At 70.1% G+C, this 57224-nt stretch carries 51 protein-coding genes and 1 tRNA gene (2 of these 52 cut by a window edge); 33 read left to right on the forward strand and 19 right to left on the reverse strand.

Annotated elements, in window-relative coordinates; genetic code table 11:
• On the reverse strand, positions 1–783 hold the 5' portion of the coding sequence (locus tag ACIQCZ_RS33650; RefSeq protein ID WP_402288170.1) for a restriction endonuclease. Its footprint begins 96 nt before the window's first position; only the first 783 of its 879 coding nucleotides appear in the window; its start codon is at positions 781–783; its stop codon lies off the left edge, out of view.
• A 744-nt stretch (positions 784–1527) separates the two neighbouring features.
• On the opposite strand from ACIQCZ_RS33650, the gene ACIQCZ_RS33655 reads away from it, so the two are divergent.
• Entirely contained in the window at positions 1528–1956 is a 429-nt protein-coding gene (locus tag ACIQCZ_RS33655) for an ATP-binding protein (RefSeq protein ID WP_402288173.1), read from the forward strand.
• Positions 1957–2958: 1002 nt separating this feature from the next.
• Here ACIQCZ_RS33655 and ACIQCZ_RS33660 read toward each other — a convergent pair.
• Positions 2959–3723, reverse strand: coding sequence for an anti-sigma factor family protein (locus tag ACIQCZ_RS33660; protein ID WP_402288176.1), 765 nt, complete (start codon positions 3721–3723; stop codon positions 2959–2961).
• A gap of 25 nt (positions 3724–3748) precedes the next feature.
• On the reverse strand, positions 3749–4351 hold the full coding sequence (locus ACIQCZ_RS33665; RefSeq protein ID WP_402288178.1) for a sigma-70 family RNA polymerase sigma factor: 603 nt from the start codon (positions 4349–4351) through the stop codon (positions 3749–3751).
• 145 nt (positions 4352–4496) lie between these two features.
• Here ACIQCZ_RS33665 and ACIQCZ_RS33670 point away from each other — a divergent pair, with 145 nt between their 5' ends.
• From ACIQCZ_RS33670 to ACIQCZ_RS33760, 19 genes are all read left to right on the forward strand, one after another.
• The gene (locus tag ACIQCZ_RS33670) at positions 4497–4664 is read left to right on the forward strand and encodes a hypothetical protein (protein ID WP_402288181.1); all 168 of its coding nucleotides are present in this window, start codon (positions 4497–4499) and stop codon (positions 4662–4664) included.
• Positions 4661–5149 carry a hypothetical protein gene (locus tag ACIQCZ_RS33675; RefSeq protein WP_402288183.1) on the forward strand — a complete coding sequence of 163 codons (489 nt, stop codon included), beginning with the start codon at positions 4661–4663 and terminating at the stop codon, positions 5147–5149. Before ACIQCZ_RS33670 ends, ACIQCZ_RS33675 begins: the two co-directional genes overlap by 4 nt.
• A gap of 606 nt (positions 5150–5755) precedes the next feature.
• Positions 5756–6271 (forward strand): cupredoxin family copper-binding protein, encoded by a 516-nt coding sequence (locus ACIQCZ_RS33680; RefSeq protein WP_402288186.1) that lies wholly within the window; start codon positions 5756–5758, stop codon positions 6269–6271.
• Entirely contained in the window at positions 6268–7212 is a 945-nt protein-coding gene (locus ACIQCZ_RS33685; RefSeq protein ID WP_402288188.1) for a metallophosphoesterase family protein, read from the forward strand. The genes ACIQCZ_RS33680 and ACIQCZ_RS33685 overlap by 4 nt, the downstream gene beginning before the upstream one ends.
• Positions 7209–7667 (forward strand): hypothetical protein, encoded by a 459-nt coding sequence (locus tag ACIQCZ_RS33690; protein WP_402288190.1) that lies wholly within the window; start codon positions 7209–7211, stop codon positions 7665–7667. Before ACIQCZ_RS33685 ends, ACIQCZ_RS33690 begins: the two co-directional genes overlap by 4 nt.
• Before the next feature lie 507 nt (positions 7668–8174).
• Positions 8175–9683, forward strand: a complete 1509-nt coding sequence (locus ACIQCZ_RS33695; RefSeq protein WP_402288192.1) for a hypothetical protein — start codon at positions 8175–8177, stop codon at positions 9681–9683.
• Entirely contained in the window at positions 9680–10045 is a 366-nt protein-coding gene (locus tag ACIQCZ_RS33700) for a hypothetical protein (protein ID WP_402288194.1), read from the forward strand. The genes ACIQCZ_RS33695 and ACIQCZ_RS33700 overlap by 4 nt, the downstream gene beginning before the upstream one ends.
• A complete protein-coding gene (locus tag ACIQCZ_RS33705; protein WP_402288197.1) occupies positions 10033–11655 on the forward strand; it encodes a hypothetical protein in 1623 nt (540 codons plus the stop codon). Before ACIQCZ_RS33700 ends, ACIQCZ_RS33705 begins: the two co-directional genes overlap by 13 nt.
• Positions 11652–12098, forward strand: a complete 447-nt coding sequence (locus ACIQCZ_RS33710; RefSeq protein ID WP_402288199.1) for a hypothetical protein — start codon at positions 11652–11654, stop codon at positions 12096–12098. The genes ACIQCZ_RS33705 and ACIQCZ_RS33710 overlap by 4 nt, the downstream gene beginning before the upstream one ends.
• A complete protein-coding gene (locus ACIQCZ_RS33715) occupies positions 12095–12508 on the forward strand; it encodes a hypothetical protein (protein ID WP_402288200.1) in 414 nt (137 codons plus the stop codon). Before ACIQCZ_RS33710 ends, ACIQCZ_RS33715 begins: the two co-directional genes overlap by 4 nt.
• Positions 12505–13725 carry an acyl-CoA dehydrogenase family protein gene (locus ACIQCZ_RS33720; RefSeq protein WP_402288202.1) on the forward strand — a complete coding sequence of 407 codons (1221 nt, stop codon included), beginning with the start codon at positions 12505–12507 and terminating at the stop codon, positions 13723–13725. Before ACIQCZ_RS33715 ends, ACIQCZ_RS33720 begins: the two co-directional genes overlap by 4 nt.
• Positions 13726–13999: 274 nt before the next feature.
• Positions 14000–14164, forward strand: coding sequence for a hypothetical protein (locus ACIQCZ_RS33725; protein WP_402288204.1), 165 nt, complete (start codon positions 14000–14002; stop codon positions 14162–14164).
• A gap of 58 nt (positions 14165–14222) precedes the next feature.
• The gene (locus ACIQCZ_RS33730) at positions 14223–14735 is read left to right on the forward strand and encodes a DUF6529 family protein (protein ID WP_402288373.1); all 513 of its coding nucleotides are present in this window, start codon (positions 14223–14225) and stop codon (positions 14733–14735) included.
• Between the two features lie 63 nt (positions 14736–14798).
• On the forward strand, positions 14799–14951 hold the full coding sequence (locus ACIQCZ_RS33735; RefSeq protein WP_402288207.1) for a hypothetical protein: 153 nt from the start codon (positions 14799–14801) through the stop codon (positions 14949–14951).
• Positions 14952–15216: 265 nt separating this feature from the next.
• Positions 15217–17154, forward strand: a complete 1938-nt coding sequence (locus ACIQCZ_RS33740; RefSeq protein WP_402288209.1) for a sensor histidine kinase — start codon at positions 15217–15219, stop codon at positions 17152–17154.
• A 7-nt stretch (positions 17155–17161) separates the two neighbouring features.
• A complete protein-coding gene (locus ACIQCZ_RS33745) occupies positions 17162–17596 on the forward strand; it encodes a roadblock/LC7 domain-containing protein (protein ID WP_402288210.1) in 435 nt (144 codons plus the stop codon).
• Between the two features lie 2 nt (positions 17597–17598).
• Positions 17599–17970, forward strand: coding sequence for a DUF742 domain-containing protein (locus ACIQCZ_RS33750; RefSeq protein ID WP_402288213.1), 372 nt, complete (start codon positions 17599–17601; stop codon positions 17968–17970).
• Positions 17948–18604: a GTP-binding protein gene (locus ACIQCZ_RS33755; protein ID WP_402288215.1), complete on the forward strand. Its 657-nt coding sequence runs from the start codon at positions 17948–17950 to the stop codon at positions 18602–18604. Before ACIQCZ_RS33750 ends, ACIQCZ_RS33755 begins: the two co-directional genes overlap by 23 nt.
• Complete coding sequence (locus ACIQCZ_RS33760; protein WP_402288218.1) at positions 18601–19188, forward strand: GAF domain-containing protein; 588 nt, start codon at positions 18601–18603, stop codon at positions 19186–19188. The genes ACIQCZ_RS33755 and ACIQCZ_RS33760 overlap by 4 nt, the downstream gene beginning before the upstream one ends.
• A 235-nt stretch (positions 19189–19423) precedes the next feature.
• Here ACIQCZ_RS33760 and ACIQCZ_RS33765 read toward each other — a convergent pair whose 3' ends face one another.
• The 5 genes from ACIQCZ_RS33765 to ACIQCZ_RS33785 all read right to left on the reverse strand — a co-directional run bounded on the left by ACIQCZ_RS33765 (position 19424) and on the right by ACIQCZ_RS33785 (position 27635).
• On the reverse strand, positions 19424–21334 hold the full coding sequence (locus ACIQCZ_RS33765) for a DUF2264 domain-containing protein (RefSeq protein WP_402288221.1): 1911 nt from the start codon (positions 21332–21334) through the stop codon (positions 19424–19426).
• 150 nt (positions 21335–21484) lie between these two features.
• Positions 21485–23848, reverse strand: coding sequence for a polysaccharide lyase 8 family protein (locus ACIQCZ_RS33770; protein ID WP_402288375.1), 2364 nt, complete (start codon positions 23846–23848; stop codon positions 21485–21487).
• A 91-nt stretch (positions 23849–23939) separates the two neighbouring features.
• The gene (locus ACIQCZ_RS33775; protein WP_402288224.1) at positions 23940–25334 is read right to left on the reverse strand and encodes a M60 family metallopeptidase; all 1395 of its coding nucleotides are present in this window, start codon (positions 25332–25334) and stop codon (positions 23940–23942) included.
• 157 nt (positions 25335–25491) lie between these two features.
• Positions 25492–26586, reverse strand: coding sequence for a LacI family DNA-binding transcriptional regulator (locus ACIQCZ_RS33780; protein ID WP_402288228.1), 1095 nt, complete (start codon positions 26584–26586; stop codon positions 25492–25494).
• Positions 26587–26648: 62 nt separating this feature from the next.
• Positions 26649–27635 carry a hydroxyacid dehydrogenase gene (locus ACIQCZ_RS33785; protein WP_402288231.1) on the reverse strand — a complete coding sequence of 329 codons (987 nt, stop codon included), beginning with the start codon at positions 27633–27635 and terminating at the stop codon, positions 26649–26651.
• Positions 27636–27974: 339 nt separating this feature from the next.
• On the opposite strand from ACIQCZ_RS33785, the gene ACIQCZ_RS33790 reads away from it, so the two are divergent.
• From ACIQCZ_RS33790 to ACIQCZ_RS33810, 5 genes are all read left to right on the forward strand, one after another.
• Positions 27975–28988, forward strand: coding sequence for an ABC transporter permease (locus tag ACIQCZ_RS33790; RefSeq protein WP_402288233.1), 1014 nt, complete (start codon positions 27975–27977; stop codon positions 28986–28988).
• A gap of 82 nt (positions 28989–29070) precedes the next feature.
• Positions 29071–29931 carry a carbohydrate ABC transporter permease gene (locus ACIQCZ_RS33795; RefSeq protein WP_351079888.1) on the forward strand — a complete coding sequence of 287 codons (861 nt, stop codon included), beginning with the start codon at positions 29071–29073 and terminating at the stop codon, positions 29929–29931.
• Between the two features lie 51 nt (positions 29932–29982).
• Positions 29983–31656, forward strand: coding sequence for an extracellular solute-binding protein (locus ACIQCZ_RS33800; RefSeq protein ID WP_402288236.1), 1674 nt, complete (start codon positions 29983–29985; stop codon positions 31654–31656).
• On the forward strand, positions 31653–33119 hold the full coding sequence (locus ACIQCZ_RS33805) for a M1 family metallopeptidase (RefSeq protein ID WP_402288239.1): 1467 nt from the start codon (positions 31653–31655) through the stop codon (positions 33117–33119). Before ACIQCZ_RS33800 ends, ACIQCZ_RS33805 begins: the two co-directional genes overlap by 4 nt.
• The gene (locus tag ACIQCZ_RS33810) at positions 33116–35332 is read left to right on the forward strand and encodes a right-handed parallel beta-helix repeat-containing protein (RefSeq protein ID WP_402288241.1); all 2217 of its coding nucleotides are present in this window, start codon (positions 33116–33118) and stop codon (positions 35330–35332) included. The genes ACIQCZ_RS33805 and ACIQCZ_RS33810 overlap by 4 nt, the downstream gene beginning before the upstream one ends.
• Before the next feature lie 47 nt (positions 35333–35379).
• Here the strand turns inward: ACIQCZ_RS33810 and ACIQCZ_RS33815 are convergent, their stop codons facing one another.
• Positions 35380–36402, reverse strand: a complete 1023-nt coding sequence (locus ACIQCZ_RS33815; protein ID WP_402288244.1) for a LacI family DNA-binding transcriptional regulator — start codon at positions 36400–36402, stop codon at positions 35380–35382.
• A gap of 246 nt (positions 36403–36648) precedes the next feature.
• On the opposite strand from ACIQCZ_RS33815, the gene ACIQCZ_RS33820 reads away from it, so the two are divergent.
• Genes ACIQCZ_RS33820 through ACIQCZ_RS33830 form a run of 3 tightly spaced genes read left to right on the forward strand, consistent with a single transcriptional unit; the run spans position 36649 to position 39388 of the window.
• Entirely contained in the window at positions 36649–37512 is an 864-nt protein-coding gene (locus ACIQCZ_RS33820) for an ABC transporter permease (protein WP_402288246.1), read from the forward strand.
• A gap of 38 nt (positions 37513–37550) precedes the next feature.
• Entirely contained in the window at positions 37551–38570 is a 1020-nt protein-coding gene (locus tag ACIQCZ_RS33825; protein ID WP_402288249.1) for an ABC transporter substrate-binding protein, read from the forward strand.
• Entirely contained in the window at positions 38567–39388 is an 822-nt protein-coding gene (locus ACIQCZ_RS33830; RefSeq protein ID WP_402288251.1) for an ABC transporter ATP-binding protein, read from the forward strand. Before ACIQCZ_RS33825 ends, ACIQCZ_RS33830 begins: the two co-directional genes overlap by 4 nt.
• Before the next feature lie 275 nt (positions 39389–39663).
• On the opposite strand, the gene ACIQCZ_RS33835 is transcribed toward ACIQCZ_RS33830, so the two are convergent.
• Together ACIQCZ_RS33835 and ACIQCZ_RS33840 are read right to left on the reverse strand one after the other, a co-directional pair.
• Positions 39664–40566, reverse strand: coding sequence for a transketolase family protein (locus ACIQCZ_RS33835; protein ID WP_402288254.1), 903 nt, complete (start codon positions 40564–40566; stop codon positions 39664–39666).
• Positions 40567–40624: 58 nt separating this feature from the next.
• Complete coding sequence (locus ACIQCZ_RS33840) at positions 40625–41326, reverse strand: transketolase (protein ID WP_402288256.1); 702 nt, start codon at positions 41324–41326, stop codon at positions 40625–40627.
• Positions 41327–41452: 126 nt separating this feature from the next.
• On the opposite strand from ACIQCZ_RS33840, the gene ACIQCZ_RS33845 reads away from it, so the two are divergent.
• Positions 41453–41526, forward strand: a tRNA-Pro gene (locus ACIQCZ_RS33845).
• Positions 41527–42043: 517 nt separating this feature from the next.
• Here ACIQCZ_RS33845 and ACIQCZ_RS33850 read toward each other — a convergent pair.
• On the reverse strand, positions 42044–42661 hold the full coding sequence (locus tag ACIQCZ_RS33850) for a hypothetical protein (RefSeq protein ID WP_402288258.1): 618 nt from the start codon (positions 42659–42661) through the stop codon (positions 42044–42046).
• A gap of 839 nt (positions 42662–43500) precedes the next feature.
• Here ACIQCZ_RS33850 and ACIQCZ_RS33855 point away from each other — a divergent pair.
• Positions 43501–44784, forward strand: coding sequence for a phosphatase PAP2 family protein (locus ACIQCZ_RS33855; protein ID WP_402288260.1), 1284 nt, complete (start codon positions 43501–43503; stop codon positions 44782–44784).
• 245 nt (positions 44785–45029) lie between these two features.
• On the opposite strand, the gene ACIQCZ_RS33860 is transcribed toward ACIQCZ_RS33855, so the two are convergent.
• The 3 genes from ACIQCZ_RS33860 to ACIQCZ_RS33870 form a co-directional block, all read right to left on the reverse strand.
• Complete coding sequence (locus tag ACIQCZ_RS33860) at positions 45030–45524, reverse strand: molybdopterin-dependent oxidoreductase (protein WP_402288262.1); 495 nt, start codon at positions 45522–45524, stop codon at positions 45030–45032.
• A 147-nt stretch (positions 45525–45671) separates the two neighbouring features.
• The gene (locus tag ACIQCZ_RS33865; RefSeq protein ID WP_402288264.1) at positions 45672–48473 is read right to left on the reverse strand and encodes a molybdopterin-dependent oxidoreductase; all 2802 of its coding nucleotides are present in this window, start codon (positions 48471–48473) and stop codon (positions 45672–45674) included.
• Positions 48470–49303: an FAD binding domain-containing protein gene (locus ACIQCZ_RS33870; protein ID WP_402288267.1), complete on the reverse strand. Its 834-nt coding sequence runs from the start codon at positions 49301–49303 to the stop codon at positions 48470–48472. The genes ACIQCZ_RS33865 and ACIQCZ_RS33870 overlap by 4 nt, the downstream gene beginning before the upstream one ends.
• 227 nt (positions 49304–49530) lie before the next feature.
• Here ACIQCZ_RS33870 and ACIQCZ_RS33875 point away from each other — a divergent pair, with 227 nt between their 5' ends.
• Positions 49531–51063, forward strand: coding sequence for a helix-turn-helix domain-containing protein (locus ACIQCZ_RS33875; RefSeq protein WP_402288270.1), 1533 nt, complete (start codon positions 49531–49533; stop codon positions 51061–51063).
• A gap of 12 nt (positions 51064–51075) precedes the next feature.
• Here the strand turns inward: ACIQCZ_RS33875 and ACIQCZ_RS33880 are convergent, their stop codons facing one another.
• Positions 51076–51471 carry a molybdopterin-binding protein gene (locus tag ACIQCZ_RS33880; RefSeq protein ID WP_402288272.1) on the reverse strand — a complete coding sequence of 132 codons (396 nt, stop codon included), beginning with the start codon at positions 51469–51471 and terminating at the stop codon, positions 51076–51078.
• A gap of 309 nt (positions 51472–51780) precedes the next feature.
• Positions 51781–53883 (reverse strand): elongation factor G, encoded by a 2103-nt coding sequence (gene fusA, locus ACIQCZ_RS33885; protein WP_402288273.1) that lies wholly within the window; start codon positions 53881–53883, stop codon positions 51781–51783.
• Between the two features lie 516 nt (positions 53884–54399).
• Between fusA and ACIQCZ_RS33890 the strand changes: the two genes are divergently transcribed.
• Positions 54400–55032 (forward strand): class I SAM-dependent methyltransferase, encoded by a 633-nt coding sequence (locus ACIQCZ_RS33890; RefSeq protein ID WP_402288274.1) that lies wholly within the window; start codon positions 54400–54402, stop codon positions 55030–55032.
• A 40-nt stretch (positions 55033–55072) separates the two neighbouring features.
• Here ACIQCZ_RS33890 and ACIQCZ_RS33895 read toward each other — a convergent pair whose 3' ends face one another.
• Together ACIQCZ_RS33895 and ACIQCZ_RS33900 are read right to left on the reverse strand one after the other, a co-directional pair.
• A complete protein-coding gene (locus ACIQCZ_RS33895; RefSeq protein WP_402288277.1) occupies positions 55073–55375 on the reverse strand; it encodes a hypothetical protein in 303 nt (100 codons plus the stop codon).
• Between the two features lie 119 nt (positions 55376–55494).
• Positions 55495–56370, reverse strand: coding sequence for a DUF2510 domain-containing protein (locus ACIQCZ_RS33900; protein WP_402288278.1), 876 nt, complete (start codon positions 56368–56370; stop codon positions 55495–55497).
• 209 nt (positions 56371–56579) lie between these two features.
• Here ACIQCZ_RS33900 and ACIQCZ_RS33905 point away from each other — a divergent pair, with 209 nt between their 5' ends.
• Positions 56580–57224: the 5' portion of a crotonase/enoyl-CoA hydratase family protein gene (locus ACIQCZ_RS33905; RefSeq protein WP_402288281.1), read on the forward strand. 135 nt of this gene lie beyond the right edge of the window; only the first 645 of its 780 coding nucleotides appear in the window; the start codon lies at positions 56580–56582; the stop codon falls past the right edge of the window.

A 57224-nucleotide genomic window follows, 5' to 3' on the forward strand; every position in this document is an offset into this window, starting at 1 on the left:
TTGCTTGCTGCCGGTTCGGAGCCGGTGCGCGGCTTCAGCCACCAGATCATCCTGCCGGGTTGTCGAGGCCGCCGCGCCGCGGTCGTGTGTGGGGCGTGGGGTGTGAGCCCTGCCCACCGTCGGCGCCGGACCCGTTCCCGACCGGGAAACGATGGCCGCTCGGAAGGGCCGGATCCGAAGGGAGATACGGACGCCGAATCGTGCGGCTGTCAGGAGCGTGCCGAGCGACCAGCAAGTCAGGAGAATGCCGATGAACTTCAGGACGTCCAGGGCGAGAGGGCCGGTGTAGGTCTTCTCGTCCCCGATCGAGCCCAGCGGTGCCAGGAGGAGACAAACACCTGCGACCACACGCCAGTTCCGCCGCCAGAACGTCTGCGGTCGGCCCGTTTCAGGGTTTCGAGCCGCTATGGGCACGGTGGATGCGGAGGTGCGGTGGATGCTGCGTGCCGTGTCGTTGAGCGGCGTCATCGTGCCGTCCAGACGGTACGTGAAAAGCGCGATGTCCCGCTCCTGGGCGTAGGCCACGGCGGTGCGGGCGTAGTCGCTGCCGGTGAAGAAGATCAGCTGTGCGGTCGATCCCTGGGGGCGCGCCCCCACGAAACGTTGCAGTTCCGGACGCCCGACCTGGGTGGCCTGGTATTTGACCTGTCCCAGTGCGCCGGCCGCGTGGACATCGATGCCGGAGTCCGGGCCTCCGGGGTGTGCGGTGGCATCGGAATAGCCCCAGTGGCGCATCCAGCGGGCTGCGTTGTGTTCGGCCTGCTGCCACGACGAAATCTGCATCGGCCGAGGAGGCACAGCCCTGCGCGGTATCTCGGCCACGTTCTCCCTTGACGTACTCGCTTCCAGCTCGGCAGGTCACTGCGCAAGGCAGAGCAGAACGCACACTTCGCAGAGGAGTATCAGGTCGGCGCCGAGCTGCCCCATGGTACGCGGTGTCGTGGTGACGGCAGTAGCGGGAAGCGGTGCCCGACCAGCGGGAACTGCCCAACCGCAGCTTGCCCCACCGCAGCCTGCAGGAACGGGCCTCCCAGGAGAGCCGGGTGGACAGCGGAGGCATGTCCTCTGGCTCGGGTCAGCCGTTGCGCGCCGGTCGTCACACGACCGTCCGATCGGGACCGCCGTCCGATCCGCAGCCTCCTCGATCGACACAACAGCGGCTCCTCACCGCACCCATGCCGAAATCGACCAAAAGACCAAAAGACCAAAAGATGTGAGCGTGCCGAACCGTGTGGCACCTTCCACCCGTGAAAGTAGACGAACGCTGGTATTCACGAGATCCGCTCCCCACCCCTCCCCACCCGCAAGGAGTGAGCTGACATGACCCAGCTGCTCCCGACAGGCGGTCGCGACGTCCGCGACGCTCGTCTCCACGCCACATGCCGAAGCGCCCGGCGGACCACGGCCATCAGCCTCCGGCGACGGCGTCGCAGTCGCGACCCGCACTCTTCGCCGCTCCCCTCGCCCCGCGTTCCGCCCCCAGGTCCACCCTCCGGCCCTCGCGCCTCCAAAGAAGAGCAGAAGCCCATGTTTGCGACCAACTCGACCATCACGAGTCCGCTGCCCCCGCGAGGCTGCCGCCGCGAGGCGCTGCTCACTCTGCCGGCGCAGGAAGCACATGTCTCCGCCGCCCGTCACTTCGCGGCGGACCTGCTGGAGAACTGGAGCATCCCCCAGAACGAGCGGGACTCCGCCGTCCTCATCGTCGACGAACTCGCCGCCAATGCCGCCCGGTACGGCCACGAGTACATGACGGTGCAGCTGGCCGTCGACCACCACACGCTGCACATCGTGGTCGTCGACTCCGGAACCGCCACAGAGCGCCCCCACCATGACGTCGCCCCGGACGAACACGGCCGCGGCAACGGCATCGTCGAGTTCCTCGCACAATCGACCGAGGTTCATCAAGCTCTGGACGGCCGCGAAGTCCACGCTTGCCTTCAGTGCTCGGCATGACCGAACCCAGTGAGGCTTCGGTTACTACGTCGGCGTGCCGCTCACGTATCACCGCGACGATCCGCAGGTCATGACCATGATCCAGCGGTTGCTTTCCATAGACCCCTGGCCATGCGGCCCAGGGGTCGTTGCCGCCGGGGGCTAGAAGGCGAAACGTTCGATGCGATACGCCCCCGGCGACGGCCTCCCCGCTGATTCGATTCCGGCCGTCAGGCTGCGCGGGCGGCCCGGACACGGCTGGTCGCGTGGAACCGGTCGCCGCGCGTTGGTGAGGCCGAGGGTGAGCAGCCGCGGCACGTCGCTTTCGCGCGGGCTCAGCTCGTCCGGCCCGCACTGTTCCTCGGGGCCGACGCTTGGGCGCGACCCGCGTGCGTCGAGCAGTGGCCGGGCGGGCGCCGGCCCGAGCGCGGCACAGTCGCTGCGAGCGTCGCTGACGGCCCGCAGCAGGTCGTCCGGGTGGGGTCACCTTGAGTGGAAATCCGCAGCGCCTGGGTGACCTGCGCATCTCGTGGAACGTCGTCAGGTGATCACGCGGCCGGGGCGGTGTCAGTGCCCCGGTGGCGGCCAGACCGTCCATGCCGTGCGTCCGGATGTCGACCGGGGCGACATCGGGTGTGGTCTCGGCGGCCCGCCCGCTATCTGAGCACGTACCGTGATGTTCGAGGTGGATTCGGTGAGCCACGCCGGTGCCCGCAGCGTGAGATCGGCGTCGTCGCCGAGCGGAACCCGGTGATCACGACGGTCTCCCCACCGCGGCGGCGGCCGGCGCGCGACCTGCGCGAGCCGGCCGGCCTCCTCCCTCGGCACACACCAACGCCGCCGCGTCGCACGTGACCGAGGGCACCGTCAGCGGCCATGTCATCCAGGTAGCCGCCAGGCCCGGAGCGGGGCGCCGAACGCGCCGAAGCCGCGCAGCATCGCCCTCCGCGCGGGGCTCGGTGGCGATGTGCGCCGACGGGGGCCATCGACGCAGGCCACGTGGTACCGGCGCCGGTCGAGGCCTCACGCCGGGATGGTGAGGAGCTTCTGGCCGTTTCCGGCGTAGATGTCGAAGTGACTGATCGTTCCCGGGGACATGGGCACCGTCCCGGAAACCATGGCGCCGCCCGGATACGTGCCCGCCTGCCAGGTGGCGGCGGTCGCCGCGTCGCCCGTGACCCCGACCGCTTGCAGCCTGCACGTGATCCCGGGGGGTGCTCCCTTGGCCGAGACCTGCAGGGCGCTGCCCCAGGCGGCGGGCGAGACCTTCACCGAGGCGGACACGCCTGTGGCGGGGTCGCTTGCGGACAAGGTGCGGGACGGGGCCGGTGTCGTCGCGGCGGGCTGTGCCACCTGGCTGCTCGTGGACGCGACGGTGGCCAGCCACGTGCCGCCCGACGCTGCCGCCGCGACGAACGTCATGGCCGCGGCGACCGCAGCCAGTTGTCTCCGCCAGACGGTGCGACGCCGGGACGCGGCCTGCTGGAGCAACCGGTCGAGCCGGCTTCGCTGCGGTACGGCAGCGGTCGCGGGCTGCGGCTGCGCGGTTGCGGCGGCCCGTCGCACGAGCCGGTCGGCCAGTTCCTCGCTTGCTGCGGGCGCAGCCTCGACCTCGGCCTCGCTGACCTTCGCGAGCAGCGCGGTCAACCCCGCCAGTTCGGCATGCTCGGCCCGGCACTCGTCGCATTCCGCAAGGTGGACGCGTACCTGTTCCATTTCCGCCGGGGACAGTGTGCCCAGCACGTACCCGCCGAGGGAGAACCGGATGGTGTCACGGTCGGCATTCATGTTCCGCACCTCCTCCGCGCCGGTGTCACGGCTCGATGCCCCGTTCCTGCAGCGCCAGCCGCAGCGCCTTCAAGGCGTAGTACGTCCGCGACTTCGCGGTGCCTACCGGAATGTCGAGCGCCTTCGCCGCTTCGACCATCGTCCGGCCCCTGTAGTACGTCTCCAGCAGCACGGCCCGGTGCTCCGGGGACAGGGTCCGGATGGCGTCGGCCACCGCCCAGCTTTGCAGCGCCTGCTCGATCTCGTCTTCCCCGGGCGTCCGCTCCGCGACCCGCTCCAGCGCCTCGCCACCGACCTCGGTCGGCCTGGCCCGGCGGGCCCGGTGGGCGTCGACGACCAGATGCCGGGCAACCGTGCACAGCCATGCCCGCGCCGGACCGCGTTCGGGATCGAACGCCGCAGGGTGCTGCCAGGCCCGCAGCAGTGTCTCCTGCACGACATCCTCGGCCCATTGCCAGTCCCCTGAGGTCAGTCGCAGGACGAAGTGGAACAACGGCCCGGCATGCTCGGCGTACAGCGTGCGGAGCAGTTCCTCGTCCGCGCGGGAAATGGTCCCCGTATCAGAGACACGATTCCCGGAGCGGTCCGGTTCACTCGTCGAACCGCGCTTCGGAAGGCGCCACGGCATAGCGCGATCATTGCATATTCGGCAAATCTTGCAAATCTCGCAAAAGGTGCTTACGTACCGAACCGTGCGACCCTCGGCGCCCGTGGAACCGGACAAGCACGGATCCCCAAGGATCCTTTCCTCCATTCCACAGGAGTGAGCCGAGATGACCGAGATGGTTCCGCTGCCCCTCGGGGCCTCCCCACCGCGCGGCCCCGGCGCCACCTTCCGTTACACGTTCACCGGAGCCGGAGCCGGAGCCGGAGCCGGCGCCGATGCCTGCTTCTGCTCCATCCGTCCCGTCGTGACAGCGACCGTAGGGGTGACCCCATGAACCAGTACTCGGACGAGCACGGCGAGGCGCCGGGCGCCGTCCTCGATCATTCGGCCGGCGACCACGGCATGACAAGAATCGCCTCCGCGAGGCGTCCGGCCTTCGCGATGCGCCTGGCCATCGCTGCCGCACTCGCCGGGAGCGGCTACATCCATGCCCAGCTCTACCTGGCCGGATACCGCTTCATCCACGTCGTCGGCGACCTGTTCCTGCTGCAGGCGAGTGCCGCCTTCGCGGTCGCCGCCCTGGTGCTGTTCGCGGCACCGGTGCTGGTCAGGGTTGCGGCTGCCGGCGTCGCGCTCGGTGCTCTCGCCGGGTTCACCGCCTCCCGCACGATCGGTGTGTTCGGGTTCACCGAACGCGGTCTGCAGCCTGCCCCCCAAGCCCTGCTCAGCGTCCTGCTGGAGACCGGCACCCTGCTGATCCTCGCGGTCTGGCAGGCCGTTGCGGCGGCCCGTCGTCCCGTAGCCCCCAAGGGCCCGTAGATCTCGACGAAGGGCTCCTCGGCCGTCGGGGCCGAGGGCCCTGACCGGTCCAGCCCGGCGAACGGGCCGATCGCGCCTCCGGCGCGCATGACGCCATCGGTGCGGGCATCGGCTGAGGCAGCAGGTCCACGGTCGGGTCGAAGTGCAGTGCCCGTCCGCCTTTGCCTGCGGTCCATCAGGACACCGCGGAAATTCTCCTGACTCCAGGCGTACTGCGAAGGGCTGTCCCGTAATCCCTGGCGGGCACGCGACGACAGCTACGGCACCTCGCCGCGTTGTCGGAACGTCCACATACATCCGGTACGCGGACGCCCCTCCGCCTTGCGATGCACCGCATCCGACGCCGCGCGCTGCTCCACCGCGGATTGCGGGACAGCTCTTACCCGCTACCCGCCGTCACGGTGAAACAACGAAGACTTCGCTGTGGCATTCGATTTGCTGAATGGAATCCACTGCCCGCCCACCTAAAGTGACCCACCGGGTCACGTCCCTCCGAATACCTCTGCCGGGGATGTAACCCGGTCGCCTATCTGCCTGAAACAGGCCGATCGCGGATCGGTCTTGAATCACACCCGCCCGTGCGGCGGGGAATGCGTAGAAGGAACGATGGCCATGAATGCAAAATTCTCTGTGCTGGTCCGGCGGTCGCGCACGTGCGTGGCCGCTGTCGCCGTAGCCGGAGCACTGGGGCTGCTCAGTGCGTGCGGCGGATCGTCATCCAAACCAGCAGGAGCACTGAGTCCCGGCACTGGCCAGACCCTGCCCGGAACGCCCGGTGCCTCCGGAACGGGCGGTGTGGTCAGCCCGCCACCCGTCACGCCCTCGACCTCACCCACCGCCGGCCAATCGTCCGCTCCGGCCTCCGCCAACGCGGTGACGATCAAGAACTTTGCTTTCTCCCCGGCCAAACTGACGGTCAAGGCGGGCACGAAGGTGACCTGGACCAACAACGACCCCGACACCCACACCGTCACCAGCAAACAAGGATCGGGCGGGCCGCTGAAGTCGGCAGGCCTGGCCACCAATGCCACCTACAGCTACACCTTCACCAAACCCGGCACCTACGCCTATTACTGCAGCATCCACCCGTTCATGACCGCCACCGTGGAGGTGACCCCATGACCGAACCCACACGCGACTCCGACGGCGAGCACGGTATGAGCCGCCGTCAGCTCATGCGGCACTCCGCCTGGTTCGGTGGTGCCGTCATCCTGACAGTCACCGGGGGAGAGGTGATCAGCCATATCCCCGGTTCGTCGGACCCCACCCCGACGGGCAGCGCAGACCTGCGGTTCGTGCAGGTCTCCGACAGCCACATCGGCTTCCACGGCCCGGCCAACATGGATGTCGCCGGAACGTTCAGCGCAGCGCTCACCCAGGTCAACTCCCTCGGGTTCCGTCCCGACTTCGTCATGCACAGCGGCGACCTGACGCACCTTTCCACCCCCGCCCAGTTCGACCAGGTCAAGCAGATGCTGTCGCAGCTGCGCACGGACCGGATCTTCACCGTGCCGGGTGAGCACGACTCGATCGGAGACAACGGACGCGCATACCGACAAGCTTTCGCCAAGAACACCCTCGGTGACGGCTGGTACAGCTTCGACACCCATGGCGTGCACTTCATCGCGCTGGTCAACACTCTGCACCTCGAGCAACTCGGCCACCTGGGCAGCGATCAGATCGACTTCGTCCGCAAGGACATCGCCGGCCTGTCATCGGACACCCCGATCGTCGTCTTCAGTCACATCCCGCTGTTCGCGATGTATCCGAAGTGGGGCTGGGGCACCAACGATGCGGTGCAGGTGCTGTCGATGCTGCGCCGTTTCTCCTCAGTCACGTGCCTCAACGGGCACGTCCATCAGCTGTTCACCAAGACCGAGGGCAACATCACCTTCCACTCGGCCGCCCCCACCTGCTACCCGTTTCCCAAACCCGGCCAAGGCCCCGGCCCCATTCCGCAGGTGCTGCCCGCCGGACGACTCAAGGACGCACTCGGCATCCGCACCGTCAACTACCGGCAGGGCAGCCACGCACTGGCGGTCAAGGACGAGAAACTCACATGAGCACCTGGAGTCTGCCCGCCCTCGCACTGCGCTTGGTGCTCGTGGCCACGCTCGCGGCAAGCGGATACATCCACGCCCAGCTCTACATCGACGGATACCGCTTCATCCACGTCATCGGCCCGTTGTTCCTGCTGCAGGCCGGCGCAGCCTTCGCAGTTGCCGCACTTCTCCTGTTGGCGGCACCCCTGGTGCTCCGAATCGCCGCCGCCGCTATCGCCATTGGCGCGCTCGCCGGGTTCGCCACATCCCGCACCATCGGGCTGTTCGGATTCACCGAACGCGGTCTGCAGCCCGCCCCGCAGGCGCTGCTCAGCCTCATCGCCGAGACGCTCACCCTGCTGACGGTCGTGGCCTGGCAGGTGTTCGAGGTCCGGCGACACCGGCGCACCCGGCCGCACCATGACGTGACCGGCCGAGTGCGGCTCGACCACCGCACCACGACACCGGACAGATGAATCGGACCCCGATGCGCCTCCCACGCGGCTGACGCCGGTCGGCGCGGCGGCCCACCCGCCGGCCGACAAGTGGCAGGCCGGGCATCGAAGGGGGAGCGTGGAGGGGAAAGCGTGCGCCTCATGCGCCGACCGCGTGACCGCGCGAACGGTAAAAATCTTCTGAGGCGCACACCTTTCTGAAGAGCGCGCCTGCTGATTACCGGGCTCGAATTTTCGTGTGCGGGCCACGGGATGCGCGTGGCGGGCCGGCGTGATCTCATTATTCCGAGGAGCGGTGTAACGGTTCGCGACGCCGACACAATAGGTAGTCACCAGCCGGACCGATGCGCGATTCGACCGTCTGTGTCGATCTGAAATCAGAGCGGTTATCGGGGTCTTGCTTTTCGAGCGACGGGCGGACACATCGATCCCAGGGCACCCCGTCGAGGGTCGAGTGCCCTTCGCCACACTTCGCCACTCCACCTGTAGGAATGTCCCGAATATTTCGATCAGAAACGGGGCCTGCGCATGGGATGGCTCACCTTCGGCTACTTCATATCGTATGTTCCGTACGCCATGCTGGTGAAGGCACTGGCCAGCGGAGTGACTCCGCTGTCGGGGAAGCCGGTCAGCGGCTTTGAGCTGCTGCCCGCAGCCGTCCTCGGACAGCTCGTGGTGATGCCTGTCTTCGTAGCCCTGTCGGGTTGGTGGCGGTATATGCGGCGGGGTGGGATCGGGGGGCGTCGGATTCCAGTGGCGGGTCGGGAAACGTTGGCATCCGGACTCTTCGCTTCGCTCATCATCGGCACCACCACGATGAACTACACCTTTTCCGGCGTCTCGATCCTCTTCATGCTGTTGTTGATGCGCGGGGGAGTCCTGATCGTTTCCCCGTTGGTCGACAAGGCGCGCAAGCGGCGGGTGACGGCATCTTCCTGGGTGGGGTTGTGCCTCAGCCTGATCGCGGTTTCAGTGGCACTCGGTGATGTGAACAGCTACCACCTCACGCTGGCCGCCGTGCTGAGCGTCCTGATCTATCTCGTCGGCTACATGGGCCGGTTCGAAATCATGAGCCGAGTGGCCAAGTCGGGGGTTCTCGCAACAGACCGCCGCTTCTTCGTGGAGGAGCATGTCGCCGCACCGGTTTGGCTGGCTCTGCTGCTGGCGGCAGGGGCACTGGCCGGACAGGCGCAATTGCGTGCGGGCTTCACCACATTCCTCGGCACCCCTGTCGCGTTGGCGGCGGCGGGCATCGGTGTGGCGTACGAGGTGCTGTTCGTCTTCGCTTCGCTGATCTACCTCGACCGGCGCGAGTACACCTGGGGCGTGCCGGCATGGGCGTTCGCCAGCCTGATGTCCGGTCTGGTCGCCTCCTTCTCGCTGGCGTGGACGGCCGGGCTCCAGGCTCCGGGGAACGCCCAGCTCCTCGCGCTCGTCTTCGGCGTCGGCGCGGCGGCGGCGCTGTCCTACCCGTCGGCCGTCACCTGGTGGCGGGTACGCGCCACCGGGGCGGTGTGCCGCGTGCTGTTCGTCTGCGGCGGGAACACCTCGCGCTCGCCCATGGCCGAGGTCATCGCGTGGGCCCAGGCCGCGGAGGCGGGAGTCGCGGACGCCTTCCGGTTCTCCAGCGCGGGTGTTGCGACGACGCGGCCCGGGGCCCCGATGGCTCCCGACGCCCGGTCCGCGCTCGCTGGGCTCGGACTGGGCCGAGCGCGGGGCCGGGGGAATCCCGGGCTTCACCGAGCACGTCCGGTCACCCCTGAGCTCTGCCGGGACAGCTCCGTCATCTACTGCATGACCCGGGCCCATCGCCACGGCGTGATCGCCATGGCCCCCGAAGCCGAGGGCCGCACCCTGTGTCTGGACCCGCGCTGTGACATCCCCAATCCGGAGGGGCAGTCCCCGGAGATGTACAGCCGGTGCGCCCTGCACATCCAGCGGTCCGTCCGCGTCCGCCTGGGCGAACTCCTTCGCTCCGACCTCCTCGCGACGTACCGTCGGGCCGCGACCCCAGGACGTGGCAGGTGGTCGCGGTGATCGGCAGCATCCCGGAGGCGTCGGCGGACGTCCTGCGCGAGGCGTTCGACCGCGGTGACCGGCCCACGCCTGATCACGCCGACCGGCCGCCGTCGCTGGACGACGGCGTCGGACGCCGTGCCCGCGCCGTCGGGTCGGGAACACTGCCGGCCAAGGGGGAATCCGCCGCGGACGCCGCCGCCGCACGGACCCGCTTCCGCGACAACCTGCGCTTCCACGGCCCGCCAACCGTCGGCTACGCGGATGTCCTGCGCCTGTGGCCGGGCATCGACTCCGACCATCCCCTCGTGTGCACCGCAGCCGTCACTCGGTTCGCCCTGCCGCGGGCCCCTCTGAAGGAGCACGTCCGATGGAGCGGCTGACGCGCGGGTGCGATGCCCCCGTCACACAGCGGGCTCACATAGTCGCAGTGGTCGCCCGGCCCGAGGATCTCACCACGCCGTGCCTGCGAGGCCTCGCGGGGGTGGCCGACGCGCTGGAGGTGCGTGCCGACCTCGTCGGCGACCCCGATCCGCACCGGCTGCGCCGACACTTCACCGGGCCAGTGACCTACAGCCTGCGCTCACCGCGCCACGGCGGTTGCTCGGCTGTCGGCCCCGTCGAACGCCGCACCCGCCTCCTCCGCGCGGCGGACCACTATGACGTGGTCGATCTGGAGGCCGTGGACGACCTGGTCCCGGAACTGCTGGCGGGCATCCCCGCCAGGCAGCGACGCGTGTCCTGGCACCAGCCGGAACCCGCACGCCCCGAGCGGAGCGCCGACCGCGGGGCCGGCGTGCTGGAGGCATCCGCGGAACTGCGGGAGCGGTTCGCCGCGATGGCCACCACACCTGCGCTGCTGTACCTCCTCGTGCCGCAGCCGGGAGCCCAGTACGGCGCCGCCTCGCCGCTGCTGCTCACCGGGCTCGGGCGCTCCGACGTGACGACGTTCGCGTCCGGCCCGGCCGGCACCTGGACCAGGGTGCTGGCGCCGTGGCTGGGCGCGCCCCTCGCCTTCGGCCGGGCCGGTACCCCGGGGGCAGACGGAATGCCCAGCGTGGGCCAGCTCGTGACCGACTACGGACTGCCCGCTCTGCCACCGCTCAGCGCCCTGTTCGGCATCGCCGGCCATGCCCCGGGACGCTCGCTGTCACCCCGGCTGCACAATGCGGCATTGCGGGAGCTGCGGCTGCCCGCGCTCTACCTGCCCTTCCAGGTGGACACGTTCCCCCGGTTCTGGCACTGCGCCAACGACTTCGGGGCGCTGGCCCGGCTGCCGCTGCTCGGGCTGACCGTCACCGCTCCCCACAAGCAGAGCGCGGTCGAAGCAGCCGACATCGTCGGCCCGCAGGCGCTGCGGTGCGGCGCGGCCAACGTCCTGTGGCACGACGCCGGGCGCTGGCGGGCGGGCACCACCGACACCGCCGCTGCCCTGCACATCCTTGCCCGAGCCGGGGTCGATCCCAGCGGCCGCAGGGCCGCCGTCATCGGTTGCGGCAGCACCGGGCAGGCCGTCGCGCTGGCCCTGCTCCAGGCCGGAGCGCGGGTGACCCTGGTCAACCGGAGGCACGCGCGCGGCCGGGAGGCCTCCTCGCGCCTCGGGGCTCCCTATGTACCGCTCTCCCGGTTCTCCCCGGCAGGACACGCTGTGCTCGTCCATGCCACGCCCCTGGCGGAAAGGCAACCTTTTCCGGTTTCCGCCGTCGACCCGGACGCGGCGGTGGTGGAAATGGTCTACCGCGACCCTCCGACCGCGCTCATGAACGCCACCCGCGCCCGCGGGCTGATCGGCATCGACGGCAGGGACGTCCTGCTCGTCGAAGTGAGCGCACAATTCCGCCTGTTGACAGGCCATCCGCTCCCCGACGCGCTGCCGATGCGCTCCCTCTGCTTCAGCCAGGTCGAGCGCGTCGACGCCCCCGACCTCACCGAACCCGAGGATGCGCCCCCGGCACAGTCCCGAATGCGACCCACGAGCGGAGAGGCATCATGACGCCCCGTTCGGCCTCCCGTGACGGACCGATCGCACCTCGGCCGCCGGACCTCACCGATGTCTCGGCCCTGCTGGGCGACTGGGTCAACACCGACCAGGGCAGTTCGAAGGGCCCCCTCCGGCTGAATGTGACATGGCACGAGAACGGGCCGAACGGGCTGTTCGTCAGGGCCTTCGGGACCGGCGGCCCGCAGCCGCGAGACTGGGGTGAGGTGTCGGCGGTCGTGTACACCGCGCCAGGAACCCCATCGACCGCCTGGTCGTTCTCGGCGATCTACTACTTCGGCTGTCTGCGCACTGTCCTGTGCGCCTACCACAAGACGGGCATCCTGGTGGCCACCACGAGCAGCATCTTCAGCGGTGGCAGCGGTGGCAGCGGTGGCAGCGAGGGGGCCGACCACTGGGCCCGCTCGTTCTTCCACAGGGCGGTGGGGCGGACATGACGGCACGGACGGTCGATGCGGCGCCGCTGGCAGGTGGCTGGGTCAACTTCGACACCACCGCCACCGGTATCCACCTGGTCGATGCCGCGGTCGACGGCAGCCGGCTCATGCTGCGGATCACCGAGCGCGGCGACGCGCACCCGTCACAAGAGGCATTCGTGCCGCCGGTGACGCCCGTCACCGGCGCCATCCTGCCCGCCGTCCCGCTGGCCGACGACATGGACGCCTCCGAGGCCGTGGCCTTCCTCGCCGAAGGTCCGCTCGGCTCCCGCCAGGTCATCCTCTGCGGCTACCTCAACCGCGGCCTGCTGACCATCGATGTCCATATCGTTCACGCCGTCGGTCCGCAGATACCGAACGTGATGTACCGCGCCCACTTCTACCGTTCGGAAGGGGCCGTCCTCTCATGACCGACGACCCGGGCCACGGTCCGGCCCGCGATCCGGTGGCCAGGGGCGACCGGGTCGTTCTCGACGCCGTGGCGAAGCTTGCCGCGGACAACTTCGCCCCCCGAGCCGAGGAGTACGACCGCAGGGCCGTCTTCCCCGCCGAGGACTTCGACGATCTGTTCTCCGGCGGGTTCCTGGCCGCCCCCGTGCCGCGGGAGCACGGCGGCCTGGGCTACGGCCCCCAGCAGCGCAACACCCTGCCCCTGTGGGAGATGACCACCACGCTGGCCAAGGCCGATCTGTCACTGGCCCGCTGCTGGGAGGGGCACGCCAACGCGCTCGTCCTCATCGACGCCCTGGCCGGCCCGGAGCAGAAGCGGCACTGGTTCACCGGCGTGGTCGAACACGGAGAGAAATGGGCCGCCTGGAGCGGCGAACCCCAGGCCCCCAAGCCGGGCGAGAGCGGTGGCTTCGGCACCGTGCTGACACCCGTCCGCAGCGGCTGGACCCTCCGTGGCAGCAAGGCGTTCGCCACCAGCGCCACCGGAGCCCAGTGGGCGATCCTGCTCGTCGATCCGGCCGGCCCCGGCGGAGCCCGGCACAGCCGAGAGCCCCAAGGGAAACTCCTGCTGCTCGCCTGCGACCTGTCCGATCCGACTGTGGCCGTGGACAGTTCGTGGTGGGACCCGATCGGCATGCGCGCGACGGTCAGCCATGTGGTGCGGTTCCACGACACCTTCGTACCGCGCGAGCATCTCATCGGCCGCCCTGGCGGCTACTTCGAAGGGCACTGGCAGACCGCATTCATCCCGCACTACGCTGCCAGCTTCCTCGGTGGCGCTCTGGCCGCGAACGAATACGGGCTCGCGTATCTGCTGCGGCAGGGCAAGGGCGGTGATCCCCATGTGCAGCAGCGGGTGGGCAGCATGGCGGTCAACATCGACACCGCCCGCCTCTGGTTGCGCTACGTCGCCGGCCTGTGGGACGAAGGCAGGGTCGAGGAGGCGCGCATCGCCGGCAGCAGGGCCTGGCATGTGATCGAGCACGTGGCGGAAGAGACGGTGCACCACGTCATCCGCGCGTGCGGTGCCCGCAGCCTGATCCGCCCGAGCCCCGTGGAGCGGATCCTGCGCGACCTGACCTTCTACGAGCTCCACGACAACGACGACGACGTCCTGGCGACCATCGGGCAGGCCGTGCTCGGCGAGCAGCACGACCCGTCGTTCCACAGACCATGACTCCGAACCCTCGAGCCAGGCGGGCCGTCCTTCACCCGGGTCGGCATGCCGCTCCCATCGGCCGTCCGGTCCAACCGCTCTCCTTGTTCCGCGTACCTGCTGGCGCGCCGACTGGACCCGGACGGGACGCTTCGGACGTACTGGCGGGATCGGCCCGTAATGCCTGGAGAACCTGTTGAGAAACCCTCGCCCAGCGACCGCCCCGGACGCCGCCGACGCCATGCTTGCCACGGTGCGCATCGGTTGCTCCGGTGGCACAAGGACGACGATCGGCGTGAGCCCGCAGCCCGCACCGGCGGCGGCCGCAGCCGTCCGCACCGATCCTCGCCCTGTCTCCGGGCCGTCGGTCCGTACCACCGGTACTCCCCGAGCCGCGCTCGGTACCACCTGGAGTGCCGTCCAGCTTCAGGGCGGCAGGATCGAGAGCGGGGGCGGCTGATCACGTGGACGCTCTCGCTCACCCTGCGAACCACCGACGGCGCTACGGCGTCCTGTGGATGCTTCTGCCCGTGGCGGTCATGGTCGGTCTCTACTGGTACGGCCGGGTACACACCCCCTCCTACGAGAACAGCCTCTTCGGGCAGCGCGGCGACGACGCCAGACTGCTCAAGGCCCAACTCGGCTCCGCACTGCTGGGCCTGGCGCTGATTCAGCTACTTCTCGCCCTCTGGATGTACGGCCGCCTGCCCGGACTGCGCACCGCACCGCACCGGGTCAACACGACGCACCGCCTCATCGGTCTGACCGCCTTCCTGCTCTCCCTCCCCATCGCTCGGCACTGCATCACCACCTACGGCGTCCAGCTGACCGATACTCGCCTGGCGCTGCACTCGCTCGCCGGCTGCTTCCTCTACGGGGCCTTCGTCGCCAAGGTCATCGTGGTCCGCCACCGCCGCTGGCCCGGCTGGACGCTCCCTCTAGCCGGAGGCACCCTCGTCACCGCGATCGCCCTGATCTGGTACGCCGCCGCCCTCTGGTACCTGAACGGCTTCCAGGTCCCCGGCCTGTGAGCAGAGCGCGAGACGTCTCTCCCGACGGCCGACGGCGGCCCCGGCCGGACCGACAGCATCGCGGTGAGCGACAACGACGGAACGACGGACGGCCGGGCCCGTCCGGCACCTGACCGGGCTGGCCCGGCCGTTCCCCGTGCTCAGGAGCTGGACGCCCTGGGCCGTGTCCTCGAACTGCCGTCCGCCGAACGACGTCGGTTCGAAGGCATGTTCTGAGCCGTTCGGGTGTACGTCGGCCAGGTGCCAATGCGACGTAATCGGTCGACCGTGCGACAGCTCATACCAGAGCGGGACGGATGGCGGGCAAGTTCGACAACTGCCCGTCGCGCATACGTGATTGACGACTACCGTGTGTGCCCGGTGATCAACGGTGGGCTCATCACTGCCGAGCCCGCCCGACCGATGAACCGAGCCTGACCGACCACCGTAGGTGCCACCACATGAACGCCGATTCCTGGTGCCCCACGTACCGAGGACGCTGATGTCTCAACTTCGCGCGCCCGAAGCGCGACCGGAACGCCGAGAGGGCGGACGGCACGGCCGACCCGGTGCCCGTTCCCATTCGGCCACGGCCAGGCCGCGTGCCGCCCAGCCATCCCCCGAGGCGCGTATACGCCCCCAGCTCCTGCGCGCCGCGGTGCTGCCGACCGTCGCCGCCGTGCTGAGCGGCGCCGCAGCGGTCGTCTTCACCGTCCGTTCCACCGGCGTCCGGCCGACCGCGGAGCTGTGGACCGCCCTGGGCGTGGCAAGCGCGCTGGCCCTCGCCGCCGTGCTGTCCGCGTACCTGGCCGCCGACCGCGTCGCGACCACCGTCTTCGGCCGCTGCCTGGCGCTCCGCCGGGCCAGCGCACAGGGCCAGGCCGAACTGCAGCGGGTGGTGGAACAGCTCCGCAACGGCCGGCCCGTGCCCGCACGACGGCCCGCGCGGCCCACCGCTCCCGGCAGCGACGCCTTCGAACTGCTCGCGCAGGAACTCGGCCGCCAGCAGGAGGTCGCCGTGGCCGCTGTCGTGCAGGCGTCCCGGCTCCCCGGTCACACCGGCGAGGAACAGAAGGTCGAGGTCTTCGTCAACCTCGCCCGCCGTCTGCAGTCGCTGGTGCATCGCGAGATCCAGGTGCTCGACCAGCTGGAGCACGAGGTCGAGGACCCCGATCTGCTCAAGGGCCTCTTCCAGGTCGACCACCTCGCCACGCGCATCCGCCGGCACGCCGAGAACCTCGCCGTGCTCGGGGGCGCCGTCTCCCGACGGCAGTGGAGCAACCCGGTGACCGTGACCGAGGTCCTGCGCTCGGCGATCGCCGAGGTCGAGCAGTACCCGCGGGTCAAACTCGTACCCCCGATCGACGGCACACTGCGCGGCCACGCCGTGGCCGATGTGATCCATCTGCTGGCCGAACTGGTGGAGAACGCCACCGTGTTCTCCGCCCCGCACACCCAAGTGCTGCTGCGTGCCCAGCAGGTCACCGCCGGGCTGGCGCTCGAGGTCGAGGACCGGGGCCTCGGCATGCCCGGTGACGAGCAGAAGCGGATGAACGCACTGCTGGCCGACCCCGACCAGGTCAGTGTGGCCCGTCTGCTGCAGGACGGCCGGATCGGCCTGTTCGTCGTCGCGTCGCTCGCCCGGCGGCACGGCATCGCGGTCCGGCTGCAGAGCAACATCTACGGAGGCACACAGGCCGTACTCGTCCTCCCGCAGTGCCTGCTGGGCGCGGACGCGGACGCCCCGGCCGGGAGCGACGCGACTCCGGTCCCGCCACCGGGCCCCGTGCACCGCCCACCCGCCGAGGACGGCCCCGGCAGCCACCGCAGGCCGGAACCGAGCCCGAACCCCGGCCCGGCGCCCGGTCCACAGGCCGGAGCCGACCGGCAGTCCTACGTCCCCGGCCAACCGCTGCGCCTGCACCAGCCACCCCGGCAGGCGCGGCATCAGGCCGAGGCCCCGCCGCTTCCCCTGCGCGCCGAACGCCTCGACCGTCCCACCCCGGCCGAGGCCCGACCCGTGATCCGGCGCACGGACGACGCACCCGCGCCACCCCCCGCCGAGCCCGGTGTCGTACGCGGCACCACGAATCGACCGCAACTCCCCAGGCGCGCCCATCAGGAGCATCTGGTTCCACAGCTCAGAGAGGCACCGGCCGCACGCGTCGAGGGCGAACAGGTCCTGCACGACCCCGGTCTCATGGCGGCCTTCCGGCGGGGCATCGAACTGGCCGAGGCCCGCACCGAGTCCGAGACGGACATCGATCCGGCACCGGACACCCACCACGAACCGGCACCTTCGCAGGCCTGGCGGCCCCAGGTCCCGCTGCCGGTCCGCGGACGGACGGCGACCGTCGCCCCGTACCACCGGGCCCCCGTTCCGGAGTCCGGCGCGGTCCCGGCCACCGACCCTCTCGAAGCGAACACCTCCAAGGAGTAGATGCACCATGTCGACCGATATGTCGTCCGGTCAGGTCCCGGACCTCGACTGGCTGCTGAGCGGACTGATCCAGCGCGTACCGTACACACGCAGCGCCGTCCTGCTCTCCGCCGACGGGCTGGTGAAGTCCCTCCATGGCATGGACGCCGACAGCGCCGATCACATGGCGGCGCTGGCCGCGGGCCTGTACTCACTCGGCCGCAGCGCCGGCGCGCGTTTCGGTGACAGCGGCGACGTACGCCAGGTGGTGGTGGAGCTCGACTCGACACTGCTGTTCGTCTCCACCGCCGGTTCGGGCACCTGCCTCGCCGTACTGGCCGGCCGCGAGGCGGACCCGGCGGTGCTCGGCTATGAGATGACCATGCTGGTCAAGAGCGTCCGGCCCTACCTGATGACTCCGGCGAGACAAGCGGCCGGGGTCCCGAGTCCCACGGGGCTTTGAGGGTGTCGGTCCCACCGGACGGGCCGTTGGTCGACGATGCGGCAGGCCGGCTCATCCGCCCGTACACCGTGAGCAACGGCCGCACCCGTCCGACGACCGTGCTCGACCTGCTCTCCCTGGTGATGGCCACGGGGACCGAGCCGCAGGCGCATCTGGGTCCCGAGCACTCCGTGGCTCTGGGACTGTGCTGCGGTCCCACTTCCGTGGCCGAGATCGCCGCCCATCTACGGCTGCCCGCGGTCGTGACCAAGGTGCTCGTATCCGACCTGGTGGACTGCGGGGCGGTGACCGCGCATCCGCCCGCCTTCCATGACATGCCCACCGACCGATCCCTGCTGGAGGCAGTGCTCGATGGCTTACGACGACAGCTATGACTCCGGCAGCACCTACGGCTCCCGCGGAAGCAGCGGGCCGGGCGGCTCCCAAGGCTTTCCCGTCGCGCTCAAGGTGCTGGTGGCAGGCGGGTTCGGCGTCGGCAAGACGACGTTCGTCGGCGCGGTCAGTGAGATCGCGCCACTGAGCACGGAGGAACTGCTGACCCAGGTCAGCGCGGCGACCGACAGTCTCGACGGCATCGAGTCCAAGAGCTCCACCACCGTGGCGATGGACTTCGGCCGCATCACGCTCGACGAGCAGCATGTCCTCTATCTGTTCGGTACCCCCGGCCAGGAACGCTTCTGGTTCATGTGGGACGAGCTCTCCCAGGGCGCGCTCGGAGCGGTGGTGATCGCGGACACCCGCAGGCTCGCGGAGTGCTTCGCCGCCGTCGACTTCTTCGAGCGGCGCGGCATCGGCTTCATCGTCGCGGTGAACGAGTTCGACGGCGCCTTCCGCTACGCGCCCGAGGAGGTGCGGGCCGCACTCGATCTCGGGGCGGACGTGCCCGTCGTGCTCTGCGACGCCCGGATCGCCAGCTCCGGCACCGGGGCACTGGTCACGCTGGTCCAGCACCTGATCAACGCCACCTCCGCACCGGCCTCGATGTCCGCCTTCGGAGCCCACCGTTGATCCGGCACGTCGCCGAGCGGCTGCTGCTCACGCCCGTCGACGGCGACGCCCTCGCCCGTACGCGGCGGCTTCGGACCCTGGGCCTCGGGGAACGTGCCGACGCCTCCTTCGACAACTTCGACGCCTTCGCCGACCGGGTGGCCGAAGTGACCGAAGTGCCCTTCTCGATGGTCAACTTCATCGACGGGAACCGGCAGTTCTTCGCCGGACTGCACACCCCGGGCGGCGCGGACAAGGGCTCCGGCCTGGGTGCGACGGCCGCGGCCAGTGGCCGCGGGGCCCGGTACGTGGCCCTGGACCGCGGCTACTGCCCGCATGTCGTCGCACGGCGCAAGGCGCTCGTCCTGGAGGACGTCTGCGACTACCCGAGGTTCGCCGGGAATCCGGTGGTCGACGAAATAGGCATCCGCTCCTACCTCGGCGCGCCCCTCATCGACCGCACGGGCGTCGCACTGGGCGCCGTCTGTGCGGTCGACACCGTGCCCCGGTCGTGGGGAAGGGCGGGGCTGGACACGATCAAGTCCCTGGCGCAGGAACTTGTCGGGCACATCGATCAGCGAGAGGGCAACAGCCTCGGTATCTGAGACGCGGGCCGGGGCTGCCCGGTGCGCGAGCCGACGCCGGCCACGAGAGGCGTTCGGGAATGGCACGACATCGGTCCCGCCGGAGCACCGGAGTCGGCGTGGCATCGACCACGGCCTGCCCTCGACCGGCCCCGGTTCTCGCCCGCCCCAGGGCCCGCCCGCCCCAGGGCCCGCCCCCAGGGATCCGTCCGCCCCAGGGACCGACCGGCCTCGGCCCTCGACCGGCCCCCGTGCATCAGACCTCGACCGTCCTCCCGTCCAGGAACGTCAGCACCACCGAGTCCGCGCCCACCCGCACCCGCACCGAATCGCGCAGCGCCTCCGGATGCACGGTGTCCCGGGAGAGGGCGACCAACGACACATGGATGCTCCGCCCGCCCGGGTGCGGCCGGCTGCGCAGATACGGGATCGCGGAGCGCGGGCCGTACGCGTTGGACTGGACGTCACGCGCGACACCGGCTCCCTCGGTGCCGCCGTCCCAGCCGTACAGCGCGACCAGGGCGCTGCTCAGGCCGTCGGCCGTACGGGCGAGCGCCCAGTCGGGACCGGACACGGCGAACGGGTTCTCCTCATGAGCGACCGCGTGACCGCCCTCCCGCACCACCGCTCCCTCGGGCGCCTCGACCCGGTGCACCCGGATCTCCCACGGGCCGTGCAGCACGCTCGTCGTCTCGATCCGGTACGGCTGGTCGTCACCGGGCAGCCGGGCCGCGTACCAGGACGCGGCGACGCGGTCCTCGCAGCGCAGCGGATGGATGCGGCGGCGGGACGACGGGGTGCCGTCCGGGGCCACGAGCGCCAGATGGCCGTCGACGGAGCGCGTCACGGCGTGCGGGGCGGCTTCGGGTGCCGTCGCCGTCGAGTAGGCGAGCTTCGCGTAGTGCGGATCATGGGTGCCCTCGGACGGATCGTCCGCCTCGTGGTACGGAGGATTGTGGTCGCTCCCGTGGTTGATCAGCCGCACGATGCCGTCGTCGCGGGTGCCGTGCAGCAGCCAGCCGGGGGCGGGCAGCGCGGTGTACTGGTCGGACTCCTCGATGGGCAGGGGGAGTTCGCGGGCCGTCCATACCGGATGGTCCGCCGGGAGCAGCAGTCCGAGGAAGCCCTTGCTCGCCCAGTACGGCGAGGCGGGGCCGGAGTACGGCTGGGTGCTCGGCAGGAAGGTGTCGTACCAGCCGAGCGGCAGCAGCCCCCGCTCGTCCGGCACACCGCGTTCCGCGAAGTGCCGCATCGTGCCCGAGGCGAGCCGGCGTGTGAGCCCCGGCGCCAGCGGGGTGCAGTCGGCGAGTGCGCCCATCCACACCGGTGCGAGCGCGGCGAAGCGGTACGTCAGCGACCGGCCCTGGTGGACCGGTGCGCCGTCCGATCCGAAGAAGTGCGGGTAGTCCTCCAGGAAGCGGCTGAGCCGCTGCCGGTAGACCTCGCTCCGGCCGCCGTCGTCGGGGCCCGCGATCCGCGACCACAACAGCGGGTACAGATGCATGGCCCAGCCGATGTAGTAGTCGAAATTGCGGCCGTCCCCGTCGGTGTACCAGCCGTCACCGACGTACCAGTCCTCGATCCTGTCCAGATTGCTCTCGATGTCCGAGCGGCTGTACGGGGCGCCGACCGAGGCGAGGAACTGCTCGGACACCACCTGGAAGAGTCGCCAGTTGTTGTCCCAGGTGCGCCCGCCCACGAACCCGGAGAACCAGTCGACGACCCGCTCCTGCACCCGGGCGTCCAGCCGGTCCCAGATCCACGGCCGGGTCTCGTGCAGTGCGACCGCCACCGAAGCCGCCTCCACCATCTGCTGCGAACAGTCCGTCAGCCGCGGCCAGGACTCACCGCTCCGGGGGTCCGTGCCCGCGGCCAGTCCTGCCGTGTACCGCTCGATCAGTGCGGGGTCGACCGCCCCGCCCGCGCCTGCGATCCGGCAGGCGGCGAGCAGGAACGACCGGGCGAATCCTTCGAGACCGTCCGAGACGACCCCCGACCAGCTGTTGCGGCCGGGCAGCCGGTACTGCGCGAAGCCGGGGGTCGCGTGGGGGACCAGCGCGTCCAGCATCCGGTCGGCCGTCGCCTCCCAGTGGGCCCGGGTCCAGCCGGTACGGGAGGACAGGATCCGGTCGGGCGGCGGAAGTTGCAGATGCGGTGCGACGGACATGGTGGTGCGGCTCCTCGGAAAGGGGGCGAAGGGGTGGCTCACGGCCTCGCCCACGATGGGCAGCGGCGTCGCGGTGTCCGGGGCCTCCGCCTTGGATCCGAAGGCCCTGGACGCCGCTCCTTCTCTCACTGCCCAGCGTGGGCGAGGCCGTTACTGGATGAGTTCGGCTCGGTGGGTGTGGCCGCGCGAGCCGCCGACGGCGACGGTGAGTACGGGCCTGCGGCCCGGGACGAGGCTCACCGTGTCATCGGCTTCCACCACCGACCGCACGTGGAACGGCAGCTCGACCGAGAGCGTGGTGAGCGTCCGGCCCGGGTCGGCGACCGCGACCGAGACGCGGCCGCCCCGCCGCTGCACGAGCACCGATGCCGGACCGGAGGCCGTGATCCCGGCCGCGGTTCCGGCGCCCCAGAAGTTCACGGCGGTCAGTCCCGCCCGGCGCACCTCCACGGCCTGCGCGGTGGCGTCGTTGGCGACTGTCCGGACCGGTCGGGAGTGCGACCAGACCGAGGTCGCCGCCGCCGACGCGCCGGGCAGCAGCACATAGGCGTACCGGGCGTCGGTGGGGGAGAGACCGTGGTCGACCCAGAGCGTGAGGTAGCGCCGGGTGACGGGATCGGCGCTGCCGCCCGTGTCCGCACCGGTGTTGATGGCCCGCCAGGTACCGGTGCGCTGCTCGCGCAGGGCGCGCAGGGCGGTCCCCTCGGGGAAGACATAGCCGCCGACGCCCTCGACATGCGCCCACCGGGCTCGCTCGAAGTCCTGGGTCCAGCCCTGGTCGACGGGCTGCCGGACGCCGTCGACCAGCAGCCCGTGCCGTCCGTCCGTGCCGAGATTGCGGTTCTCGACGATCGTCTCCACCGTGCGGCCGTCGCTCGCGGTGATGCCCGTGCCGAGCGCGATCACCGCGTTGTCCAGCAGGAACCAGGACTTCTTGGTCCTCAGGGTGGTCCCCTGGGCGCCGATCACCTCCATCGCGGCGGCCCCGTACCGGCCGCCCAGCACGGCCCCGCCCGCGACGGCGTTCGTCGGACGGTAGGTGGACGTACCGGCGCCCGTGCCGAGATCGGCCCGCTGCCGGGTGTCGACCGTGGTGCCGGGGAGCCGGTACGGGTCGACGGTGGGCCAGAAGCCGTCGTTGAACTGCCCGAGGTCGTCGCCGTCGTACAGATACGTCATACCGTCGCCGGTGTACCAGCCGTGCAGATTCTCGCCGTTGCCCGCCTCGTACGCCGAGATCCGCTTCGACGACAGCGACAGCGCGCAGGCCCATCCGGGACGGCGGTGCACGACGCGGTCCATGTCGGCGAAGACGAAGTGACCTGTCGTGCGCGCCTCGGCCTCGACCGTATGGTCGTTCAGCACGGCCTTGGCCAGGGCGAGTTGGGGCAGTGTCGCCAGGGCCGTGAAAGGTGTGGTGCGGTTGCGGGTCAGCCAGCCCTTGACCAGTGCCCGCCAGCGGCCCGCGTACGTGGCGGGGGCGCCGGACGCGAGGAGCAGGATCGCGGAGAGGGCCGTCGCACCGTCGCGGTGGTCACCGGCGCGTTCCCGGGAGATCGCCCGGCCGCGCACCGAGTCCATCATCAGCCCGTCGAAGACCACCGGGGCGAAGGTCCGTTCCACCGCCTCGTACATCACCGACACGTCCGGGTCGACGACCGCCCACTCGGAGCCTGCGAGGAGCGCCAGCAGATAGGCGGTGCCGTTGAGCAGCACGATGCCGTACGAACCGGTGTAGGCGACCACGTCGTGCTGGACGAACGAACCGTCCTCGTAGAAGCCGTCACCCGAACTCGTATAACGGAACAGGCTGTTGCGTCCCGAGTCGCGCACGTCCGAGAGCGCGTCACGGGCGGATGCGAGCTTGCCGGCGTCCTGCCCCAGCAACCCGCGCAACGCCACGATGACGGCCTTGTCGGTGCGGTTGGCGCCGGTCTCGGCGAGAGTGGGGGAGTTGGTACGGCGGTCCGCGTCCGGGCAGAAGCGGTCGACGACCGCCAGATAGTCCGCCAGATCGGCTGCGGGAAGCCTCTCGCGGAGGAGGACGGAGCAGTCCATCAGGGCACGTGGGGCGCCGATCTCCCAGAACCACCAGTTGCCGGTTTCGCGCTTGGCCGGGTTGTACGCGGTGTCGTGGGTGAAGCGCAGTGCGGCGACGAGGGCGTCCGCCACCTCCGTGCTCCCGGCGAGGGAGGTGCCCTCGGTGGCCCAGGCGGTGGCGACGGTGCGCAGCCGGGTGTAGCTCTGACCGAAGTTTCCCGGGTCGGTGAGCGGGGCGAGGTCGGACCAGAGGGCGGTCCGTCCGGCACTGCGGTCGAGGCTCTTCCAGAGCCCCTCGGCCGTGCTGTCCAGGGCCGCGAGCGCCGCTGTGAAATCGGTGTCGGACGGGTCGAACCCGCCGCCGGTGAGCAGTGTTTCGGCCCGCTGGAGAAGGGTGCCGAAGTCCGCTGCCGCCGTTGCTCCGTCGGACGCGGCCGCGACGGGCCGCGCCTGCGCGGCGCCCGCCGACGTCATGAGCGTCGTCCCGGCCGTGACGGCCGTGGCGGTGCCCGCCGCGAGAAGGGTCCTTCTGCTGAGGTTCACGGTGGTTCCTTTTCCGCCTCGGTCAGTCCGTCAGCGTGGACGGGTCGACGGGGGGCTTCGGCAGGTTCAGGGCGGCGAGTTCGGCCCTTCCTGTGGCGTCGATCGGGAACGCCCAGGTGTTCACGAAGAAGTCGGTGAGGTCGTGGCCGGCGACGCGGCTGGAGTACGTGGCGAGGGCCCGGTAGCGCTTGTCGTTCTCCGTGTACTGGGACTGCGGGTTCTCCTCGCGCACCAGTTTGTGCAGCCGGGGCCAGAAGTCGTCGCCGAAGGCCAGTTCCAGCTGGCGCAGCGGGACGAGTTTCTCGTAGGCGCCGAACGACTTCTCGTAACTCAGGCCGTCCGTGCCGAACTTGCGCTGCGCCGATTGGAAGTAGGTGAGTCCCGTCGTCGCATCGACCGTGAGGAGGTTGGACGGCTGCTTCAGGGTCCGCTGCGCGGCCAGCGAGTAGATGTTGACCGTGACCTCGGTCAGACCGCCGGGCTTGTAGGCGAACTGCTGGTGCAGATGGCCGAGTTCGTGGTAGAGGCCCCAGCCGCGGGTGCGCAGTCCCTCCACCGTCGTGGCCCGGTCGAGATAGGCCCGCGGGAAGCCGTTGTAGCCGTGGGTGGCGTAGGCGCCGACACCGGTCGGCACCTTGCTGACCTCGGTGAAGTGGTACGGACCCGCCTTGCGGCGGTGCACCGGCTTCGAACCGTCGAGACCGCTGATCCGGGCATGCGAGTCGATGATCGTCTCGACCAGTCCGAGCAGGGCGGCATGGTCCTCGCCCCGGTGGAGCAGTGCGCCCTCGCGGGTGAGCGTCATGATCGTGCGCGGGGCGTGGAGCTCGACGTACGGCGATGTGGTGAGTGTGTCCAGCTGCTGCTGGTAGTCGGCCTCGGTGGTGCGTCCCAGCGTGAAGACCGGCATGGTGACGGCACCGGAGCGGACCAGCACTCCGGCGCGCTCGCCGCTGCCCGTCAGGGTGAGGTAGACCGGGCCGCCGTGCGGGTCCGTCACGGTATTGGCGCCCGCGGTCAGCGGGTAGCTCCGGGGCTCGGTGATCTCGCCGTAGTAGTCCCAGGCACCGATCCACAGGGTGGGCAGCAGACCGTCGTACGGCTGGACGGTGAGGGTGAGCGGGGTACCGGCCGGGACGTACAGGCCGGTGGGCTGGAACTCCGAGCCGCGCAGGGCCTGCCCGAGCCGCAGACGCTCGGCCTCGGCGGCCGGCCGCGCGGTCAGCGTCAGCCGGACCGGACGGCCCGCGCCCGGACCGGAGGAGGCGCCGGCCGTCGCGGCTCGGGCCGTGCCCGCGCTCAGGGCGATCGCCGCGCCGACTCCGGCCGCGGCGGTGAGAACGGAACGCCGCCCGACGAGGGAGGGGGCGGAGGAAGGGGAGGTGGCGGAGGGGACGCAGTCAGTGATTGTGCGCATGCGGAACTCTCCCTGCAGAAACGAGTGAGGGGCGGAAGCGTGCGGAACGGGTGCTGCTCGGCGCCAGCATGTAAGCGGTTGCTATCGAGCCGCAAGGGGAGTCACGAAGTTACTGTGATTTTCTATGGCCAACTGTGGACAGGCGGGAAGTAAGCGGTCACATGCGGGTGGACCGGCCGGGCCGTGGCGCAACGGAATCGCGTACCACGATGTGGGTCCCGAGCCGCAGCGTGCCCGTGGTCGGCTCGCGCCAGTCGTCCTCGTCCCCGCCGGTGACGGCGAGCCGTACCGCCTGGCGTCCCATCTCCTCCAGTGGAATGTGGACGGTGGTCAGTCGCGGCCTCAGCTCCTGAGCCACCGGAATGTCGTCGTACCCCACCAGGGACACGTCCATCGGTACCCGGATCCCGGCTTCCTCCAGGGCCTGCGCCGCGCCCGCCGCCACCATGTCGTTGGCGGCGAAGACCGCGGTGAAGTCCGGTCCGTCCCGCAGCAGTTCCGCCATCCGTCGGTACCCGAAGTTACGGCTGAAGGCGCCGGGCTGGACGAGCTCGGGGTCCATGGCGACACCGCGCAGTTCCAGGGCCCGCTGATGCCCGGCCAGCCGGTCGCGGGTGGTGGAGAGCTTGGGCGGTCCCCCGAGGTAGAGGATCCGCTCGTGCCCCTGCATCAGCAGATGGTCGGTGATGGCGAAGGCGCCGCCCTCGTTGTCGTACTCGATCGCGACGGTCGGTGCCTGCTCGCCCAGCGGCGACCTGCCGCACAGCACGAGCTTCGATCCGCCCGCGTCCAGCTCGCGTGCCCTGCGGGCCAGTTCGGTGGTGTAGCCGCGGTCCGCGAGGGAGCCGCCGACCACGACCACGGCGTCCGCCCTGCGCTCGTGCATCAGGTCGATGAAGGCCAGCTCGCGCTGCGGGTCGCCCTGGGTGCAGCAGACCAGACAGAGCCGTCCGCCGAGCGCCGCCTCCCGTTCCACCCCGCGGGCGATGTACGCGTAGAACGGGTCGATGACCTCGTTGACGATGATGCCGACGGTGCGGTTGGAGACGCCGGCCAGCGCACGCGCGTGGGCGTTGACGACATAGCCGAGTTCGCGCATCGCGGTCTCGACACGCTCCCGAGTCGCCTCGGCGACCGGATAGTTGCGGTTCAGTACGCGGGAGACCGTGGCCGTCGAGACGCCCGCTCGCCGCGCGACATCGGTGACCGTCGCGCGCCGTTGTCCGTCCGCGGCTGTGCTCTGCCGGCGCATCCGGCTCACCCCCTGGTGACTGTTGTGTGACGCCGAGCCTAGAGCCTGCGCCGGGAATGAGTTCATGCGATCCTCCCCAGGTCGGCCCGGTGCACCGGGTGGTCGAAAGGAATGTTTCCCGCGTACCGCGCCAGCTCGTCGACGGCGAGTGCCCCGAGGCGCCCCACCTCGTTGCCCTGGGCGCCCGCCAGGTGCGGGGTGAGGAAGACATTGGGCAGGTCCCACAGGGGGTGGCCGTCCGGCAGCGGCTCGGGCGACGTCACATCGAGGACCGCGTCCAGGCGCCCGCTGACCAGATGGCCGGTCAGCGCCTCGGTGTCCACCAGAGGGCCGCGCGCCGTGTTGACGAGCAGGGTGCCGGGCCGCATCAGGCCGATCCGCCCGGCGTCGATGATGCCGCGGGTCTCGGGGGTGTCGGGGGCATGGACGGTGACCACGTCGCTGGTCGCCATCAATGTGTCCAGATCGGTCGCGGTGACACCGAGCCGCTCAGCCTCGGTCCGGCTGACGTACGGGTCGTACAGCAGGACCTCCGCGTCGAGGACCCGGAGCAGTTCGATGACCCTGCGGCCGATCCGGGACGCCCCGACCACGCCGATGGTCAATCCGTGCGTGCCGAGCCAGTGCTGGCGGTCGAGGTCGGCGCCGGTGCGGTGGGTGCGCCGGGTGCGGAAGAGCCCGGCCAGCGGGAAGACGCGCTTGGCGCCCATGATGATCGCCGCCAGGGTGAACTCGGCGACGGGTACGGCATTCGCGGCGGCGGCCGACGAGACGACGATCCCGCGGTCGAACGCGGCCGGGGACAGAAACGTTTTCACCGTGCCGGCGGCATGGATCACGGCACGCAGCGCGGGCGCCCGGTCCAGCAGGGCGGCGTCGACGGGCGGGCAGCCCCAGCCGGTGAGCAGGACCTCGGCGGAGCCCAGCGCCGCCGAGGCCTCCGGGGAGTCGAACTCGCTGACGACGGAGGGACGGAGCAGGTCGGCGGTCTCTTCCAGACGTGCCCGTACCGGTGGCGGAAAGACGTCGTCGAGCAGTCCGGGGCTCATGACCAGGACGGTGCGCGGCCGTCGTGGGCGCGGTGCCGCGGCATCGTCACCGGAATGAGCCGGTGCCTCTTCGGTGGTTCGCACCCTGCCTCCGGATAGTAATCGCGTTCTATGGAATGACCGGCACGCTAAGGAGCGCGATGGTCGACCGTCAAGCTCACGACCATCCCAACTGTCCAGTTCAGAAGCATTTTTGCTGATTCGTTGGGCGGGAATCGCTGACTGGGGCGCTGCGGCTCGACGTCTTTCAGTCGGATCTCTTGACGCTTGGGTTAACCGCTTACTAACTTGCGGCCCCAGAAGGCTCACCATGCGCCACCCAGCCGAACAGGACGCACCATGGCTGAAACAGCACCCCCGTTGCCGCGGGAGAAACGGCGACAGAAGGCCGAAAAATCCTCCCCGCCCGCTGCCCAGGCCGTCGTCGCACAGCACCGGCTGACGCTCTGGCAGCGGATCAAGCGGGACCGGGTGATGCTGCTGCTCACCCTGCCCGGCCTGCTGTACTTCGTCGTCTTCCACTACGTGCCGCTGCTCGGCTATGTCGTGGCGTTCCAGGACTATCAGCCGTACCTCGGGTACATGCACAGCGTCTGGGTGGGGTTCGCCAACTTCTCCGCGGCGTTCGGTGAGCCGGCCTTCTGGTCCGCGACGTTCAACACCCTGGAGATCGCCCTCGTCCAGCTGGTGTTCTTCTTCCCGATCCCGATCGCCCTGGCCCTGCTGCTCAACAGCATCGCCAGCGACCGCATCAGGCGCTTCGTGCAGAGCGTCGTCTATCTGCCGCACTTCATCGGCTGGGTCATCATCGTCTCGATCTTCCAGCAGATCCTGGGTGGCGCCGGACTCCTGCCCGACGTACTCGGCGGACTGGGGCTGCCGCGCTACGACATGATGAGCGACCCCGACGCCTTCCCCTGGCTGCTGACCCTCCAGGTGGCCTGGAAGGACGCCGGCTGGGGCACGATCATCATCCTCGCCGCGCTGCTGAACATCGACAAACAGCAGTACGAGGCCGCCGCGATCGACGGCGCGGGCCCGCGGCGCCGCCTGTGGCACGTGACCCTGCCGGGCATCGCCCCCGTACTCATCCTGCTGCTGATCCTCAACCTCGGGCAGATCCTCTCCGTCGGCTTCGAGCAGATCCTGCTCCAGCGCGACGCGGTCGGCCCGGACGCCGGTGAGGTCCTGGACACCTACGTCTACTACCACGGAATCAAGGACAACGACTGGGGCGTCGCCGCCGCCGTCGGACTCGTCAAGGCGGTCATCGGCACCGCACTCGTCCTGGGCGCGAACAAGTTCGCCCACCGGCTCGGCCACGAAGGGGTGTACCGCGGTGCTGACCGCTGAGAAGACGCGCGCCACATCGGAATCCACCGCACCGGCGCCCCGGCCCGCCACTGTCCGCAAGTCCGACGGCCGGCCCCCGTGGATGGAGCGGCCCACCCGCATCGGGCAGATCGCCAAGGCGGTCGCCGTCGTCGTGGTCGTCCTTGCCGTCGCCTACCCGCTGGTCGGCGTCATCGGCACGAGCTTCGCCTCGCAGACCGACATCATCAAGAGCTCCGGCCTCGTCCTGTGGCCGGACCACCCCACCCTGGACGCCTACCGCACCATCTTCACCGGCGGAGTCGTCACCCGCGCGCTGATCGTCTCCGTCGGCATCACGGTCCTCGGCACCCTCGCCAGCCTGCTCGTCACCGTCGGCATGGCGTACGGACTGTCCCGTCGCGACGTCACGGGCTCCCGCTTCATCCTGATGACGGCCCTGTTCACGATGCTCTTCAACGCGGGCATCATCCCGAACTTCCTGCTGGTCAAGGGGCTCGGGCTGTACGACACCTACGCGGCCCTCGTCATGCCCACCCTGGTGAGCGCCTTCAACCTGGTCGTCCTGCGGTCCTTCTTCATGAACCTGCCGGAGGAGCTGTACGACGCCGCGAAGGTCGACGGAGCCGGGGACTTCCGCATCCTGGTGCGGATCGTCCTGCCGCTGTCCAAGGCCGTCCTCGCCGTCATCAGCCTCTTCTACGCGGTGACGTACTGGAACGCCTTCTTCAACGCGCTCCTGTACCTCAACGACTCCGACAAATGGCCGCTGCCGATGGTGCTGCGCACCTACGTCCTGCAGGGCCAGAGCCTGAACGCCGCCTCGGCCGGCGAGGTCCTCGCCCCCCAGCAGGCCGTGCAGATGGCGGTCCTGGTGATCGCCGTCGTACCGATCCTCTGCGTCTACCCGTTCCTCCAGCGCTACTTCACCAAGGGTGTCCTCACCGGCGCCGTCAAGGGCTGAGCGCAGCCACCGCCCCCCACTCCTTCCTTCCCCTCTCCCAAGGAGATTCAGGTGTCGAGCTCCACCCCCATCAACCGCAGAGCACTGTTCCGCATGGGCGCGGGCGTCGGTCTGGGACTGGCCGCCGCCCCGCTGCTCGCCGCCTGCGGCGACGGCGGCACGACCGCGAAGGCGGAGGCCAAGAGCGCCTCGCTGCTCCCGGACACCGCGGTCCGCAACATCGGCCTCAAGCCCGACCTCGCGGGCACGGCCGCCGGGGTTCCGCAGGGTTTCTTCAGCTACCCGGCCAAGCCGTTGCGGGCCACGAAGGGCACCCCGCTCAAGGGCGCCGAGCCGATCAGCGCGACGATGGAGACCTTCTCCCCGCCGCCGCCCGCCCGCGGCAAGAACGTCGCCTGGCAGGAGATCGAGAAGCTCCTCGGCGCCCAGGTGAACATCACCGCCGTCCCCGCCGACGACTACGGCACCAAGTTCTCCACCATGGTCGCGAGCGACAGCCTGCCCGATCTCTTCATGTACCCGGAGAGCGGGGGCGTCGACAACAAGGCGGCCTTCCTCCAGGCCAAGTGCGCCGACCTGACTCCGTACCTCGCCGGGGACAAAGTCAAGGACTACCCGAACCTGGCCGCGATCCCGAAGGGCGCCTGGCAGGCCGCCATCTTCGGCGGGAAGCTGTACGGTCTCCCGATCGCCCGCACAGGTACCGGCGGCGCGGGCTTCTACCGCCACGACCTGTTCGAAGAGGTCGGCGTCACGAGCCTCGACCAGATCACCGACCTCGACCGGTTCATCGAGGTCTGCAAGGAACTGACCCGGCCCAAGAAGGACCAGTACGCCATCATCGCGGGCGCCACCACCATGCTCGCCATGTCCGCGGGCGCTCCGGGCAGCTGGCGGCTGGATGCCAAGACCGGCAAGTTCACCACGGACCTGGAAACCCCCGAGTTCCGGCAGGCCGTCGAGACCGCGCGGAACCTGTACAAGGCCGGCTGCTACTACCCCGGTACGCTCCAGATGTCCGGGGCGCAGAAGGCCCAGTACACGGACATGTTCAAGAACGGCAAGGGCGCCTACGTCTACGACGGCATGCCCACCTACCTGGCGCCCGGCGTCGGCTACATCGCCGCGATGAAGGCGATCGACACGAAGTACGACCCGCGCCCGTTCGTCCCGTTCGGCAAGGACGCCGTCACGTGGATGGACAACATCGCCCTTCAGAACACGCACATCAAGAAGGCGTCCGGGAGCCGTGTCAAGGAGATCCTCGCCTTCGCCGACTTCGCCGCCTCCCCGTTCGGCAGCGAGGAGTACACGCTGATCAACTACGGTGTCGAGGGAACCGACTTCACCCGTGACGCCAAGGGCAACCCGGCCCTCACCAAGCAGGGCACGCAGGACGTCACCGTGCCCTGGAAGTTCGCGGCATCGGCCGTCCCCGCGATCTTCAGTGCCGACTCCGAGCAGGGCGTCCGTCACGTTCACGACGCGTTCACCAAGATGATCCCGATGATGGTGCCGGACCCGACCCTCCAGTACTCCTCGCCGACTTGGGACTCCAAGGGCTCCGGCAGCCTCTACACGCTCAAGCAGGACGCGCTCAAGGACATCATCGCCGGCCGCAAGCCCATGTCCGCCTACGACCAGCTCGTCAAGGACTACCTGGCCAAGGGCGGCGAGCAGGCCCGCGGCGAGTTCGAAGAGGCCTTCCAGAAGGGGAAGAAGTGACGACGCGACGCTCGGCCCTCAGACTCGGCGGTGCGGCGGTGGCAGCGGCCGTCGCCGTACCCGCACTCGGCTCGACCGCCCTCGCACAGCCGCACGGCTTCGACCCGAAGCCCGGCTCCGACGGTGTCGGAGACCCGCTCTTCCCGACGCTCGGCAACGGTGGCTATCAGGTCGTCCACTACGACCTGACCTTCGACTTCACCCCGGTGACCTACGACTTCACTGCCGTCGTGAAGATCAACGCCAAGGCCACCCAGGACCTGTCCGCCTTCAACCTGGACACCGACGGTCACTCCATCGACTCCGTCACCGTCGCCGGCCGCCCCGCCGGCTGGGAGCTCTCGCCCGGCAAGAGCGGCCAGGAGCTCACCATCACCCCCGCCCGACCGCTCCACAACGGGCAGGCGTTCACCGTCGAGGTGCGCTATCGGGGCAACGGCAAGGCGCCCCGACTCGGCCTGACCGGCTGGAAGTTCGGCACCGACGGCGGCTTCGCCTCCGCCGCCCAGTCCTCCCGCGCCGACACCTTCCTGCCCTGCAACGACACCCCGTCCGACAAGGCGACGTGGACCTTCCACATCAGCGCCCCGCAGGGCTATGTCGCGGCCGCGAACGGCGAGTTGCTCCACAAGACCCCGCGCTCCGACGGTTCCACCGTCTGGCACTTCGCCCTGCGCGAGCGCATGGCGACCGAACTCATCGGCATCGCCGTCGTCAAGGGCACCTATCTGTACGGCACCAGCCACCGCGGACTGCCGCTGCGACACATCGTCCCGCAGGGGCAGGAGGACAAGTACGGTCCGATCGTCGCCCGTATCGCGGACCATCTGGCCTGGCTGGAGGCGAAGTTCGGCCGCTACCCGTTCTCCGTCTACGGCGTCCACATCTACGACGGCTACACCGACGCCCTGGAGAACCAGACCCTCTCCCTGTTCTCCACCAACTGGTTCAAGCTCAACGCCAACGGCCAGCCGGGCTACGAGACCACCATGGTCCACGAACTGGTCCACCAGTGGTTCGGCGACTCCGTCACCCCCAACGACTGGCAGCAGGCCTGGCTCAACGAGGGCCCCGCCGTGTACTACGCCGGTCTGTACGGCGAGGAGCGCGGCTGGTCGGTCTTCGAGGACAAGATGAAGGCGACGTACGAGAAGCTCGACGCGGTCCGCGCCGCCGACGGCCCGCCCGGACTGCCCAAGGCGCTCGGCGGCACCAACATCTACGACGGTGGCGCGCTCGTCCTGTACGCCCTCGGTCTTCAGATCGGTCAGCGGCAGTTCGACCGGGTCATGCGTGAGTGGGTGAAGCGCTTCAAGGACTCCACCTGCACCAGCGAGGCCTTCATCCGGCACACGGTCGACGTCACCGGCGACAAGTCCCTCGACCCGTTCCTGCGCGACTGGCTCTTCGGAGCCGTGAACCCGCCCATGCCCGGCCACCCCGACTGGAAGGCCTCCGCGTGAACCGCCGCCCTCTGAACGTCGTACGGACAACCGCCGCTGCCGCCACCGCTGCCGTCCTGGCCGCACTCCTCTCCGCCCCGGCCGCCCTGGCCGCACCCGGGGTCCGCACGCTCTACGCGGCCCCGGACGGACACGGCAGCTCCTGTACGGCCGCCCGCCCCTGCACCCCCGAAGGCGCCCGGGACGCGGCCCGGACCGAGACCGGGCGCGATGTCCGCGTGCTCCTGAAGAACGGTACGTACAAGCGCGACGCCCCCCTGAAGCTCGGCGTCGCCGACTCCGGGAAGGACGGACACACCGTCACCTGGGCCGCGGCGCCGGGCGCCCGCCCTGTCCTCTCCGGCGGACAGGACATCACCGGCTGGCGGCAGAACGCCGACGGCACCTGGACCGCTGACGTCCCGGCGGGCGTCACTCCCCGCCAGCTCTTCATCGACGGCCGGCGCGCGACCCGCGCCCGGGGCGCGGCCTGCGCGGCGAGCACCTGCGACGCCACCAGGACCGGCATGACCGGCGCGACCGCCACCGGCATCGCCAAGTGGCAGCACCCCACCGACGCCGAGGCCGTCATCCGGGTCCGCTGGCGCAACTACCACTGCCGGATCACGGACGTCAGCGGCGATGTCATGACCTTCGCCCAGCCCTGCTGGACCAACTCGGCGAGCGGCACCAACCGCACCGGGCCGGCCTGGGACTCCACCACGGTCGACTCCACCCGCTACAGCGGCGTCGCCTACTTCGAGAACGCCCCGGAACTCCTCGACGAACCGGGCGAGTTCGTGTGGAGTTCGCAGGACCGCACCGTGACATACCTGCCGCGCAAGGGCGAGAACATGCGCCGTGTGCAGGCCGTCACCCCGCACACCGAGCAGCTGCTCGTCGTCGACGGTGCCCACGACCTCACCGTCAGCGGAATCGGATTCGCCTACGCGGCGTACCGTCAGCCGGACACCGACGAGGGCTACGCGGGCATGCAGGCCGGTCTGACCCTGACGGGAGCCACCGGCCCCGTCGACCACGCGGGCCGTTTCTACACCAAGCCGTCCGCCGCGCTCACCGTGCACGGTGGCCTGCGCGTCAGCATCGACAACGCCAGGTTCAGCCGCCTCGGCGGGGCGGGCGCGATCCTGGAAGCGGGCACCAAGGACAGCTCACTGACCCACTCGTCCTTCACCGACCTGTCGTCCGGCGCGGTGTACGTGGGCGACACCGAGCCGATGCCCGGGGCGGCGCTCGCGGGGGAGCGGAACACCGTCGCGTACAACACCATCAGCCGCACCGGCGTCGAGTACACCGACTCGGTGGGGATCTGGGCCGGTTACGAGGCCCAGCTGACCATCGACCACAACAGCCTGGACCACCTCCCGTACTCCGGGATCTCGGTCGGCTGGGGCTGGAACCAGCCAGAGGCCCGGAAGTCCGTACTGCGCGACAACCAGGTGACCGGCAACCGGATCACCGACGTCATGGAGGTCGCACAGGCACAGCACGACGGCGGCGCGATCTACACCCAGGGCGCCCAGCCGGGCACGGTCGTCTCCGGTAACTACATCAACCGCTCCGCCTTCGGCAACACCGAGCGCGACGGCAACGGCATCTACCTCGACGAGCAGTCCTCGCACATCGTCGTCGAGCGGAACGTCGTCACCCGCATCGGCTACAAGTGGGTCTCCAACTGGGCGGACTACGGCATCCAGAACACCGCGCGGGGCAACTGGACCGACACGGCCGCGCCGGCTCTCGGCGGCAAGGGATCGGTCATGACGGACAACCTGACCGGCCTGGACCGACTCCCGGCCGAAGCCCTCGCCGTCGCCGCGCGAGCGGGTGTCGACGGCGGCACGGTCGAGCAGTTGAGGACCGACCTGGCCCGAACCGGCACCGCGACCCAGTCCTCCACCGAGGGCACCGCCGCGGCGGCACTCGCCCTGGACGCCGACACCAACACCGACACCCGCACGCTGTCGGAGGCGGGCGCCTGGTGGCAGGTCGACCTGGGCCGCGAACGACACATCCGGCAGATCGAGATCTGGAACAACTCCTCGTCCACGACGGCCGACTTCGATGTCGTGACGGACGACGGAACGGTCCACGTCAGCGGGAAGGCACTGCGTCCGACCGTGCTGAATCTGGACAGCCGGACCCGCACGGTTCGGATCGTGACCTCCGGCACGGGCCGCGTGGCACTCTCCCAGGTGCTCGTCCACCCGTAACGGTCCGCTCTCCGTCGCCGGACACCCCGGCACCCGGGCGCCGCCGGTCACCCGACCGGCGGCGTTCCCGTGCTCTCCCGCACCACCACCTTTCCCGCGACCCGTACCACCCGGGCCCGCCGCCGCGCGGACCGCTCCCGCAGCGCCAGCGCGATCACGTCCTCGCCCATCGCGGTCAGCGGCAGCGCCACCGTGGTGAGTGCCGGTGACAGTTCCCGTACCAGCGGAATGTCGTCGAAGCCGGCGAGCGAGACATCCTCCGGTACCCGCAGTCCCCCTTCCCGCAGCGCGGCGAGCGCACCGACCGCCATCACATCGGTGACCGCGAACACACAGGTCGGCCGCGGTCCGTCGCCGACCAGCAGCGCGCGGGCCGCCGCGTACCCGCCATCACGGGTGAACGCGCCCTCCACGACCCGGTCGAGCCCGATCCCCGCCTCCGCGAGGCCTTCCCGGAAGCCGGTCAGCCGGTCCGAGACCGTGGTCAGCGCGGGCGGACCGGTGAGCACCGCGAATCTCCGGTGTCCGAGCGAGACCAGCCTCCGGGCGAGCGCGGCCGCCCCCGCCCGGTTCTCCGGCTGCACGGTGTCCACGCGCAGGCTGCGATGCCGGCTGACGACGGCCACCCGGCCCCCGCCCCGTACGTAAGGCTCCAGTTCGGCATCCAGGGCGCGCTCCCACGCCCGGTCCTGGAACCCGGAGCCGATGAGCAGGATCGCTCGGGCGCGCTGGGCCCGCAGCATCGAGACATAGGCGATCTCCCGGGCGGGTTCCCGGAAGGTGGAGGCCAGCATCACCAGCAGGTCCTGCTCGGCCGCGGCCCGCATCACACCACTCGACACGGCGGCGAAGTACGGATCACTGACGTCATGACAGATGAGTCCCACCGTACGGTTGTTGGCCGAACTCGCGAGTGCCTGCGCGTGCGCGTTGGGTATGTAGCCGAGCCTGTCCGCAGCCGCCCGTACCCGTTCGCGCAGCTCGTCCCGGACCCGGGTCGTGCCGTTGAGAGCGCGCGAAGCGGTGGCGGAGGAGACGCCTGCCTCCCGGGCCACGGCGTCGAGCGTCACATGCGTCGCTGCGGGAAGGCCGCCGCGCGGCTCCGGACGGTGCGCTGTTCCCCGTTCACTCAACTCGACCCCCAAGGGCGCGGTGGTGGAAGGCCACGAAACTTGTCGACGACCTATTGACCGTGCGTGCAGGCAGTCATTAGCGTGGCGAAAACCTTATCAGAAAGCGCTTTCTGAAAGCGCCTTCTCGTCATCGCAGGATCGCACAGCTCTCCACAACTGCACCCGAAGCGGCGGGAGTTCATAGTGAGCCAGAGCGCGTTGACCAAAAGTCCCCCTGAGGCGGAGGGGGTTGTCCGACGGGCCGGTCCCTCGGCGGGGGAGCGGTTCGCGCGGGCGGCCGAGCAGAGCTGGCGGCCCGTCGCCCTGCTGCTGGCCTGTTTCGCCGTCTGGTGGGTGATCTCGGCGGCGGAGCTGGTGAAGCCGTATCTCGTACCGTCACCCGGGGCGACCCTCGATGTCCTCACCGGCAAGGCCGGCTATCTCTGGCAGCACACCTGGGTGACCACATACGAAACGCTGCTCGGCTTCCTGATCGCCGTGGCCGTCGGTGTACTGGCGGCGGTCGTCATGGTGTACTCCTCGACCGTCGAGCGCACGCTCTATCCCATTCTGCTGTTCGCCCAGGTCGTACCGAAGATCGCGGTCGCGCCGCTGTTCGTCGTGTGGCTCGGCTTCGGCATCGAACCGAAGATCCTCATCGCCGTGCTCATCGCCTTCTTCCCCGTCGTGATCTCCATGGTGACCGGCCTCAAGGCGGTCGACCCGGAGATGCTCCAGCTGTCGGCGACGATGGGCGCCAGGCCCTGGCAGACCTTCCTCAAGATCCGCTTCCCGGCCTCGCTCCCGCATCTCTTCTCCGGGCTCAAGGTCGCGGTCACCCTGGCGGTCACCGGCGCGGTCGTCGGCGAGTTCGTCGGCGCCAACGAGGGCCTGGGCTATGTGATCCTCCAGGCCAACGGCAACCTCGACACCCCGATGCTCTTCGCCGGGCTGCTCGTGATGTCACTCATCGGCGTCGTGCTCTTCGTCGCCGTGGAGATCGCCGAAATGCTGCTGCTCCCGTGGCACGCCAGCCGCCGGGACACCTCCGCCACCACCACGTACTGACTCCGTCATACCGACTTCGTCGCGAGAAGGGCCAGCCCATGCATGCGCGCAGACTCCTGATCGGTGTCGTACCCCTCGTCCTGGTGGCCACGGCCTGCGGCGGCAACGACGCGTCGACCACCACGAGCGACTCGGGCAAGAAGCTGGACAAGGTCACGCTGACGCTCAACTGGTATCCGTACGGCGAACACGCGCCGTTCTACTACGGCAAGCAGCAGAAGATCTTCGAGAAGCACGGCATCGATCTGAGCATCCAGGCGGGCCAGGGCTCGCAGAAGACGGTGCAGGCGACGGCCGCCGGTCAGACCGACTTCGGCTGGGCCGACACCCCGGCACTGCTCGCGGGTGTCGATCAGGGCGTCCAGGTGAAGAGCCTCGGGGTCTTCCTCCAGACCACCCCGGCGTCGGTGCAGTCCTTCGACGCCGAGGGCATCGGGTCGCCTGCGGATCTCAAGGGAAAGACCATTGCGGGGACCGCCGGTGACGCGCTCTCCAAGACCTTCCCGATCTTCCTGAAGAAGAACGACCTCGACGCGTCGGACGTCAAGGTCCAGAACACCGATCCGGCGGGCAAGATCGCCGCGGTGATCTCCGGGAAGACCGACGGGCTCCTCGGCTACGCCAGCGACCAGGGCCCCACCATGCAGGAGAAGGCCAAGAAGAAGGTCTCGTATCTGCGTTTCTCCGAGAACGGCCTGAACTTCTACTCCAACGGTCTGCTCGCCGGACAGAAGATCCTCACCACGAAGTCCGAACTCGCCGGACGCATGGTGCAGGCGGTCAGCGAGTCGTGGGCGGCCGCCGAGAAGGCCCCCGGGCCCGCGGTCGCGGCGATGAACGGGGCCTCGGAGCAACTGCCGCCGGCCACGGTCCTGGCCGAGCAGTTCAAGACGACACTCACACTGCTGCACACCCCGTCCACCGAGGGGAAGGCGCCCGGAGCGAACAACGAGGCCGACTGGCAGCAGACCATCGACGTCTTCGCCGAGGCCGGCCTGGTCGGCAAGCGGAAGGCCGTCGCGGAGTACTGGGACGAGAAGACGGCGCTGAAGGGATGACGATGCCGAAGCAGTACACGACGCGGACCAAGGCATCGGTTCCTGCCGCGGCGGCGGTCGGACTGTCCGATGTGGCGGTCCGTTTCCGCAGCAGGAAGCGCGATGTCACCGCGTTGCGCGAGGTCTCGCTCGATGTGGCGCCCGGTGAGTTCGTGGCGATCGTCGGACCGTCCGGATGCGGCAAGTCGACCCTGCTCAAGCTGGTCGCCGGACTGCTGAAGCCGTCCTCGGGCGAGGTCCGGCTCGGCGGCGAGCGGGTCGACGGGGTGCGGCACGACATCGGTTACGTGTTCCAGCGCGCCGCCCTCCTGGAGTGGCGCTCGGCGCGCGGCAACATCCTGCTCCAGGCCGAGATCCGGAAGATGCCTCCGGCGCAGGCGCGCGGCCGGACCGACGAGCTGATCCGGATGACGGGCCTGGCCGGTTTCGAGGACGCGTATCCGCATGAGCTGTCGGGCGGAATGCAGCAGCGTGTGGCGTTGTGCCGGGCGCTGCTGCACGAACCCCCGGTGCTCTTGATGGACGAGCCGTTCGGCGCGCTGGACGCGCTCACCCGCGAGCAGATGAACATGGAGCTGAACCGCATCTGGCGTCGGACCCGCACCACTGTCCTGCTGGTCACCCATTCCATCTCGGAGGCCGTCTATCTGGCCGACCGCGTGGTGGTGATGAGCCCGCGCCCCGGCACGATCGCCGAGATCATCGAGGTGGGGCTGGACGCGGAACGGGAGTACGGCGAGACGCTGGGCCGCCCGGAGTTCCGGGACGCGGCCGCCCACATCCGCGACCTGCTGGGTGCGGCTTCCGCGCACGACTGACGGTGCCCTGGCAGCCGGACGGGCCCAAGGACCGGGCCCGTCCGGCGCTGTGGCGGACGGAACGGCCGCTCTGCTCGACGAGGTCTTCATGGCCGAGCACGCCGAGAGGCGCTGTCGGCACACGAAGGCGCAGACCGTCGACCTCTCGGCCATCGCCAAGGCGTACGGTCAATTTCCCCAACCGCCTTGCGGGCACGCTGGATTCGACGCTCCACGCTCCACGCTCGTCGCACGGGGTGCGGGCCGGTGGCCCCGGCCCGCAGCCACCGGACCGGTCACCGGCGGAGGAACGCGCCGATGCGTTCCCGCAGGCCACGCGCGTCCAGGCCGTGGGCGGCGAGGTGCTCGTCCATCTGCCCGTACTTGCGCAGCTCGGTCCGCCCCACCCCGAGGCCCAGAACGCGATGGGGCAGCTCCACGAGCGCGTCATTGACGGCGGCGGTGGACGTGCCCGCCAGATACGGCTCGACGATCACCACATCGGCGGTCCCGCGGCCACCGGCCGCCCGGCGCAGCCCCGCCCCGTCGAACGGGCGGACCGTCGTCGCGTACAGCACGGACACGTCGAGGCCCTCGGTCGCCGCGAGGACGTTGTCGAGCATCGGCCCGACCGCGATCACCACCCCGCCGGTCCCCTCGCGCACCGTGAGGAACCCGGTCGTCGCGCCGACCGGTCGGGCGCGGTCGTTGGACTGCAGCGACAGCCGCACATACACCCGGCCGTCCCCGGCCGCGGCCTGCCGCAGCAGCGCCTCGGCCTCGTCGGGGTGGCCCGGCACCTGAATGGTCCAGCCGTCGAGGGTGTCCAGGAGGGCGACATCACCCGGTGCCATGTGCGTGAAGCCGCCGGCCGGCCAGTCGTACGAGGCTCCGGCGCTCACCAGCACCCCGCCCACTCCCTGGTGTCCGAAGTCCAGCTTGACCTGCTCGAACGGCCGCTCCACGAGAAAGCTGGCGAAGGTGTGCACGATCGGTCGCAGCCCGGTGAGGGCGATCCCGGCCCCCGCGCCGACCAGCAGCTGTTCCCTGATGCCCACATTGACGACCCGGTCCGGATGGGCCCGCTCGGCCCCTTCGAAGCCGTCCCGGCTGATCTCGGCCAGTACCAGCGCGAGGCGGGGGTCCTCGTCCAGCAGCTGCGATGTGGTCGAGATGAAGCGGTCACGCATCGTGTCCATGTGAAGTGTCCCTCTCCGATTTCGTCGGTGCCGCGTCTTCGGTCCTCGCCCGACGCGTTCAGTTCTTGGGGGCGACCCGCGCGACGACGGCGCGCGGCCGTCCGGGATGGGCGGCCGTGAAGGCCGCGTGGAGCGCCTCGTGGTCCCGGCCGTCGACGGACTCGACCGACCAGCCGGCGGCCTCGAACCGGGCCGCGATCCCGCCGGGCAGTCCGTAGGACGCCGACGCGTTGTCGATCACCACGGTGTGCAGCTGCTCCAGCCCGGCCGGGCCCGCGTAGGCGAGCGCCTCGTGGTTGCTGCCCTCGTCCAGTTCGGCGTCCCCGATCAGCACCCACACCCGGGGATCGGTCAGCCCCTGCGCCCGCAGGCCGAGCACGCTCCCCACGGCCAGCGGGAGCCCGTGCCCCAGCGATCCGCTGCCGATCTCGACCCCCGGCACCAGCGTGCGGTCCGGATGGTGCCCGAGCGGCGAGTCGTACGAACCGAAGCCGGGCAGCAGCTCCTCGTCGAAGAAGCCGTGCGCGGCCAGGACCGCGTAGTACGCCATCGGCCCGTGCCCCTTGGACAGCAGGAAGCGGTCGCGGTCGGGTGCGTCGACGGTGCCGGGCGTCACCCGCAGCACCCGGTCGTAGAGGACCCAGAGGGCATCCAGGGTGGAGGTCGCGGCGGGGCCGTGTTTCTCGTCCCCCGTCATCAGGCCCATCAGCCGGTTCATGTCGCCGTAGTCGGCCGTCGGTGCGGCAGTCGTCCTCGTCATGGGTCCAGCGTGAAACATCAAGTTCGGTTGAGGTCAAGCGGAGAAAGCGGTTCGTGACCACCCGCCCGAGTGCGGTATTGTTCTCATGCGCGTTCGGCCAGGGGAAACCCCAGGTCAGACGGGCATCGGGACGTGGCGCAGCTTGGTAGCGCACTTGACTGGGGGTCAAGGGGTCGCAGGTTCAAATCCTGTCGTCCCGACTGTGCGGAAACGCAGGTCGGAGGTCGTTCTCTCATCCATGAGAGGGCGGCCTTTCGTGCGTTCGGGAGCGTGGTGGTCGCAGTGTGGTCGCAGGCCCGAGCTCGGGTTGGTTCGCCGTGGTGCTGGTGGCGCTTCCTCGGGCAGCCGGTGCAGTCGGTCGAGCACCGGATGCGGACCGAGCGGTCTGCCATCGAGCCGGCAGAAGGCCGGCCGGGTGAACGGGTCGTTGGGGTCGCCGCGGGTCCGGGGCGCCGATCGAGCCCGGTGCCGGGGGGCTGTGGCGACGCGGGGCACCGGAGCGGTCGCGAGTTCGAGCCGCACCGCCTCCGCCTCACGCACACGAGCGATGGCATGGCGCATCGCGTGGTAGCGCGGCGCTGACCGTCAGGTGGCGGTACGTGGCGTGGAAGCCGTATGGGGCATACGGAGTGAGGCAGGCCCGCGGTGCCGCGTGGCGGCGCCGCACCGGAAGCGTGCGGTCGAGCACGAGCCGGCGGTGCGTCAGGAAGCTCGCGATCAGCTCGGCTTTCGCAGTGGTGCGGTGATTGCGAGCGACCGGTCGACCGCACTGACCAGTGCCTGCGCCGACTGGGGCGCGTGCTGCTCGGCCCATGCTGCGACCAGGAGGAGGAAGTCCGCGAGGTCCTGCTGGACCCCGGCGAGCAGCCGGGGGAGCTCGGTCCGGGCGACCTCGATCACGGGGCCCGGGTGCTCGCCGTTCGGGTGGAGCCGGACGGTGTCGCCGAGTTGTTCGGCCCACGGTGTCGGGTCGTGGCCGAGCCACAGCTCGCTTCCGTCGGCGACCTCCAGCCATCCGCGCCAGTCCTCCAGTCCGCAGCAGCAACCGGGCGTCAGCGTCGTGCCGGTGCCCGTGTCCTGGACGCGGAGCCCTCCAGGGGCGACGAACCCCTCCTCGTGCAGCAGTGAGCTCAGGAAGGCGTCGGCCGGGTCGGTCGGGTGGTTCTCGACGCGGCTGGAGTTGTAGCCGGCCATGGTGGCTATTGCCGTGCCGACCTGCTCATCGCTCAGCGTGCCGTTCAGTGGGAAGAGGTGGTGCGGCGGTTGCTCGGCGACCGGCCAGAACTCGAAGCCGGGGAGCGCGCCGGTCCCCAGCACGGGGCGTATGACGATCACCGGTCCAGTGTCACGGACACCTGCCCCGGGCGCCGCCGAATATCGGCGCCACTGATGGATGGCTATGCAGGTGACAATGGACGTTTGTCGGCAGATACGGAGAGCGGCCGCTTCGTCCAGGACGCTCAAATGTTGCCGAGTTCTGAGTGGGCGTTTGATGTTGATTCGCGAGGGGTGTTTCGACCCGCTTTTCCGTATTTATCACAAACGTGCACAGCCTGAAATGCTGAAAGCTCCGCACTGGTGGGAATCTTCCGCCCCATTACTGAACCAGACGGAATCCAGTGCCGAGCATCACAATTCATCCCTAAACACCCAATCACGGATCGGAAGGCGGCCTTTCGTTTGTCCGGGGGCGTGGTGGTCGCAATGTGATCGCATGCCCGGATTGGGGCTGGTTCGCGGTGGGTGGGCAGCATCCGACAGAGTCAGTGGCCCCCTGGTGCGGCTGAGTGTTGCAGGTGGCCAGTCTGAGCACTCTCGTTGGCGACTGTCCGCTGTCGGCGTCGCTCGCGCTGCCCTCGACCGCCACGGTCGCCGTCGGGCTCGCCCCGACACCCGCCCTCCCGTCCATCGGGCCGCCTGCGCCGCCCTGATCAGGGGCCGTGCGGGGTGCGCGGCGTTTCGGGTCCGGCCTGGCCGCGGGAAAGGGGGGGCTGATCGCTGTATTCGGCGTACCTGTGATCAGCGAAACGCCCCCGTTCCGTTAGCATGTTCGAGCTCGCAACGATCGCATTGAAATATGACAAAGCGGCTGAAAATTGATATCCACGATAACGCGAATGTTCTCGCGAATAGACCTCGGAACCAGGTTCGCTGCATGGCGTCAACCACGCGTCATGCTGTGGGTCGCGGTGAGTGTGGCGGCCCTCGGATTCCTCATTGCACTGGAGGTCGCCGCGCGTCGGTACGGCGAGCGGGGGCCGATCACCGACCAGGCGCGCGAGGTGATATTCGCCCCCAAATCGGGGACGGTGTTGTACGTCAGTATGGCGTTGATGACGGTGGTGCTCACCTGGCGGCAGCGGTTCATCGCCGCCGGCGCCGCGATCGGCATCGACGTCGTCTTCTGGCTCGTGCGGCGGGCGGTCGACGCCGAGATGATGTTCGGCAACGGCGCGTTGTGGGTGACTTTGGCCTGTGCCGTCATCGCTGTCACGCGCCGCACCGGCCGGGACCGTGTCCTGCTGCTGAAAGGCGTCGGACTGGCCCTGCTGCTGGTGGCCGGCCGCAAGACCGGCTACACCTGGCTGCTGATCACGGCGAAGACCCGCCCGGAGGTGCTCGACCAGTACGTGGCAACCGCCGATCATGCGTTGGGCAACCCGTCGTGGCTGGTGGGCCGGATTGTCGCGGCCACCGGCACGGTCGGCGCCCACGTTCTCGACTGGGTCTACATTCAGCTCGCGGTGGCCGCGGTCGTCGTCGCGCTCTACCAGCTGCGCAACGTGGCGGTCGAGCGCCGCTTCCCGGGCCATCATCTGGTGCGTACCTTTCTGGTCATCGGCCTGCTCGGGCCGGGCATCTACATGATCTTCCCGGTGGTCGGACCGATCTTCGCCTATGGCGCGGACGGGGGGCACTGGGCGGTGGCCAACCTGTGGCCGGACACGCCGCCGCCGGTCAATACCCCGCACCCGATGCTCTTCGACGAGATCACCCCGCGCAATTGCATGCCGAGTCTGCACACGGCGTGGGCTACCGCGATCTTCCTTCATTCCCGCAAGGGCCCGCTGGCTCTGCGATTCGCAGGGGCGTTCTGGCTGATCGCCACGCTCGGCGCGACGCTGGGCTTCGGCTACCACTACGGCGCGGACATCATTGCCGGTGTGGTGTTCACGCTCACGATCGAGACGGCGCTGCGCTCGCTCGACCGCGGCTGGGACCGGTCGGGAATCCAGCTGGTCGTCTACGGCGCCGCAGTCTTCGCTGGGCTCTTGGCTTCGTATCGCTATCTGTCGGTGGAGATGGCCGGACATCCGTGGGTGTTCGGGCCGCTGCTCGTTCTGGCGATGACCTCAGTGGTCTACGGCTACGTACGGACCACCAAGCTGTGGGAACGGAAGGCCGCGTCGGCGTATCTGCCGGAACCGCGACGCGAACCGCGGCCCGAACTCGTTTGAGTCACGTTGCAGCGGGTTGTGGGCTGAGCGCCTCCCGGGTGGGGCCGGGAGTGTGGCTGAGCGCTGTGGTTGGCCGGTCCGAGCGCTTTCGCCGGCGACTGTCCGCTGCCGGCGTCGCCGGCGCTGCCTTCGGCATCGCCACGGTCGCCGTCGATGGAGGCCCGGACGCATGGGGCATGGGGCTGGTGGTGGGGACCCGAAGCCGCATGGCGCCGGGAGCCCGCTCGCCATCGTGTACCAGGACGTCAGCGCGAGGGGGCACCGGGCATGCGGCACGCGCCGATCCAGATGGTCGTGACGGCGCTGACGTAGCGGGCGCCGCAGCGGTCGGACGGGACGACGAGCTGGGTGCCGGCCGTGTCGAGATCCTTGTCGTCCATGCACGTCGCGAGGAGCATGGGGGCGTTGCCGAAGTCGGTGTCGATCTCCGCCCACGACAGGACGGTGTGGTGGCCGTCGCCGCCGCTCACGGCGAGCAGGAAGCGGGAGCGGTCCTTGCGCCGGGCCGGGTCGAAGTGCGGCCGCGTCCGGCTCACGACCTCGCGCAGCAGCGGTCCTTCGAAGGTGTGATGCTGCGGCCCGGCGGTCGCGCAGTCGAACACGACGTCGGCACGGTGCTGGGTCCAGCCCTGCCGCAGGTCGGCGACGGTCAGTGTCGTCGGAAGGGCTACCTCCCCCCAGAGTGCGAAGGTGCCGTGCCGGGCGGTGGTCGAATGCGGTGGAGTGCTGAGCCGGCTCATCGTCAATCCCCTTCGGGCGGTCGGTGCCGCGACTGCGCCCAGTGATACCCGACCGCCCGGGGCGGGAATCGTGATTGCCACCCAGAACACGCTGTTTCGCGTGCGATTGTGAGCTTGCTACGAGTGAGGCGTTCGCATTCTCCAGGTTCATGAACCAAGAGGCCGGTCCTCGGCGGCGGTGTGTGCGTGCCGGCTGAGAGCGAGCCAGACGCGATCGCGGGTGAGGGGGAGTTCGGTGAAGCGGATTCCGGTCGCGTCGCGCAGAGCGTTGGCGAAGGCGGGCGCGACGGGGTTGAAGGGGCTCTCGCTCATGGATTTGGCGCCGAGCGGGCCGATCGCGTCGGTGGTCTGCGTGAAATGGACCTCGGTCCGGGGGACGTCGGCGTACTGGGGGAGCCGGTAGCGGCGGAACGCGGCCGTGGTGACCTCGCCGCGCTCGTCGAGTCGTACGTTCTCGAAGAGGGTCGCCCCCAGTGCCTGGGCCACCCCGCCCTCGACCTGCCCGAGGCACTGCATCGGGTTCATGACCTTGCCGGCGTCGGCGGCGTGGACACTGCGCAGGATGCGGATCTCTCCGCTGCCGGGGTCGACGGCGATCCGGAACCACTGGGCGTTGAAGGCGACGGAGCGGGGCGAGCCGCCCCAGTGGCCGTCGGCGGCGAGTTCGTCCGCGGCGCCGGTCGTGTGAGCCATCTCGTGCAACTCCTTGAGCGTGACGAGCCGGCCGGCGCAGTCGACGGCCTCGGCCCCGAGCGCGCACAGGTGCCGCGCCACGCCGGTGTGGCGGGCGGCGAGCGTGCGCAGCCGCTCCGCGAGCGACTGCGCGGCCAGCAGAACGGCCTTGCCCGCGACCACGGTGCCGGCGGAGCCGAAGGCCCCGGTGTCGTGGCGTACGACGTCGGTGTCGGACTGCCGGATCGTGATCCTTCCCTCGGTGGTGTTCAGGGCGCCGGCGGTGATCTGCTTGTGGACGGTGGTGGTGCCGTTGCCGAACTCGGCGGTACCGACGGCGATGTCGTACGTGCCGTCGGGCAGGAGGGAGACGCGGGCGTCGGCGTAGTGGCCGCCGGGCGGGCCGGTGGCGATCATGGCCATTGCGGTGCCCTGGCCGGTGAGCCACCCCTCGGGCACGTCCTGGTCGCTGGTGTCCTCGGCGATGGCCCGGCGGACCACGGACAGGCACTGGTCGAGTCCGTAGGAGGCAATGTGCAGGTCCTCCTCCTCGCCGATGGGGCTGTGCATCGGCTCGCCCGGACCGATGATGTTCTGCTCGCGCAGGGCCAGCGGATCCATGCCGAGGCGGCGGGCGAGCTCGTCCATCACGGACTCGACGGCGAAGGTTACCTGGCCCAGTCCGTACCCCCGGAACGCGCCCGCGGGGACGGCGTTGGTGTAGACGGAGTAGGCGTCCACCTTCTTGTGCGGGGCGCGGTAGACGGCGAAGGACTCACCCACGCTGTGGAACATGACGGCCGGGCCGTGGTTGCCGTACGCGCCCGTGTTGGAGACCACCCGCATCTGCACAGCGGTCAGGGTGCCGTCCGCGCGGGCCCCGACCTTGATGCCGATGATGAAGGGATGCCGGGTGGTCGCACCGTGGAACTGCTCGGCGCGGGTGTACTCCAGCTTCACCGGCCGACGCAGCTTCAGCGCGGCAAGCGCCACGATGTCCTCGGTGAGCATCTCCTGCTTGCCGCCGAACCCGCCGCCGACACGGCCCGCGACCACACGGACCTCGTCCTCCGGCAGGCCGTACAGCGCGCACAGGGCGCGCCGGGTCAGGAACGGTGTCTGGGTGGAGGAGCGCACGGTCAGGCGCTCGCCCGTCCCGTCCTCCTTCGGCTCGAAGTACGCCACGCAGCCGTGGGTTTCGAGGCTGGCGTGCTGCACGCGCTGAGTGCGGAAGGTCTCCTCGTGCACGACATCGGCCTCGGCGAAGCCCTGCTCGACGTCGCCGATCTCGCCGTGCACCTCGCCCGCGACGTTGTCCGCGGCGCGGGCTATCCGCGACCGGGGCCCCTTGTCGCCGTGCAGCGCCGGCGCGCCGGGCAGCATCGCGGCCTCCGGGTCGGTGACGTACGGAAGTTCCTCGTACGTCACCTCGATCCGGCGGCAGCCCTCCTCGGCCGCCTGCTCGCTGTCGGCGACGACGGCGGCGACCCGCTGTCCGACGTACCGGACGACGCTGTCCAGGACACGGGTGTCGTCGGGGTCCTCCGTGGGGTGCTCGTGGCGGGCACTGGAGTACAGCGTGGCAGGGGCGTCCTCGTGAGTGAGCACGACGTGTACGCCGGGGACCCGCAGGGCGGCGGAGGCGTCGACGGCGACGATCCGGGCGTGCGGGTGGGGGGACCGCAACAGCTTCATGTGCAGCAGGCCGGGCACCTCGATGTCGAAGGTGTAGCGGGCGGTGCCGGTGACGACCTGGGGGCCGGCCGGTGCGCCGACATTCCTGCCCACGGCCTGTCCCGCACAGGGGCGTTCGGTGTGCTGCACGCCCCGTACGGCGTCCTCGATGGCGCGGTAGCCGGTACAGCGGCAGATGTTGCCCTTGAACGCGCGGGGCAGATCGTCGAGCTTGCCGTCGTCGTGCGCGGTGCCCCGTTCGGCTTCGAGTGCGGCGGTGGTCATCAGGAAGCCGGCCGTGCAGAAGCCGCACTGGTATCCCTGTGCGTCGAGGAACTTCTGCTGTACGGGGTGGAGTTCGCCCCCGGACGAGGCGAGACCCTCGACGGTGGTCACATCGCGGCCCGAGGCGCGTACCGCCGGATACACGCAGCTGTGGACCGGTTCGCCGTCCACGTGGACGGTGCAGGCGCCGCAGTCCCCGGCGTCGCAGCCCTTCTTCACGCCGAACCAGCCGCGTTCGCGCAGGTAGGTGCGCAGACACTGGCCGGCGCGCGGTGCGTCCTCGAACGTCTGCTCGTTGATCCGGATATGGAAGCTCATCGGGCACCCTCCTGAGCGGGGCGGGTCAGTTCACGGCGGACCTCTTCGGCGAGGCGGAAACCCATGTGCCGCCGCCACTCGGGCAGTCCGTGGATGTCGTCGAACCAGTCGTTCGCGCCGATGCCCGACGCGATCGCGTCCCGAAGCCCCTCGGCGTCCGGCGGCAGCGGAAACCAGAGGCGGAACGGGCGTACGGTCGCCGCGCTGATCGTCACCGCCAGTGAGCCGTCCACCGGATCGAGCGTCCCGATCACCAGCGCGCCCGAGCGCCCCAGCCCGTACAGCGACGCCTGCCGGAACGCCGTACGGCATCGCATCGCCCGGCCGGTCAGCGTGACGGAGCGCAGCAGTTCGCCCTCCGCGAGGTTCTTGCGTCCCGCACCGGTGATGAAGTCGACGACCTTCACGTGCCGCAGCGAGCCGTCCTGTGCCCGCAGGCGGCACTCCCCGTCGAGCGCGGCGGTCAGCGAGATCATCGGCCCGGCGGGCAGGCCGTTGCACAGGTTCCCGCCGACGGTCGCCATGTTCCAGATCTTGAACGAGGCCAGAAAGGCCCGGCAGCACTGCTCGAACAGCGGACCCGCGACCGTGCCCGGCGTCCGCGCGAAACGGGAGAGCCGAGCGATCGTGCAGGTCGCGGCGATCTCCAGCGACCCGTCCTCGTGGAGTACGAGCGGCTCCCAGCCCATCCGGCTCAGGTCGATCAGCCGCCGCAGGTGCGGCTGTGGCTCGGAGAACAGATACGTCCCTCCTCCCAGCCAGGCGTCGCCCGGCCGCCACGGCTCGCGCAGACACGCGTCCCGTACGTCTGTGACCGTGTTCAGATCCATCTCGCCCCACGCCTCCCGACCGGTGTGTTCACGCCAGTGAAGCCCGGAAGGGCCCAGGGGGACGACTGGTTCGAAGCCCGGAAAACCTCCACCCGGCAAAGTCACGTTCTGGAGGATCCACCAAGAGGCATTTTGTGCCTGCATTCGGGCATCTACGATGTCCCCACTCGTATTTGCCTCGTAAATGTGAGATGCGGGCTTGCCCCGCGACCGCGCAAGGAGCCCGCATGCACGTCGAACATCTCCTCCGGCTCGACCGCCTCGACCTCGCTCTGCTCTGGGGCGAGAAGGCGCTGCTCGGCCAAGAGATCAGCGGGGTGACGGCCACCGACCTGGAGGACCCGGCCCGGTTTCTCCAGCCGGGGGAGATCGTCCTCAGCGGCCTCGTGTGGTGGAGTCCGGACGGCGGCCGGGACAAGACCGAGCGTTTCGTCTCCGCCCTGCGCGCCGCCGGAGCCGTGGCACTCCTCGCGGGCGAGGAGACACACGGCGAGGTCCCCGGCGAGCTGGTCGACGCCTGCCGCAGGCACCGGATCGCACTGCTGGCCGTTCCGGCGCACACGAGCTTCCGGGCGATCACCGAAGCGGTCTACCTCCGCCAGTGGGGAGACCTCAGCCGCCGCCCCACGGACCACTACGCGCTCCCCGAGAACGTACGCGGGGAACTGGGCCGCGAACTGGAGCGCGGCGCCTCGGCGGCCGATCTGCTGGACCGCGCGTTCGCTCATCTCGGCACGCCCCCCTGCTACCTTCTGACCGGCAGCGGCCGTACGGTCGCCCGCACCGCCGCGGCACCCGAACTGCCCGCCCGGCAGGCGGCGGAGCGTCTGCGCGAAGCACGCGGCACGACGCTGCGGATCGAGGCCGACGACTCCGCCTTCGACGCCTGGCACCTCCATCTGCCGGACGAGGGACAGGCGCCACCGCGCGTTCTGCAGGAGATAGCCGAGCTTCTGGGGCGGCATCGGCGCCGCGGCGACCGGCGAGGGGCCGCGGGCCGAGAAGCCGGCAGCCGGCTGACGGGACTCGTCGGCGCGGCGTACCCCGACGTGAACGCCCTGCAGAATGCGCTGAGTTCGTGCGGACTGGCGGAGAAGGGGCCCTACACCGTCGTGGTCGCTTCGCCGACGTCGCCGGAGGACGGCTCGGGAAGCCGTGACGCGCTCACGGAGGCGCTGAACCATCTTTCTTCGCTCTCCTTCGCCGTCGCCGAGCGTCCCGGCGGCGAGGCGGTGGCGGTCGTCGCCCCTCGGACGAAGGAGGGGGAATGCGATGTCCGGGCAGGGCTGGGGGAGGTGTGGCCACTGCTGCAGGCCTGCCGCCCCGATGCCGTTCTGCACGCAGGGGTCAGCCGGCCCGTCGCCGCCCCCGAGGAACTGGGCACGGCCCTCGCGCAGGCCCGCCACGCGCTCGCCGCGGCCCGCACGACGGCCCCGCACATCGCGCGGGTGGCAGCCGTCGACGACCTCTCCAGCCTGGAGACGCTGGTGGCGGGCGTGCCCCACGACGTGCGGGCCGTCTACCGCGAGACGGTGCTCGGCCCGCTCCTGCACGCCGATCGATCCTCGAACGCCACGCTGCTCGCGACGCTCGAAGTCTTCCTGGCGCACAACTGCTCCTGGGCCAGGACCGCCGAGGCCCTGCACCTCCACGTGAACACGGTCCACTACCGCATCCAGCGCATCGAAAGTCTCACGGGCCGGGACATCTCCCGCCTCGACCACAAGCTGGATCTGCGCGCGGCACTGCTGTGCCGCTGACGGCCGTGGGGGTCAGGGCAGGTCGATGTGGACGTTCGTCGACTTCACCCGAGCGGTGACGGTGACCCCGACGGCCAGCCCGAGTTCGTCGACGGCCTCGCGCGTCACGAGCGACACCAGCCGGTGCGGCCCCGACTGGACCTCCACCTGTGCCGTCACGTCGTCGACCCGTAGAGCGGTCACGATCCCCGCGAAGGAATTGCGCACGGACGTGGGCACTTCGTCCGGCACGGCGTGCAGGCCGGACCCACGCTCCTTGGCGAAGGCCGCCAGACTCGCTCCGTCGATCACCCGGTTGCCCGAGCCGTCCCGGCCCATGCGCAGCCTGCCGCCGTCCGCCCACCGGCGGACGGTCTCCGAGCTGACTCCGAGCAGCCGCGCTGCCTGCCCAATGCTGTACGACGGCACAACCGCACTCTAGGCCACAATCCCCGGGCCCCTGCGCGCCGAACACCGCGAACGGCGCGCAGGGGCTTCCCGCGGACCCCGCCGACCCGGGGCGTGAGAGCCGTACGGTCCCGGTCGGTGGGGTCCGCACGCAGTGAATCAGCGAGCACTGTCCCGGGTCGACCGGTCGCGTACACGAAGACGGGTGCCGAATACCGCACCGGGCCCGGTGGATCGACCAGGGCGGCTCGGTCACACGGCCCGCATGGCCGCTGTGCACGCGGCGGTCGTGCCGGCCCCGCCCGCGAACGGGCAGAGCCGGCACGGTCACTACCGGGCCGATGCCCCGGCGGATGACACCGCGCTCGGCACCGGGGCGTAGCCGGTGGCCCGGGTGGTGAACGTTCCCCGGCCACGGGTGCGGCTGCGCAGCCGGGTGGCGTAGCCGAACAGCTCCGCCAGCGGCACGGCAGCGGTGAGCACCGAGGTGCCCGCCCGCGCCGTCGAGCCCGAGACCCGCCCACGCCGTGCCGCCAGGTCGCCGAGCACCCCGCCCACGGCGTCGTCGGGCACGGTGACCGTGACCTCGGCCACCGGTTCCAGCAGCACCATCACGCTGCTGCGCAGCGCTTCCCGCAGCCCGAGTCGGCCGGCCGTCCGGAACGCCATCTCCGAGGAGTCCTTGGAGTGGGTCGCCCCGTCGGTCAGCGTGACCCGGAGCCCGGTCACCGGGTGCCCGCCCAGGGGGCCTTCGGCCAGGGCGTCCCGGCAGCCGGCCTCCACCGCACGGACGAACTCCTGCGGCACCCGGCCACCCACGACGGTGGACCGGAACACGAAGTCCGTCGCCCCGCCACCGCCGTCGTCACCCGTGGCATCCCACGGTTCCACGTCGAGAACGACATGAGCGAACTGGCCTGCGCCTCCGTCCTGCTTGACATGCCGGTACACCAGCCCGGACACGCCCCGGACCACCGTCTCCCGGAGCGCCACCTGCGGACGGCCGACGCCGACATCCAGCCCGTGAGCTCGCCGGATCTTCTCCACCGCGACCTCCAGATGGAGTTCCCCCATGCCCGACAGCACCGTCTGACCGGTCTCGGGATCGGTCCGGACCGCCAGCGACGGATCCTCCTCCACCAGCCGTGCCAGCGCCGACACCAATCGGTCGGTGTCGATGCTCCGGCGGGCCTCGACCGCCACGGAGACGACCGGATCGGCCACGGAAGGCGGTTCGAGGACCAGGGGCGTCGCGGGCGCGGACAGGGTCGCCCCGGCGCGGGCCGCCTTCAGCCCGATCACCGCGACGATGTCCCCGGCGACCGCCCGGTCCACATCCGAGTGCCGTCCGGCCTGCACCCGCAGGATCCGGCCGATCCGCTCGGTGCGCCGCGCGCCCACGTCCAGCACGGTGTCCCCCTTCCGGATCGTTCCCGAGTAGACACGCAGGTAGGTCAGCCGCCCGGTGGCGGTCGAGTTCACCTTGAACACCAGCGCGGCGAACGGCGCCGCCGGGTCGGCGGGCCGCTCCTGCACCGCGCCGTCCAGCGTGCCGCGTACCGCGGGCACATCCAGGGGCGAGGGCAGGTAGGCCACGACGGCCTCCAGCAGCGGCTCGATGCCCCGGTTGCGGTAGGCCGACCCGCACAACACGACGACGGCCTCACCGGTACGGGTCAGATCGCGCAGTGCGGCGGCGAGGGTCGGTGCCGAGACCGTCGACCGAGCGCAGAACTCCTCCAGCGCCGCCGGGTGCAGTTCCGCCACGGTCTCCTCGAGCAGCCCGCGCAGTCGGTGCGCCTCCTCGCGGAGGTCGTCGGGTACCCGCCCCTCCTCGAACGCGGCGCCGTCGTCGGACCAGACCAGCGCCCGCATGCGCAGCAGGTCCACCACTCCGGTGAATCCGTCCTCCTTCCCGATCGGCATCTGCACGGCCAGCGGAACCGTGTGCAGCCGCTCGCGTATCGAAGCGACCGCCGTGTCGAGGTCGGCCCCGGCGCGGTCCAGTTTGTTGACGAAGGCGATCCGCGGTACCCCGTGCCGGTCGGCCTGCCGCCACACCGTCTCGCTCTGCGGCTCGACCCCCGCGACGGCGTCGAACACCGCGACGGCGCCGTCGAGCACCCGCAGCGAGCGCTCCACCTCGTCGGAGAAGTCGACGTGGCCGGGGGTGTCGATCAGATTGATCCGGTGGCCGTCCCAGGTACAACTCACCGCGGCGGCGAAGATGGTGATACCGCGATCGCGCTCCTGGGGGTCGAAGTCGGTGACGGTCGTCCCGTCGTGGACCTCACCCCGCTTGTGAGTGGTGCCGGTGAGGTAGAGGATCCGTTCGGTGACGGTGGTCTTTCCGGCGTCGACGTGGGCGAGGATGCCCAGATTACGAACGCCGTTCAGCGGACTGATGGGATGACGGTGCAGGTCGGTACGCACGGCCGGTTGCCTTTCGGGGTGATCCGGATGAAGCGGCGCGATCGCCGGACGAACCGGCCCGTCGGCGGGCCACGCGGATGCCCCCCGATGCGGCGCACCGCACCGGTGACGAGCCGTCGGATCGGCCCGGAGCACCTCGGGAGGACGTCAGTCGTTCGTCACGGACATCCGGTGCCGGCCGCGCAGCGGGCACCGGGCGGACGAAGACACCAGGATCACCTCGTACCGGGACCGGGGGACGACCACGGCGGTGCGATGACGCATGGCCGGCCTCCCCTCGTTGTCACGGTGCGCGCCGCGATGCGACGTGCGATTCGTGGCGAGTGTAGTGAGACGGGCGCGGGCCGGGCACCGGATTTTTCTCTCCGGGCCGCCGGACGGGAACGAGGCCGCCGGACCGCTCGCCGTGCTGCTGCCGGATTCGCCATCTTCACTGCCAGGGTGGTGCGTTGAACGGATTCTCGAAGGATGGAACGATCCCGGGAGCCGTCCCGGACAACGGAAGGAATCACATCGATGGACGACGACCACGGCCTCGCCGCCGCCAGGGTGTTCGACGCCCTGGGGGCCGAGTACGAGCGGGCGTTCGCCGGATCCACCACCCACCATGCCTCGCTGCGCCGGCTGCTGGAGCACCTCGCACCGCACAGCAGGGTCCTGGACGTGGGCAGCGGAACGGGCCGGCCGACCGCACAGGTCCTGGCCGAGGCCGGTCATGACGTGCTGGGAGTCGATGTCTCGCCCGTCATGGTGGAACTGGCGGCGGGGCAGGTGCCCGGCGCGTCCTTCGAGTGCGCGGACATTCGTGAACTCCCGCTGGAAGAAGGGAGTTTCGACGCGATCTGCGTGTACTTCTCGTTGCTGCAGATGTCCCGCGACGACCAGTCCCGACTGATGCGGAAGCTGGCGCGGCTGCTGGTCCCCGGCGGGCACCTGGTCGTCGCGACGGTACCGGTGGACGCCGAGGACGTCAGTGTGGTCTTCATGGGCCATGAGGTGCGGGCGACCAGCTTCGGCGCCGAGGAGTTCACCGAGTTGGTCGCCGGGGCCGGATTCACGGTCCTGTGGCAGCAGGCCGGCCTGTTCACCCCGGCCCATGAAGCGGCGGTGGCCGAGCCCCAGTTGTTCCTGCACTGCCGACGGGACTGATACGTCAACCCCGCCCGGGTGCGCCGGGCGCGCGGTTGTCTCAGCGCTCGCGCGACGGTACCCCGGGGCACCGTCGCGCGAGCGCTCGCGGGCGCTTGTACGCGATCAGCGGGCGCTTCCACCCGCGCAGCGCATGCCTGCCGCATCGGCCCAACTGCGTGGGCGACACGGGTACGGGCTGCCCGCCCCTGGTGACCATCGCGTTGACCGGTGTCATGGGGTCCGTCGCCATGGACTTGGCGAGCAGTACACCGATCACCAGCGGGGTCAGGGTCACGGCAAGGGCCGTACCTGCCGTGGTGACGTGCTGCAGGCGGGGGCGGTGCGGTGCGTCAGGAGCCATGGCCGCCATTCGACCAGCCGCGGCCCGCCGGTGAATCGGCCGACGTACTCAGCCGGTTGATCCCTTGTACTCACACCCGTCGACCGTCCCCGCACGCTCGGCGTGATCGCGGTCAGCCCTTATGCGGTGGTGCCGGGGCCCGAGCCCGCGCCCGAGGCGGCCTTGATGCCCTTGGTGATGTCGTCCATGACGGACAGCGCCGGTGCCTTGGCGTTGATGTCGAAGCCGGAGCGGACGACGATCATCATCTCCTTGGAGCGGGGGGACGGAAAGGCCAGCGACTGCACGTACCCGTCGTCGCCGTTCTTCGTCACCACCTTCCAGCGCACCAGGTAGCCCTGCTGGCCGGCCACCGTGACCGGCTCGGACCTGAGTTCCTGATGCGAGGTGATGCCCCCGTAGATCTTCTCGCCGTAGGACTCCGTGGCGTTGGCGGAGATGTCCTTCGTCGCTGTGGCCTTGGCCGTGGTGGTGTCGAGCTTCAGGGCCGTCGCCGGCATGGAGGAGACGCCGCCGCGCACACACTGCTGGGACGTGTCACCGGGGCAGGCGTACTCACCGGTGGTCACGTCCGCCCCCGCGATTCCCGACTTGCCCTTCCAGCCGTCGGGCACGGGGAGGCTGATGCCCCCGGCCAGATCGGTGGCGTAGCCGTCCTCGGTCTGCGGCAACTGCCGCTCGGGTGCCCGGCTCTCGCCGCCGCCCCCGCGCCCGCCGCCACCGGGAGCGCCGGAGGGCGCGGTGGACGGAGCCGTGGCCGCGTTCTCCTCGGGGCCGCCGGAAGGATCCGACAGAAGAAGGACGCCTGTACCGATCGCGGCGAGCGCCACCACACCCGCGGTGACGCCGATGCGTATCCGCCGACGCCTGATCGTGGCGGGCGGCAGTCGGAGATGGTCGGTCCACTGGTTGCCGTCCCACCAGCGTTCCTGAACGGGGCCGATTCCTGTATACCCGGGGTCTGGATGCCAGCCGGGCGGGCTCGTCTGGGTCACGCGATCCACGGTAGAACGGTTGCGTGAGAATCAGATGAATCCGGCCGCACCCGGACGGAGGGCCGTCGCCCAGCGCACGGGGGTGAGGCCACCCCTGCGCGGCGGCCGGAACAGGCTCCGAAGAACGCGCGCTTCGTGGCCACCATCCCGTACTCCCCGGTCGGGAAGATCCTCCCCCGGGACCCGCGCGACCCCTGTGGAGGGCGACGATGATCGAGACACCTGCGGTACGGATCGAACGCGACGGCCCCGTCCTCACGGTGATCCTCAGCCGGCCCGAGGTCCGCAACGCCGTGGACGGCCCGACGGCGAACCGACTGGCCGCCGCCTTCCGCGAGTTCGACGCCGACCCGGATGCGGCCGTCGCCGTGCTGTGGGGCGAGGGAGGTACGTTCTGTGCCGGTGCCGACCTGAAGGGCATCGGTACGGAGCGTGGCAACGAGGTCCGGGCCGAGGGCGACGGGCCGATGGGCCCGACCCGTATGAGCCTGAGCAAGCCCGTCATCGCGGCGGTCTCGGGGCATGCCGTGGCAGGGGGACTTGAGCTGGCCCTCTGGTGCGATCTGCGCGTGGCGGAGGACGACGCGGTGTTCGGGGTGTTCTGCCGCCGCTGGGGAGTGCCACTGGTGGACGGCGGAACCGTACGGCTGCCGCGCCTCATCGGCGAGAGCCGGGCCATGGACATGATTCTCACCGGGCGCCCCGTTCCGGCTTCCGAGGCCTGCGCCATGGGGCTCGTCAACCGGATCGTGCCGCCCGGCGAGGCCCGGCGCGCGGCGGAGCGGCTCGCCCGGGAGATCGCCGCGTTCCCCCAGCTGTGCCTGCGTCACGACCGGCTCTCGGTCAGGGAGCAG

This window comes from Streptomyces sp. NPDC093149 (assembly GCF_044754145.1).
In the GTDB taxonomy this organism is placed as follows: Bacteria; Actinomycetota; Actinomycetes; order Streptomycetales; family Streptomycetaceae; genus Streptomyces.

Coding starts and splice junctions, on each gene's coding strand:
- ACIQCZ_RS33790 (WP_402288233.1), top strand. CDS start 27,975: ATGGCTGAAACAGCACCCCCGTTGCCGCGGGAGAAACGGCGACAGAAG.
- ACIQCZ_RS33730 (WP_402288373.1), top strand. CDS start 14,223: ATGCTTCTGCCCGTGGCGGTCATGGTCGGTCTCTACTGGTACGGCCGG.
- ACIQCZ_RS33715 (WP_402288200.1), top strand. CDS start 12,095: ATGACGGCACGGACGGTCGATGCGGCGCCGCTGGCAGGTGGCTGGGTC.
- ACIQCZ_RS33755 (WP_402288215.1), top strand. CDS start 17,948: ATGGCTTACGACGACAGCTATGACTCCGGCAGCACCTACGGCTCCCGC.
- ACIQCZ_RS33830 (WP_402288251.1), top strand. CDS start 38,567: ATGACGATGCCGAAGCAGTACACGACGCGGACCAAGGCATCGGTTCCT.
- ACIQCZ_RS33765 (WP_402288221.1), bottom strand. CDS start 21,334: ATGTCCGTCGCACCGCATCTGCAACTTCCGCCGCCCGACCGGATCCTG.
- ACIQCZ_RS33780 (WP_402288228.1), bottom strand. CDS start 26,586: ATGCGCCGGCAGAGCACAGCCGCGGACGGACAACGGCGCGCGACGGTC.
- ACIQCZ_RS33680 (WP_402288186.1), top strand. CDS start 5,756: ATGGCCATGAATGCAAAATTCTCTGTGCTGGTCCGGCGGTCGCGCACG.
- ACIQCZ_RS33720 (WP_402288202.1), top strand. CDS start 12,505: ATGACCGACGACCCGGGCCACGGTCCGGCCCGCGATCCGGTGGCCAGG.
- ACIQCZ_RS33710 (WP_402288199.1), top strand. CDS start 11,652: ATGACGCCCCGTTCGGCCTCCCGTGACGGACCGATCGCACCTCGGCCG.
- ACIQCZ_RS33740 (WP_402288209.1), top strand. CDS start 15,217: ATGTCTCAACTTCGCGCGCCCGAAGCGCGACCGGAACGCCGAGAGGGC.
- ACIQCZ_RS33745 (WP_402288210.1), top strand. CDS start 17,162: ATGTCGACCGATATGTCGTCCGGTCAGGTCCCGGACCTCGACTGGCTG.
- ACIQCZ_RS33675 (WP_402288183.1), top strand. CDS start 4,661: ATGAACCAGTACTCGGACGAGCACGGCGAGGCGCCGGGCGCCGTCCTC.
- ACIQCZ_RS33665 (WP_402288178.1), bottom strand. CDS start 4,351: ATGCCGTGGCGCCTTCCGAAGCGCGGTTCGACGAGTGAACCGGACCGC.
- ACIQCZ_RS33690 (WP_402288190.1), top strand. CDS start 7,209: ATGAGCACCTGGAGTCTGCCCGCCCTCGCACTGCGCTTGGTGCTCGTG.
- ACIQCZ_RS33890 (WP_402288274.1), top strand. CDS start 54,400: ATGGACGACGACCACGGCCTCGCCGCCGCCAGGGTGTTCGACGCCCTG.
- ACIQCZ_RS33785 (WP_402288231.1), bottom strand. CDS start 27,635: ATGAGCCCCGGACTGCTCGACGACGTCTTTCCGCCACCGGTACGGGCA.
- ACIQCZ_RS33895 (WP_402288277.1), bottom strand. CDS start 55,375: ATGGCTCCTGACGCACCGCACCGCCCCCGCCTGCAGCACGTCACCACG.
- ACIQCZ_RS33770 (WP_402288375.1), bottom strand. CDS start 23,848: ATGACGTCGGCGGGCGCCGCGCAGGCGCGGCCCGTCGCGGCCGCGTCC.
- ACIQCZ_RS33660 (WP_402288176.1), bottom strand. CDS start 3,723: ATGAATGCCGACCGTGACACCATCCGGTTCTCCCTCGGCGGGTACGTG.
- ACIQCZ_RS33875 (WP_402288270.1), top strand. CDS start 49,531: ATGCACGTCGAACATCTCCTCCGGCTCGACCGCCTCGACCTCGCTCTG.
- ACIQCZ_RS33795 (WP_351079888.1), top strand. CDS start 29,071: ATGGAGCGGCCCACCCGCATCGGGCAGATCGCCAAGGCGGTCGCCGTC.
- ACIQCZ_RS33685 (WP_402288188.1), top strand. CDS start 6,268: ATGACCGAACCCACACGCGACTCCGACGGCGAGCACGGTATGAGCCGC.
- ACIQCZ_RS33825 (WP_402288249.1), top strand. CDS start 37,551: ATGCATGCGCGCAGACTCCTGATCGGTGTCGTACCCCTCGTCCTGGTG.
- ACIQCZ_RS33705 (WP_402288197.1), top strand. CDS start 10,033: ATGGAGCGGCTGACGCGCGGGTGCGATGCCCCCGTCACACAGCGGGCT.
- ACIQCZ_RS33870 (WP_402288267.1), bottom strand. CDS start 49,303: ATGGATCTGAACACGGTCACAGACGTACGGGACGCGTGTCTGCGCGAG.
- ACIQCZ_RS33670 (WP_402288181.1), top strand. CDS start 4,497: ATGACCGAGATGGTTCCGCTGCCCCTCGGGGCCTCCCCACCGCGCGGC.
- ACIQCZ_RS33775 (WP_402288224.1), bottom strand. CDS start 25,334: ATGCGCACAATCACTGACTGCGTCCCCTCCGCCACCTCCCCTTCCTCC.
- ACIQCZ_RS33655 (WP_402288173.1), top strand. CDS start 1,528: ATGTTTGCGACCAACTCGACCATCACGAGTCCGCTGCCCCCGCGAGGC.
- ACIQCZ_RS33855 (WP_402288260.1), top strand. CDS start 43,501: ATGCTGTGGGTCGCGGTGAGTGTGGCGGCCCTCGGATTCCTCATTGCA.
- ACIQCZ_RS33860 (WP_402288262.1), bottom strand. CDS start 45,524: ATGAGCCGGCTCAGCACTCCACCGCATTCGACCACCGCCCGGCACGGC.
- ACIQCZ_RS33865 (WP_402288264.1), bottom strand. CDS start 48,473: ATGAGCTTCCATATCCGGATCAACGAGCAGACGTTCGAGGACGCACCG.
- ACIQCZ_RS33835 (WP_402288254.1), bottom strand. CDS start 40,566: ATGGACACGATGCGTGACCGCTTCATCTCGACCACATCGCAGCTGCTG.
- ACIQCZ_RS33695 (WP_402288192.1), top strand. CDS start 8,175: ATGGGATGGCTCACCTTCGGCTACTTCATATCGTATGTTCCGTACGCC.
- ACIQCZ_RS33840 (WP_402288256.1), bottom strand. CDS start 41,326: ATGACGAGGACGACTGCCGCACCGACGGCCGACTACGGCGACATGAAC.